General features: G+C 67.8%; 53 protein-coding genes and 6 pseudogenes (2 of these 59 running past the window's edge). 37 read left to right on the top strand and 22 right to left on the bottom strand.

Annotated elements, in window-relative coordinates; all coding sequences use genetic code 11:
• On the top strand, positions 1–2,936 hold the 3' portion of the coding sequence (locus tag DEJ48_RS39225) for a CHAT domain-containing protein (protein WP_150220812.1). It extends 220 nt beyond the left edge of the window; the window shows 2,936 of its 3,156 coding nt (coding positions 221–3,156); its start codon lies beyond the left edge, outside the window; the stop codon is at positions 2,934–2,936.
• A 26-nt stretch (positions 2,937–2,962) separates the two neighbouring features.
• Here DEJ48_RS39225 and DEJ48_RS39220 read toward each other — a convergent pair whose 3' ends face one another.
• The 5 genes and pseudogenes from DEJ48_RS39220 to DEJ48_RS40040 all read right to left on the bottom strand — a co-directional run.
• Positions 2,963–3,592, bottom strand: a complete 630-nt coding sequence (locus tag DEJ48_RS39220) for a hypothetical protein (protein WP_150220811.1) — start codon at positions 3,590–3,592, stop codon at positions 2,963–2,965.
• A gap of 210 nt (positions 3,593–3,802) precedes the next feature.
• Positions 3,803–4,150, bottom strand: coding sequence for a hypothetical protein (locus DEJ48_RS40050; RefSeq protein ID WP_190537886.1), 348 nt, complete (start codon positions 4,148–4,150; stop codon positions 3,803–3,805).
• A 424-nt stretch (positions 4,151–4,574) separates the two neighbouring features.
• The gene (locus DEJ48_RS40045) at positions 4,575–4,733 is read right to left on the bottom strand and encodes a hypothetical protein (protein ID WP_190537884.1); all 159 of its coding nucleotides are present in this window, start codon (positions 4,731–4,733) and stop codon (positions 4,575–4,577) included.
• A complete protein-coding gene (locus DEJ48_RS39210; protein WP_150220810.1) occupies positions 4,734–5,219 on the bottom strand; it encodes a hypothetical protein in 486 nt (161 codons plus the stop codon). It lies immediately after the preceding gene.
• Positions 5,220–5,573: 354 nt separating this feature from the next.
• Positions 5,574–5,846 (bottom strand): annotated as a pseudogene (locus DEJ48_RS40040) (DUF6042 family protein); the annotation flags it as partial.
• A 475-nt stretch (positions 5,847–6,321) separates the two neighbouring features.
• Here DEJ48_RS40040 and DEJ48_RS39200 point away from each other — a divergent pair.
• The 6 genes and pseudogenes from DEJ48_RS39200 (at position 6,322) to DEJ48_RS39175 (ending at position 11,352) form a co-directional block, all read left to right on the top strand.
• Entirely contained in the window at positions 6,322–7,749 is a 1,428-nt protein-coding gene (locus DEJ48_RS39200; protein WP_150220809.1) for an FG-GAP-like repeat-containing protein, read from the top strand.
• An 89-nt stretch (positions 7,750–7,838) separates the two neighbouring features.
• Positions 7,839–8,462: a DUF6461 domain-containing protein gene (locus DEJ48_RS39195; RefSeq protein WP_150220808.1), complete on the top strand. Its 624-nt coding sequence runs from the start codon at positions 7,839–7,841 to the stop codon at positions 8,460–8,462.
• A 517-nt stretch (positions 8,463–8,979) separates the two neighbouring features.
• Positions 8,980–9,132: a hypothetical protein gene (locus tag DEJ48_RS41205; protein ID WP_411757519.1), complete on the top strand. Its 153-nt coding sequence runs from the start codon at positions 8,980–8,982 to the stop codon at positions 9,130–9,132.
• Positions 9,133–9,165: 33 nt separating this feature from the next.
• Positions 9,166–9,681: pseudogene (locus tag DEJ48_RS41200) on the top strand (helix-turn-helix domain-containing protein); the annotation flags it as partial.
• A 142-nt stretch (positions 9,682–9,823) separates the two neighbouring features.
• Positions 9,824–10,015 carry a hypothetical protein gene (locus DEJ48_RS39180; RefSeq protein ID WP_150220807.1) on the top strand — a complete coding sequence of 64 codons (192 nt, stop codon included), beginning with the start codon at positions 9,824–9,826 and terminating at the stop codon, positions 10,013–10,015.
• Between the two features lie 528 nt (positions 10,016–10,543).
• Positions 10,544–11,352, top strand: a protein-coding gene (locus DEJ48_RS39175) for an IS5 family transposase (protein WP_223832262.1) whose coding sequence is annotated in 2 segments (ribosomal slippage) — positions 10,544–10,891 and positions 10,894–11,352 — 807 coding nt in all. Because the reading frame shifts where the segments join, the coding sequence is not laid out codon by codon here.
• A 9-nt stretch (positions 11,353–11,361) separates the two neighbouring features.
• On the opposite strand, the gene DEJ48_RS39170 is transcribed toward DEJ48_RS39175, so the two are convergent.
• Entirely contained in the window at positions 11,362–11,679 is a 318-nt protein-coding gene (locus tag DEJ48_RS39170; protein WP_150220806.1) for a hypothetical protein, read from the bottom strand.
• Between the two features lie 169 nt (positions 11,680–11,848).
• Positions 11,849–12,637, bottom strand: a complete 789-nt coding sequence (locus tag DEJ48_RS39165; protein ID WP_150220805.1) for a hypothetical protein — start codon at positions 12,635–12,637, stop codon at positions 11,849–11,851.
• A gap of 179 nt (positions 12,638–12,816) precedes the next feature.
• Between DEJ48_RS39165 and DEJ48_RS39160 the strand changes: the two genes are divergently transcribed.
• Positions 12,817–13,350 carry a CbrC family protein gene (locus DEJ48_RS39160; RefSeq protein WP_150220804.1) on the top strand — a complete coding sequence of 178 codons (534 nt, stop codon included), beginning with the start codon at positions 12,817–12,819 and terminating at the stop codon, positions 13,348–13,350.
• Positions 13,351–13,749: 399 nt separating this feature from the next.
• Here the strand turns inward: DEJ48_RS39160 and DEJ48_RS39155 are convergent, their stop codons facing one another.
• The gene (locus tag DEJ48_RS39155) at positions 13,750–14,250 is read right to left on the bottom strand and encodes a hypothetical protein (RefSeq protein ID WP_411757566.1); all 501 of its coding nucleotides are present in this window, start codon (positions 14,248–14,250) and stop codon (positions 13,750–13,752) included.
• Between the two features lie 64 nt (positions 14,251–14,314).
• On the opposite strand from DEJ48_RS39155, the gene DEJ48_RS39150 reads away from it, so the two are divergent.
• Positions 14,315–14,746, top strand: a complete 432-nt coding sequence (locus DEJ48_RS39150) for a DUF4259 domain-containing protein (RefSeq protein ID WP_150220803.1) — start codon at positions 14,315–14,317, stop codon at positions 14,744–14,746.
• A gap of 7 nt (positions 14,747–14,753) precedes the next feature.
• On the opposite strand, the gene DEJ48_RS39145 is transcribed toward DEJ48_RS39150, so the two are convergent.
• Positions 14,754–15,293: a hypothetical protein gene (locus DEJ48_RS39145; protein WP_150220802.1), complete on the bottom strand. Its 540-nt coding sequence runs from the start codon at positions 15,291–15,293 to the stop codon at positions 14,754–14,756.
• 333 nt (positions 15,294–15,626) lie between these two features.
• On the opposite strand from DEJ48_RS39145, the gene DEJ48_RS39140 reads away from it, so the two are divergent.
• Positions 15,627–16,151: a hypothetical protein gene (locus DEJ48_RS39140; protein ID WP_150220801.1), complete on the top strand. Its 525-nt coding sequence runs from the start codon at positions 15,627–15,629 to the stop codon at positions 16,149–16,151.
• On the opposite strand, the gene DEJ48_RS40035 is transcribed toward DEJ48_RS39140, so the two are convergent.
• The 3 genes and pseudogenes from DEJ48_RS40035 to DEJ48_RS39130 all read right to left on the bottom strand — a co-directional run bounded on the left by DEJ48_RS40035 (position 16,110) and on the right by DEJ48_RS39130 (position 17,699).
• Entirely contained in the window at positions 16,110–16,709 is a 600-nt protein-coding gene (locus DEJ48_RS40035; protein WP_190538133.1) for a hypothetical protein, read from the bottom strand. The genes DEJ48_RS39140 and DEJ48_RS40035 overlap by 42 nt on opposite strands.
• A 105-nt stretch (positions 16,710–16,814) precedes the next feature.
• Positions 16,815–16,925 (bottom strand): annotated as a pseudogene (locus tag DEJ48_RS39135) (IS5/IS1182 family transposase); the annotation flags it as partial.
• Positions 16,926–16,964: 39 nt separating this feature from the next.
• On the bottom strand, positions 16,965–17,699 hold the full coding sequence (locus tag DEJ48_RS39130) for a hypothetical protein (RefSeq protein WP_150220800.1): 735 nt from the start codon (positions 17,697–17,699) through the stop codon (positions 16,965–16,967).
• A gap of 1,191 nt (positions 17,700–18,890) precedes the next feature.
• Between DEJ48_RS39130 and DEJ48_RS39125 the strand changes: the two genes are divergently transcribed.
• The 15 genes and pseudogenes from DEJ48_RS39125 (at position 18,891) to DEJ48_RS40025 (ending at position 36,181) form a co-directional block, all read left to right on the top strand.
• A complete protein-coding gene (locus tag DEJ48_RS39125) occupies positions 18,891–19,787 on the top strand; it encodes a hypothetical protein (RefSeq protein ID WP_150220293.1) in 897 nt (298 codons plus the stop codon).
• A 238-nt stretch (positions 19,788–20,025) separates the two neighbouring features.
• On the top strand, positions 20,026–20,541 hold the full coding sequence (locus DEJ48_RS39120) for a hypothetical protein (protein WP_150220799.1): 516 nt from the start codon (positions 20,026–20,028) through the stop codon (positions 20,539–20,541).
• 763 nt (positions 20,542–21,304) lie between these two features.
• Positions 21,305–21,502 (top strand): annotated as a pseudogene (locus DEJ48_RS39115) (ATP/GTP-binding protein); the annotation flags it as partial.
• Positions 21,503–22,068: 566 nt separating this feature from the next.
• Positions 22,069–23,058 (top strand): tetratricopeptide repeat protein, encoded by a 990-nt coding sequence (locus tag DEJ48_RS39110; RefSeq protein ID WP_190537880.1) that lies wholly within the window; start codon positions 22,069–22,071, stop codon positions 23,056–23,058.
• 936 nt (positions 23,059–23,994) lie between these two features.
• Complete coding sequence (locus tag DEJ48_RS39105) at positions 23,995–24,711, top strand: XRE family transcriptional regulator (RefSeq protein WP_223832394.1); 717 nt, start codon at positions 23,995–23,997, stop codon at positions 24,709–24,711.
• Between the two features lie 52 nt (positions 24,712–24,763).
• Positions 24,764–25,918 (top strand): M20 family metallopeptidase, encoded by a 1,155-nt coding sequence (locus DEJ48_RS39100; protein ID WP_150220796.1) that lies wholly within the window; start codon positions 24,764–24,766, stop codon positions 25,916–25,918.
• A gap of 131 nt (positions 25,919–26,049) precedes the next feature.
• The gene (locus tag DEJ48_RS40030) at positions 26,050–26,217 is read left to right on the top strand and encodes a hypothetical protein (protein WP_190537878.1); all 168 of its coding nucleotides are present in this window, start codon (positions 26,050–26,052) and stop codon (positions 26,215–26,217) included.
• Positions 26,218–26,390: 173 nt separating this feature from the next.
• Positions 26,391–28,061 (top strand): asparagine synthase-related protein, encoded by a 1,671-nt coding sequence (locus DEJ48_RS39095; RefSeq protein ID WP_190537875.1) that lies wholly within the window; start codon positions 26,391–26,393, stop codon positions 28,059–28,061.
• Positions 28,055–28,354 (top strand): PqqD family protein, encoded by a 300-nt coding sequence (locus DEJ48_RS39090; protein ID WP_150220794.1) that lies wholly within the window; start codon positions 28,055–28,057, stop codon positions 28,352–28,354. The genes DEJ48_RS39095 and DEJ48_RS39090 overlap by 7 nt, the downstream gene beginning before the upstream one ends.
• On the top strand, positions 28,351–28,767 hold the full coding sequence (locus tag DEJ48_RS39085) for a lasso peptide biosynthesis protein (RefSeq protein WP_150220793.1): 417 nt from the start codon (positions 28,351–28,353) through the stop codon (positions 28,765–28,767). Before DEJ48_RS39090 ends, DEJ48_RS39085 begins: the two co-directional genes overlap by 4 nt.
• 241 nt (positions 28,768–29,008) lie before the next feature.
• A complete protein-coding gene (locus tag DEJ48_RS39080) occupies positions 29,009–30,847 on the top strand; it encodes an ATP-binding cassette domain-containing protein (protein WP_223832393.1) in 1,839 nt (612 codons plus the stop codon).
• Positions 30,848–31,069: 222 nt separating this feature from the next.
• Positions 31,070–31,318, top strand: coding sequence for a hypothetical protein (locus tag DEJ48_RS39075; protein ID WP_150220792.1), 249 nt, complete (start codon positions 31,070–31,072; stop codon positions 31,316–31,318).
• Positions 31,319–32,454: 1,136 nt separating this feature from the next.
• Positions 32,455–33,345 (top strand): phosphotransferase, encoded by an 891-nt coding sequence (locus DEJ48_RS39065; protein WP_150220791.1) that lies wholly within the window; start codon positions 32,455–32,457, stop codon positions 33,343–33,345.
• A complete protein-coding gene (locus DEJ48_RS39060; RefSeq protein ID WP_150220790.1) occupies positions 33,342–35,285 on the top strand; it encodes an ATP-binding cassette domain-containing protein in 1,944 nt (647 codons plus the stop codon). The genes DEJ48_RS39065 and DEJ48_RS39060 overlap by 4 nt, the downstream gene beginning before the upstream one ends.
• 488 nt (positions 35,286–35,773) lie before the next feature.
• A complete protein-coding gene (locus tag DEJ48_RS40025) occupies positions 35,774–36,181 on the top strand; it encodes a hypothetical protein (protein WP_190537873.1) in 408 nt (135 codons plus the stop codon).
• On the opposite strand, the gene DEJ48_RS39050 is transcribed toward DEJ48_RS40025, so the two are convergent.
• Positions 36,147–36,728, bottom strand: a complete 582-nt coding sequence (locus DEJ48_RS39050; protein ID WP_150220789.1) for a DUF4240 domain-containing protein — start codon at positions 36,726–36,728, stop codon at positions 36,147–36,149. The two genes, DEJ48_RS40025 and DEJ48_RS39050, sit on opposite strands and share 35 nt — an antisense overlap.
• Before the next feature lie 791 nt (positions 36,729–37,519).
• On the opposite strand from DEJ48_RS39050, the gene DEJ48_RS39045 reads away from it, so the two are divergent.
• The 6 genes from DEJ48_RS39045 (at position 37,520) to tgmC (ending at position 41,489) form a co-directional block, all read left to right on the top strand.
• Positions 37,520–38,182: a PolC-type DNA polymerase III gene (locus DEJ48_RS39045; RefSeq protein WP_150220788.1), complete on the top strand. Its 663-nt coding sequence runs from the start codon at positions 37,520–37,522 to the stop codon at positions 38,180–38,182.
• Positions 38,183–38,275: 93 nt separating this feature from the next.
• Positions 38,276–38,422, top strand: coding sequence for a hypothetical protein (locus DEJ48_RS39040; protein ID WP_223832392.1), 147 nt, complete (start codon positions 38,276–38,278; stop codon positions 38,420–38,422).
• Positions 38,423–38,460: 38 nt separating this feature from the next.
• Positions 38,461–39,018: a hypothetical protein gene (locus DEJ48_RS39035; protein WP_150220787.1), complete on the top strand. Its 558-nt coding sequence runs from the start codon at positions 38,461–38,463 to the stop codon at positions 39,016–39,018.
• A gap of 122 nt (positions 39,019–39,140) precedes the next feature.
• Positions 39,141–39,389, top strand: a complete 249-nt coding sequence (gene tgmA, locus DEJ48_RS39030; RefSeq protein ID WP_150220786.1) for a putative ATP-grasp-modified RiPP — start codon at positions 39,141–39,143, stop codon at positions 39,387–39,389.
• Complete coding sequence (tgmB, locus tag DEJ48_RS39025; protein ID WP_150220785.1) at positions 39,386–40,357, top strand: ATP-grasp ribosomal peptide maturase; 972 nt, start codon at positions 39,386–39,388, stop codon at positions 40,355–40,357. Before tgmA ends, tgmB begins: the two co-directional genes overlap by 4 nt.
• Positions 40,347–41,489 carry an ATP-grasp peptide maturase system methyltransferase gene (tgmC, locus tag DEJ48_RS39020; RefSeq protein WP_150220784.1) on the top strand — a complete coding sequence of 381 codons (1,143 nt, stop codon included), beginning with the start codon at positions 40,347–40,349 and terminating at the stop codon, positions 41,487–41,489. Before tgmB ends, tgmC begins: the two co-directional genes overlap by 11 nt.
• A 19-nt stretch (positions 41,490–41,508) precedes the next feature.
• Here the strand turns inward: tgmC and DEJ48_RS39015 are convergent.
• A pseudogene (locus DEJ48_RS39015) lies at positions 41,509–41,855 on the bottom strand (transposase); the annotation flags it as partial.
• 989 nt (positions 41,856–42,844) lie between these two features.
• Here DEJ48_RS39015 and DEJ48_RS39010 point away from each other — a divergent pair.
• Positions 42,845–43,704 (top strand): IS5 family transposase gene (locus tag DEJ48_RS39010; protein WP_223832391.1). Its coding sequence is split into 2 segments (ribosomal slippage): positions 42,845–43,199 and positions 43,199–43,704, totalling 861 coding nucleotides; the frame shifts between segments, so codons are not numbered across the junction.
• An 18-nt stretch (positions 43,705–43,722) separates the two neighbouring features.
• On the opposite strand, the gene DEJ48_RS39005 is transcribed toward DEJ48_RS39010, so the two are convergent.
• The gene (locus DEJ48_RS39005; RefSeq protein ID WP_150220783.1) at positions 43,723–44,019 is read right to left on the bottom strand and encodes a barstar family protein; all 297 of its coding nucleotides are present in this window, start codon (positions 44,017–44,019) and stop codon (positions 43,723–43,725) included.
• A 412-nt stretch (positions 44,020–44,431) separates the two neighbouring features.
• On the opposite strand from DEJ48_RS39005, the gene DEJ48_RS39000 reads away from it, so the two are divergent.
• The 4 genes and pseudogenes from DEJ48_RS39000 to DEJ48_RS40020 all read left to right on the top strand — a co-directional run bounded on the left by DEJ48_RS39000 (position 44,432) and on the right by DEJ48_RS40020 (position 47,931).
• The gene (locus tag DEJ48_RS39000) at positions 44,432–45,520 is read left to right on the top strand and encodes a PhlD (RefSeq protein ID WP_190537871.1); all 1,089 of its coding nucleotides are present in this window, start codon (positions 44,432–44,434) and stop codon (positions 45,518–45,520) included.
• Between the two features lie 842 nt (positions 45,521–46,362).
• Positions 46,363–46,770 carry a hypothetical protein gene (locus tag DEJ48_RS38995; protein WP_150220781.1) on the top strand — a complete coding sequence of 136 codons (408 nt, stop codon included), beginning with the start codon at positions 46,363–46,365 and terminating at the stop codon, positions 46,768–46,770.
• A 236-nt stretch (positions 46,771–47,006) separates the two neighbouring features.
• Positions 47,007–47,330 (top strand): annotated as a pseudogene (locus tag DEJ48_RS38990) (GNAT family N-acetyltransferase); the annotation flags it as partial.
• Between the two features lie 433 nt (positions 47,331–47,763).
• Positions 47,764–47,931 carry a hypothetical protein gene (locus DEJ48_RS40020; protein ID WP_190537869.1) on the top strand — a complete coding sequence of 56 codons (168 nt, stop codon included), beginning with the start codon at positions 47,764–47,766 and terminating at the stop codon, positions 47,929–47,931.
• 176 nt (positions 47,932–48,107) lie between these two features.
• On the opposite strand, the gene DEJ48_RS38985 is transcribed toward DEJ48_RS40020, so the two are convergent.
• The 3 genes from DEJ48_RS38985 to DEJ48_RS38975 form a co-directional block, all read right to left on the bottom strand.
• The gene (locus DEJ48_RS38985) at positions 48,108–48,752 is read right to left on the bottom strand and encodes an SMI1/KNR4 family protein (RefSeq protein WP_150220780.1); all 645 of its coding nucleotides are present in this window, start codon (positions 48,750–48,752) and stop codon (positions 48,108–48,110) included.
• A gap of 220 nt (positions 48,753–48,972) precedes the next feature.
• On the bottom strand, positions 48,973–49,761 hold the full coding sequence (locus DEJ48_RS40675) for a hypothetical protein (protein ID WP_223832568.1): 789 nt from the start codon (positions 49,759–49,761) through the stop codon (positions 48,973–48,975).
• 74 nt (positions 49,762–49,835) lie between these two features.
• Positions 49,836–50,291, bottom strand: coding sequence for a hypothetical protein (locus tag DEJ48_RS38975; RefSeq protein WP_150220779.1), 456 nt, complete (start codon positions 50,289–50,291; stop codon positions 49,836–49,838).
• Between the two features lie 179 nt (positions 50,292–50,470).
• Here DEJ48_RS38975 and DEJ48_RS38970 point away from each other — a divergent pair, with 179 nt between their 5' ends.
• Positions 50,471–51,268, top strand: a complete 798-nt coding sequence (locus DEJ48_RS38970; RefSeq protein WP_150220778.1) for a hypothetical protein — start codon at positions 50,471–50,473, stop codon at positions 51,266–51,268.
• Between the two features lie 299 nt (positions 51,269–51,567).
• Here the strand turns inward: DEJ48_RS38970 and DEJ48_RS38965 are convergent, their stop codons facing one another.
• From DEJ48_RS38965 to DEJ48_RS38950, 4 genes are all read right to left on the bottom strand, one after another.
• Positions 51,568–51,780 (bottom strand): bacteriocin immunity protein, encoded by a 213-nt coding sequence (locus DEJ48_RS38965; RefSeq protein ID WP_150220777.1) that lies wholly within the window; start codon positions 51,778–51,780, stop codon positions 51,568–51,570.
• Positions 51,781–51,806: 26 nt separating this feature from the next.
• Entirely contained in the window at positions 51,807–56,315 is a 4,509-nt protein-coding gene (locus DEJ48_RS38960; RefSeq protein WP_150220776.1) for a DUF6531 domain-containing protein, read from the bottom strand.
• A gap of 7 nt (positions 56,316–56,322) precedes the next feature.
• Entirely contained in the window at positions 56,323–56,634 is a 312-nt protein-coding gene (locus DEJ48_RS38955; protein ID WP_150220775.1) for a hypothetical protein, read from the bottom strand.
• Positions 56,635–56,698: 64 nt separating this feature from the next.
• Positions 56,699–56,736, bottom strand: partial view of a hypothetical protein gene (locus DEJ48_RS38950; protein ID WP_190537867.1) — the final stretch only. 1,015 nt of this gene lie beyond the right edge of the window; 38 of the gene's 1,053 nt are visible here — the last part of the coding sequence; its start codon lies beyond the right edge, outside the window; the stop codon is at positions 56,699–56,701.

The following is a 56,736-nucleotide window of genomic DNA, read 5'->3' as shown; positions in this document are numbered from 1 at the left end:
AGGCCCTCGCCCAGTTGAACCGGCGACGCAACCGGTTCCTGCCCGGTCGCCGGGCTGTCGCCCGGAGAGAACAGGCCGAAGCCGCCAGCGAACGGGCGGAGTTGGCCGACACCTTGCAGGCAGCGGGGTGGCTCCTGGCAGGCCCCTACTGTGTCTCCCTCGATCCCGAGGACATGGCGGACTCGTTTGCACGATGGGTGTCGCCGTACAGACTGTGCGGCATCGTCTACCGTGACGCGATCAACGGACAGCGTGTCTCCTGGCCCTTGGACGGGACGATGCCGGAGCGGGGCAACCGTATCGCCGGCATGCCGGATGCCACGTCCATGCTGGCCCTGGCCATGGATTTCCTGGACGAAGCCTTACGTATCGGCCCGGCATCGTTACGGACCCAGTGCCAGGTCAAGAGGGCTCGGGTGGCTGCCCTGCTCTCCGCGGCGGAACCGGACAACGCGCCACGGCACTGGGAAGTCGCCAGGTCAGCGGTCCAGGACATCGGCCACGTCGAAGTGGAACCGCAGGATCTGGAACACCATCTGGAGGCACTGGCCGTCGTGGCGCGGCACCATCATCTCGCCCCTGGTCTGCGTCTGCGCACCGCCATTGGCGGGCCCGCCCGCCAGCTGCGCACGCTCTGCTCCGCCGACGCGAACCTGGGGATTCTGGCCAATCTGTGCGCCGTCGTTCACCCTGCCGATCTTCCAGAGCTGTGGGAGGAGATTCACGCGTTGTACTCGGAGTCTGCTGAGCTGTCGCGCTCCCCCAGGTTCTGGATGCTCCTCGCCCATCAGTCTGTTGAGAATGTCCTGTCCTGCCCGTCCGGGCCCCTCTCGTACTCCGAACTGATCCCGGCTGTTGAGGCCGATTGTGACCGGCGGGCCGTGTCGTCCCGCTCACGCGCCGCGACGCTCACCCACGCAGCGCTGCACGTCCGCGCCGACGACCTCGGCCGGGTGATCCGGCTGCTTCACCGGGTTAAGCAGTATGACCAAGGCTTCGCCGACACCTACGCGGCGATGATCGACTGGGTTCTGCTGACCTGTCGGAAGCGGCATGCCCAGCAGTGCGCCGCCGAGGGAAGACACGACGAGGCGATCATGCAGTATCTGGTCTCGGTGGAAACGGCAACGGAGTTCGCCTCGCACCACCAACTGCCGACGATTTGCACCTCACTCGCCGATCACAGCCTCAAGGCGCTGCTCAAGTCAGGTACCGACAGTGAGCTCGGCATCCGTGCCAGCGCACTCCTTGCCATCGCCGAACCGGTGATGACCGGGCTCGGCGGCGCGCTGGACGAGCGCGCGGGCTTTGTACGAGGCTTCGGCCAGCACCTCATGCACACCCTGGTCACCTGGGGTCGGCAGGACCGGCAGGACCGGCATACCTCCGATGCGCCGCAGTCGTTGCCGGCGCTCGTCACCCACCACCACCTGCTCTTCAAAGGCTTGGACTTCCGCCTGCTCACCCAGAACGCCGGCCCGCACCAGCTGCCTGCACACGCCAAAATCCTGCACGCGGAGATCGCGGAGCAGGAGACGGCATGCGGGCCTTACGTTCCGGAACGGTCCGGTGCTCTGGACGGCCTGTTCGGCATGCCCGGCGACACCTCGGGGTTCTGTTTCGTCAGCGAGGCGGAGATCGGGCCCGAAGAGCAGGCCAAACCATCCGTCGGGAACAACCGCAGGGCTGCCGACCACCAGATCACCCAGTCACTGCTGGCCGATACGTACCAGGCCGAGGGCGCCCGCGTCAGACCGGGAATGACGACGGTCAACAACCTCCTCGGCGCCATGACAGGTGAGGACACCGTCGTCATCTCTCTGTTCCTTGCCGAAGACCGTACGCGCCATCTCGGCCCGGACGGCTACGCGACGTTGCTGGTCTGCTGCCAGATCACGGACAACGAGCAGACTGTCCGCGTCGTCCCACTGATAGATCTGCCCGCCGGCCACATCACGGTGGTGGACCCCGAACGGGCGAACGCCTTCTCGATCCACTGGGCCGCGGTCCCGGTGGGAGAGGCCCGGGAGGGCGTCAACGCGGACCCGCTCGGGTACCCGGTTTCCCTGCACGGTGAGGAGACACTTGCGCGTCTCTACGCCGTGCTGGGCGGCCCGCCCGCGCAGATGCTGCAGGGCTGGTGGACGCAAGGCAAGCGGCACCTGTGCTTCTGGCCGCACGGCCCGTTGCACTTCGCTCCCTTCCACCTGCTGCACAGCAATGGACGCCCCCTCGCCGACGACTGGACCGTCACCACGGTCTCCAGCAGCTCCCAGCTCAGCCCCCACCCCAGTTCTGCCCCCAGTTCTGCGGTCGCCGGCCCTCGACGACTGCTGATCGCGGGATCACCGTCGGGAGGCACCCAGTACGGCCTGGCGCACCAACCAGGTGTCACCGAGCACGTCCAGAAACTACGGGGCCACCTGACCGCCGAGCACGCGTTCGACACCGTATTGCTTCAGCAGGACGCCACCCCCGAGGCCGTCATGGCAGCGGCCCCGAAGAATCAGTACCTGCACATCGCTGCCCACAGTTCGCAAGACGCCGAGGCACCCTGGCACCAGTGCCTCTACCTCGAACCGGACGAGAACGGCGAGGGCCGACTCTTCGCCCACCAGATCCTCACCCTCGACCTACGTGGCGTCAGACTGGTCACGCTGAGTGCCTGTGAGTCCGCTCTGGGGCGTTACGACGCCAACGACAACCATCGGGGCCTGGCCGCCGCATTCCTACTGGCCGGCGTGACAACTGTGATCGGGACGCTCTGGCCGGTGACAGTACCGGTCACCACACTGTTCTTCGAGGAGCTGTACAGCCGGCTCGGAGCACACTGCCCAAAACGCGACGCGTTCCGCCACGCCCAGCAAAATACCCGACAAGCCTTCCCCGAGTACCGGGACTGGGGGGCCTTCGTATTCATCGGGGACTGGCGCTGATCACGAGCCTGTGCGCCGACCGCCGCTCAGGGCAGCAGAACAGTCGCCAACTCCTCTGGCAGCCGGACCGTGTAGCCGATGACTCCCAAGCGCTTCTTGTGGATGCGGGCCGCCGCTGAGAGCAGGACGGCGCCGCTTGCTCCGCGCGGCAGCTCGACCGTGGCAATCAGCTCGTAAATCCCGTCCAGTTCCCCACCCGAACGCCTGGTGAACTCCCACTGCACGATCCCCGTGCCGGCCCCCCGGGCCCGCAGGAAAGACGCTTGTGTCTGGCGCTGCACCGCAGTCTCGGCCTGGGACTGCACCAACCCGAAGTCCGCCGTGACCGACACTCTGGAATCACGCGTGCCCGAGTCGGTCAGCCGACATGGCACCGGGTCCCAGAACAGCGTCCGGCCATCAGCCTGCTGCGCAGCCCCCTGCACCGCCACAGAAGTAAGCGGCTCGCCGGGCCGGGGCGTCATGTTGAGCGGCAGTACAAGCCGCCGGAAGTCCGCTACGTCCTCATGTTCCACCGCATAGGCCCGTGTGGTCTCAGACGCCGACGCCGGATCGAAGGCCGTAGTGAACGGACGCCCGAAATACACCACTCCGCGCTCGGACAGACCGTCCTGAGCGCCGTGCAGCACCGGTCGCGGCACCAGTTCAACGTCCATCCACGCGAAATCCGACACTGGATCCCCCCGAGACTCGCAAGACGAACGGACCACTGCGCCCCTACCCCTGCTGAAGGCCGGTCAAGCCCCACGGAGCGCCCGGCAGCAACCTCGCCAACGGCTAACGGAGTTGACCCACAGCCAGGCCCTGCCCCTCCGCCTTCACCGCCACGCATGGATCACCGACGACCAGGAGGCCAACCGGCACTTCTACGAGGACGTCATCGGCCTGCCTTTGGTGGCCACCCGGACCGAACCCGCGGTGCTCTCCGGCCCTGCGCTCGCCTTCTTCCAGTTCGCCGACCCAAGGAGCAGGAGGAGTTCAAGACGGATCTCAACGTCACGCCCCTGCGCCACATCGCCTTCAAGGTCGAGACGGACACCCAAGAAGCGATACTCAAGCGCGTCGAGGAGGCCATCTGCCCCCATTCCAACGCCCACATACTCGACCACGGCTTCTGTGTCTCGCTCTACGTCACAGACCCCAACGGGCTCATCCTGGAATTCGCGGTCGGCCACCCCTACGTGGAGAAGATCGACGCCGAGCGAACGCGCCACCGCACACGCCGACCTCGCCCGCTGACGCGCCGGCGGCCACACCAGCAACAACCACTGGCGCTGGCCCCAGACCCCAGAGCCGGACAGACCCGCCTGTCGCACCGGCCCCAAAGCCCCGTGGAGCTCCATGTAGCCCCGTGCAGCCTCATGAAGACCCCATGGAAGCCGCCGGCACCGTGACCCTGCGTCAGCGGCGCCGCAGTCGGCGAAGGGCCGCGCGCACGTCCTTGGCCGCATAGGTGAGGTTCAGGCGCCAGTTCTTCAGCTTGTCCTCAACCCTCGACGCGAACCGTTCGGCACTTGAACCACAGGGGCAGCTCGCGGAACGGTACGTAATCAAGGGTGTCGTCGACGGCGGTTTCGGCGAGGCCACGGTGTCCCTCCGCCCGCAGGACGGCGTACAGGTCGGGGGTGAGGGCGCCGTTCAGCCGGGCCGCGGTCCCGGCCGCGGTGTACGCGAATCCGCGCTGGCGCGGTCCGGCAGCCGCATCACCGTGATGATGCGCGGCGAGGCCGCGGCGAGCGGGCAGTTGCGGGCCAGGCCGATGGCCGCCGTACCCGGACCGTTGTCATCTGTCGCCAACTACCGGACTCGACCACCCCGGGAGCGGCGCCGGCGCAGGGCCGACACGGCATCGCTGATCGGCTCCGTGGAGCGCAGCCACCAGCTCTCCAGTTTGTTGTCCACCCCGGTGACGATCTTCCGGCGCTTGAACCACGGCGGTAGCTCGCGGAACGGAACGAACGTCAGCGTGTCCCTGATGGCGTGCTCGGCGAAACCGCCCGGGCCCTCTGCCCGCAGAGCCTCATAGAGCTCGGGAGTCAGCCGGCCATGGAGTCGGGCCGCGGTCCCGGCCGCGGTGAAGGCGAATCCCCGCTCGTTCGGGTCGCTCAGCCGCATCGCCCTGATGATGCGCGGCGACGCCTCCTCCAGCGCGCACTGGAATGCCAACCCGATCACCGCCGTTCCGAGATGCGGCTCGCCACGCTCGAACGCCCCATCCACCGCGGCGGGATCATCGACACCCAGCAGTCCCTCGCCACTCTTCCAGTCCCACTGGGCTGCCATGAACGGCCTTCCTGCCTCGTCCCGTCAGCCGTCGCACGGGGGCGGGAGCACCTTCTGCTTCTTGAGGTTGTTGATCATTCCCTTTTTCTTCAGCTTGTTCAGGTCACCTTCCGCCTGTCCGTTCGCGGGTGCTCGCCCGATCTCGCCCTTGGCCGACGAGCTGCTGCCCGAACCGTGCTTGTCGTAGGTCGAGTCGTCGTAGATGCGGGTCGGCTCGTCGCCCTCTCCGACCAGTTCGCTCGGCGTGCCGACCAGGTCGGTGACGATCGCGTAGAACCGCCTGTCGTCCTCGTCCGGGTCGGCCGTACGCTACCGACTGCGCATCTGGGCCGCCGCGCGGTGCGTACCCGGCTCTCAGTCCCAGGGGTCGGTCTCCACCACGCCGTCCCGCGTCGACTGCCGCTCGGCGAGGTTGGCGCCGTCCCAGGCGAAGAGGGTCTCCTCGGCGGAATCCTGGTCGTCGGGGAGCAGAAGCGCGGTCGGCATGGACCAGCGGGGGCCGTTGGGTGTTTCCTCGCGGTGGGCCGGGTCCCACGTCAGGTAGAGCTCGGACAGGTCCCGCACCGTGGTGGGCACCGGGAAGCCGGTCGTTGTCAGCCTGGCGCTGAACTGCTTCCAGCGGTCGCCCTCGCGGCCCTCCGGTGCTTCCTCGTCATCCCATTCCTCGTCGGGTCAGGAGAACGTGAGGAGACTGTCGACATTGCCGCTGATCATGTCCCAGTGCCCGTCGCAGCCTCGTGCAGCAGGTCGTCCAGGGTGCCGGTGAAGCCGGGCTGGCTCGCGGTTCCAATCAGCATGGTCAGCGCGAGGCCTGGCAGGGCAGGACGTGATCCTGGCCTGAGACCCACCAGTCGTTGTGCATAGCCCCACGTCCCGGCGCGGGCCGGGCCCCACGCTGCCACCCCACGAGGTCCGACGCCGCGCAAAGACCCTCGAAAGCCGTACGAGCACCGCAAGCCGCATGAGCCACGCAAGCCCCGTGAGCCCCGTGAGCCCCGTGAGCCCCGTGAATTCTGCTAACGCTCACTTCGCTTCGTACAACCCTTCGACCCCTTGGAGTGTCTACGGCACCGTCCAGCACAGCTCCAAGGAGTGAACCTTCATGCCCCTGCCTTTCCGTACCGTCGTCGCCACGGCGGCCGTCACCGCGCTGACCGGCGGTCTGTTGGTCGTCGGTTCGGTGGCACCGGCCACCGCCGCTCCCGCCAAGCTCTCCGATGACTTCAACGGCGACGGTCACCGCGACATCGCGGTCGGGGCGCCGTACAAGACCGTCGGCGGAGCGGAGGCCGCGGGCGAGGTGGTCGTGGCCCTCGGGACGGCCGACGGCCCGTCCACCACCGGCAAGATCGCTCTGACCCAGAGCTCCGCGGGCGTGCCGGGTACGCCGGAGGACAGCGACCGCTTCGGATCCTCGATCACCAGCGGCGACCTGGACGGCGACGGGTACGCGGACCTCGTCGTGGGCGCCGACGGCGAGACCGTGGGGGCCTATGAGGGCCAGGGCAGCGTCACCATCCTGTGGGGCGGCAAGAAGCCGTTCACCAGCAGCACCACGACCACCGTGGAGAGCCCGCAGAAGTGGCAGGCGCACGGTGGCGACGTCGCGGTGGGCGACTTCACCGGCGGCAGCGGCGCGGACCTCGCGGTGATCGAGTCGGGCGGGGTCGTCGTGTACGAGGGCGGCTTCACCCGTGCGAGCAAGCCGGTCCCCGCGTACACCCTCACCGTGCCCGGCGCGAATCTGCGGTACCGGGAGGCCGCCGTGGGCGATGTCAACGGCGACGGCAGGGACGACCTGGCGGTGACCGGCGACGCGGGCACCGGGCGTCCGGGCACCGACATCTTCACGGGCCAGGAGGGCCGCCCGTACCGCATCCAGCGCGTGGACGACGGGGACACCGCGGTCGCGCTCGGCGACATCAACGGCGACGGCTTCGCCGACATGGCCTCGTCCCTGACCTGGCCCCAGTTCTTCGACATCGAGGACCCCAGCGCGGGCTCCGGCTACGTCACCGTCCGCTACGGCAGTCGGACGGGCTTCGGTGACCCGGTGACCCTGCACCAGAACAGCGCCGGTGTCCCCGGTGCCAACGAGGACGGCGACAACTGGGGCGCCTCGGTGGCCATCGGTGACATCACCGGCGACGGCAAGGCCGAACTGGTGGTCGGCGCCAACGGCGAGCAGCTCGGCGACCTGGACAACGCCGGCGACGTGACCGTGTTCCGCGGTTCCGCCTCCGGCGTCTCGCAGTCCGGTGTCGTGCGGGTGTCCCAGGACTCCGCCGGAGTTCCGGGCGCCGCCGAGACGGGAGACCTGTTCGGCGCGCAGGTCCGGATCGCCGACTACGACAAGGACGGCAAGGGCGACCTGGCGGTTACCGCGTCCTTCGAGAACAACCGCAGCGGTGGCCTGTGGACCCTGCCGGGCACCTCGTCCGGCCTCACCGGTTCGGGCGCCAAGTCGCTCAGCTCGGCCGACTTCGGCCTCGCGACGGGTTCGCGCTTCGGCGAGACCCTGCACGACTGACGAGAAGCCCCAACCTGTAGCGGGGGCGCAACCGCCCTTACTGTTGTGCCCCCGCTACGCCACGCATCCCCGGAAGAGAGATTGCGGCAATGCCTGACAGTCTTGAGTGGATCGCCGATGCGTGGAACTCCAGGGGCCTGTACATCACCTGCGCCCGCGGCCTCAGTCCCCAGGATCTGGTCCAGCGCATGGCCGATCACGAGCCGGTGGAGGTCAAACCTGCCACCACCCTCCAGGAAGCCTCCGGCATGGTTGACATGTCCCAGGTCTACTGCACAGGACGCATCGGCCAAGCCGGCGACTGGGCGTTCATCGTGGAGAACGGAGGCAGCGAAGGCTGGGCCCTGGACCCCGGCGTATCCCGCGGCGCCGAAGTATTGATCTTCGACCCGCGGCCCGACGACCCGCCCTCCTTCTTCAGTTACCACGCCAATGGCGAGGTACAGCTGTACTTCGAGCTGGGAGGCTACGACCCCGCAGGAGCCCAGCCCGAGCTGCTGCGCCCAGCCCTCGAGGCGGACGGAGTCATCCCGCCAGAGGACTGCCTCGATGACATGCTCGGCATGGATGAGGAATTGTCGTCCCACGAACAGCGACGCCGGGTGCTTACGGTCATTGGCGAACACTTCGGGCTGTTCCTGTCTCAGCAGACCATCGTGAGCGGGCACTTGCCCGTCGTCATCACCCGCACCTCTCCCCCGACGTCCTGGTAGCACAGGCGGCCTGCCGCAGACTGTGCGGCCAACTGGCTGCGGACGACCCTCGCGTCTCCATGTCGCGTACCGACGTGATGACTACCGAGGCAAAGCAGCGGCCAGGCGGCACTGCTCCCATGCGGGAGCGGCCCGCAAGGCCATCGCCCGGTCTCGTGAGGCGGTCGAGGACGCCAAGACCGAGCCGGGGCCGCCGACGTCTCAGGAGGCATATCCAGGTCCGCCCGCGCCCACGGTTGTGATGCCCGGGAACCAGGGGGAAGCGTCTCATTCCTGTTCGTCAACGTCGTCGGCCGACTCCTGCTGCGGGTCACTGAGGAGAGAGAAGACAACGGACCCGGAACGCGGTGCCGATCAGGTCCTCTTGGACGCCAGTGCCTACGACGAGGTCCTGCGCTGCCAGAAGCTGATGCTGGCACCGCAGGATGCACGGGGCCAGTGAGTTCTCGCCCCAGTCACCAACCGCGGCGACGCCATCGGCGTCCTGGAGCTCTACCTGACCCACGTCACACAGGACGTGCTGGAGCAGGTCGAAGAGGCCGCTCGCGCACTCGCGTACATCATCGTCATCGACCGCTACCACTTGGGCAACCGCACCGCCACCGTCACCCTGGCTGCGGAGAGCCAACGCCAGCTCCTGCCCTCGGCGCTTCTGACACCGCGCGAGTGACCGGCGAAGTGACTGGCTCGCGGCGAGGGATGAATGCCTGTCGCCACACGCCAGATGAGGCAGCGACGCGGGCGTGACTACCTGACCGCAGCCACCGTGCAGCAGTCCCGCGGGCACAAGAAGAAGGCTGCCGACATCGCCAGTGCGCTGAACATCGGCACCGACAACGTCAGCCGCCACTGGTCGGTGGAAGCCACCGGCCGCCGCCAGCTGCGCACCCAGAGCCGCCAGCGGCCCCCGGCCCCCGCTTCTCCGCCGGTGCGGGCCATCCCCCGCCAGCGCCCCCCGCACCGCAATGCCGGTCATGGCCGCGAGGACGAGACCCCCGGTATCACCGACGAGGGGGCATCGGCCAGGAATCTGGACCACCCCGGTCAGGTGCTGGCCCGTGCGCTCTCCCAGCTCCAGCGCCGCAGCCCGTTGACGCTGCGCGCGCTGGGCCAGCAGGCCGGCGTCTCCGCCTCCTTCGTCTCCCGCGTGCTCAGCGGCGAGCGCCTGCCCTCCTGGCATATCACCCGGGTGATCGCCACAGCCTGCGGCGGCGACCCCGCCGACCTCCAGCCGCTGTGGAACGAAGCCCGCGGACTGCGCCCCGCCGAACCCCGCCGCCCTGGGCGCCGCGCTGCGCGGCCTGCTCCTCGCGGACGCCAACCCCAGTGCCCACCAGCTCAGTTCACGCCTGGACCACACGTTGTCCACCCACGAGATCCGCACCATCCTGGAGGGCGCCTACATCCCGGAGTGGGAGACCCTGGGGCGCCTGGTCAGCGCCCTGCACGGCCGCCCCGAAACGATCCGTCCGCTGTGGGCCGCCGCCATCCGCTCCCAACTCCATTCCGCTGCCGCGGGCGCCAGTTGCCTGCCGGCCGGGGCCTTCGGATGAGCACCCGCGCCCTGGCTGCCCCCGGCCCGGCGCCCCGGCCGGGGCAGGGGCTGGCTCGCCGAGCCGCGCACCGCCCGCCGGGCCCAGCCATGGCGGGCGCACCCCGCTGGTCCTGCCGCCCGCCTTCGAGGCCTTCTGCGTCCTGCACCGCGACTGCTACCTCGGCTACGCCCAGCCCACCTCCCGCCCAGCGCCGCCCACCACGCTGTCGCGTCCGCCTTCGGGCACCTGCTCACCCACTGGCCACGCGCCGTCAGCCGACCCAACGTAGCCGCCTACGCCTGGGACCAGCTCGTCGCGCACACCGCCAGCCGCTCCCGCCCACTGCCGCTGACCGCTGCCTGTCCCCTGCAGTACGACGTGGCCGTCCTCCACCACGGCCTCGGCCACCCACTGCCCGTCGTATCCGCCGCTCTCGGCGCCGACGACGCCACGGTCGTCAACCTCGCCCGGACCTGGCAGGCACCCGGCCACCTGTGAGACTTAGAAGCCATTTCAGTTGGCGTGATTTTGCGGCAGTCTGGGGTGATGACTGCTGCGCTCGTCGAGCGGATGGCGCCGGAAGACTTATGGGAGTTGTTCCAGCGAGTGGTGCCGCCGGCGCCGGTTCGCCCGCAGGGTGGAGGCCATCGCCGGCGCGGGGGCCGCGAGGTGCTCGCCGCGATCATCTTCGTGGCCACCTCAGGCTGCACATGGAACCAACTGCCGCCGGGCTTCGGGTTGTCGGGGGTGACCGCCTTTCGCCGGTTCACCGAGTGGACCGAAGCCCGGGTGTGGGCCAAACTCCATCGCCTGGTCCTGGACGAACTCGGCGCCCAGGGCGGGCTGGACTGGACGCAGTGTGCGATCGACTCCGTCAGTGTCCGCGCCCTCAAAGGGGGCAGCTGACGGGACCGAATCCGACCGACCGCGGCAAGAAGGGATCGAAAATCCACCTCATCGTCGACCGGCAGGGTCTGCCCCTGTCGATCGGCATCTCCGCCGCCAACCTCCACGACAGCCAGGCCCTCATCCCTCTGGTTCGTGGCATCCCGCCGATCCGCTCCCGTCGCGGCCCGCGACGCCGACGGCCGGGGAAACTGCACGGAGACAAGGGCTACGACTACCGCCACCTGCGGCGATGGCTGGCATCCCGCGGCATCCGGCACCGCCTCGCCCGCAAGGGCATCGAGTCGTCCCAGCACCTGGGACGACACCGCTGGGTCGTGGAGCGGACCGTGTCCTGGTTGTCCGGCTGTCGACGCCTGCACCGCCGCTACGAGCGCAAGCCGCAACACTTCCTGGCCTTCACCGCCATCGCCGCAACCCTCATATGTCACCGCAGACTGACCAAGTGAAATGGCATCTTAACCTCCGAGCGGCTCATCGCTCCACCGGAACCACGCCTCATCGCCCTCGATGTGCAGGAGGAAGTCGGCAACCGGTCCCGAAGGAGACACCAGTGCCAGCTCCTGGGGGATGCGGTCGTAGGCCGCATCGAACCGCGCGAAGTCCTCCGACTCCAAGATGGCCAGGACCTCGTCGAACCACGGCTTGACCTCGGCGAATACGGGCTCGGCAATGAACCTGCCTCGCAGCCATAGGAAGTCGTTCTCCGTCACGGTGATTGTGCCGATCAAGGTGCCTTTGCGTACGACATGCCACGTGGCATCGTCCTGCGTCATCTTGGGACACGGCTCCTCTCGCCCAGGTGATGTCCGGGAAGTTCCACGAAGCCCAGACATTGTCCCCGCTGGTCGTGCCCGGTCCTGGTCGAGTGACGAAGGGGCGCAGAACACCGGGGCGCCAGCCCTCATGCTGGCCTGAACGAGGCCGGGGGCGGCTCCTTGTCAATCAATGTGGAGGCCGGTCCAGGTTGATGATCTCGCCAGTGGGCGGCTTGGCCTTCACGGGCTCGTCGAAGTCGCTGAAAGTGAGTGCTTCTGGCTTCCCCCCGACGGATTCCTGTACAACCTTCAAGAGGTAGGGCTTGCCCTCCCTCGCGACGTACAGGGTGAACTTGTCTTTGCCGTCGGCGCCCGACAGCTTGATCGCGGGAGTGCCGTCAACTACGGCTCGGCCGTCCCGACGCGCCGTGGAGGTGTCGGCGTCCTCGTATGCGGACATCTGAAGGTCGAGGTCGCAGAATTTGACGTAGTACCTGCCCTCTTCACTCATCCTGCTCGTCTTCGCCCAGTGACCCGCAAGCAGGTCGACTGCAGCCTCGACATCGCTTGCCCGCTCCTTGGTGCCTGCGGCGCGCAGGAGCCCTTCGTCGTACTTCCTGTAGACCGTGTCGTCGGTGATGATCAGCTGCATCGAACCCGTATGGGACTTGCCTACCGTGCCCGCGCACGTACCTGCGGTGGTGACGACCATGTCAAGGGTGTTGAGCCCGCTGGCCGTTTCCGGAGTTGTCCCCTTCATTCGCAGTGAATAGGCGCCCGCGGTCGTCGAAATGGCTTTGTCGGCGATTTCGGCGCCGGACAGTCCGGAAAAGGTGTCCGTCTGCTTGTCCTTGGCTTCTGCCAGGGCCTCGCTGCCGGCTCTGGCCTCCCCGCTCTCAGCACCGCAGGCCGTCAGGGCGGCAGCGAGACAGACTGCAGTGAGCGTGACGGCACGCAGGCACAAGTGATGACGCATAAGGATTCCCCCGGGTGTAGTCTAGCGAAAGACCCCTGCATCAGCGTCTCCCGTCGCGAGGCTCCCTCCGCGCGACGCCTGAGCATATCGGCACGACCTGGGCCTATGGTTGGTGTGGACTTCAACTGGTCGGCCGTAACTGCTTGATCGCGGGGCGGCCTTGCGAACACACTGCACCGGTGAGCCCCGAACTTCCCGTCTTCCGCTATCACCCCGATCCGCTCGCCAGCGGGTCCATCCGTGCAGGCATCGAGACATGCGCATGCTGCAACCGCGCCACGGGGTGGATCTACACCGCGACTTTCTACACCGCTCAAGAGGTCGGCGGACGTTTCTGCCCCTGGTGCATCGCGGACGGCAGCGCGGCTGAACGGTTCGCCGGCGAGTTCATGGACTCCGACGGACTCGAGGGGGTCAGCGAGGAGGTCCTGCACGAGGTCACCCGCCGCACCCCCGGCTTCCACTCCTGGGAGGATCCGCACTGGCTCGTCCACTGCCACGATGCGGCCGCCTTTATCGGCGAGGTCGGCTACGGCAAGCTGGCAGCCCACCCCGAAGCTCTCGACCAGCTCAGGCAGGATCTGCGCATGGGCGGCTGGCGCGACGCGGCCCAACTCGAGCAGTTCCTCACCCATCTCGGCCAGGACGCCACCGCGATGCTCTTCCGCTGCACCGTCTGCGGCGCCCACCTTGCCTACGCCGACGCCTCATAACGGCCCCGACAAAATCGATCCTCCCTTCGGCGGAACCGCACCCTTGGAAGAAGCGAGAGGGAGCGCACCAAGCGGAGGACCCGCGAGGTGCTGAGTACCGTCGCGAGGAGTGCCGGCGGACCGGCTCGTAGTGGTGCTGAAGCCTCTGTAACAGGGGTGGAGCGAAGGGGCCGGGTCCTCCGGGGCTGTGTGTTTGGTCAACCGGGCAAGTCCCGGGAGGAGCCGATGGACAAGCTCAAGTCACACACGGTCGACTATCGCGAGCGTCACGCGGTCGGGTGCGGGATCGCCGGCTCAAGCGGTAACGCGCCGTCGCCACGCGGTACGGCAAGCTCGCGGTCCGCCACGAAGCGACTGTCCTCGTCGCTGCCAGCAACGAGTGGCTGTGGCCTCGGGCCGTCATACGGCGGGATCCGCATTCCACGTCTCCGGCAGATTGCTGCCGCAGAAGACGCAGACGAAGTCGTCCTCGCGCACGATGTTGTGCTCCTGGCAGTCGGGGCACCGCCGGAACACCACCGCGTGGGTGAAGCCGGAGGGGCGCCCAAGTTCTGCGTCGTCCAAAGCATGAGCGACTGCCGGCCAGGAGGTGACGTCCGGACAGTATCCGGTGGACTGGTTGCTGACCTCGCTCACGGTCCACCGGTCTGCCTCGCGCATGAAGCTGATCTCGCCAGCACTCAGAACCATGTCCCCGCCGGCGCAGGCCACGTGCTCGCTTCGCCGCGGCGTTAGCCGAAGCACACCGTCCGTGCCGACCACGAAGGGGAACGGTTCGGTCAGCTCTGCTGCCGATCGCCCAGCGACCCAGCCGTCGAAGTCCTCGTCCCCACCGACCGCGGTCCCGGACGGCCGTGCTCGCGCAGCGCGGCGATGAGGACGAAGCGCGGGGTGTGGTATTTCGTCAGTCGGGTTGTCAGTGCCTGATGCAAGGATGCGGACGACCGTACGCAAGGAGATCAGCATGGGTACCTGGGAGACCGGTCCCTTCGACAACGACACAGCCGCGGACTTCGCCAACGCGCTCGACGAAGCCGAGCCCGAGGCACGTGAAGCCCTGATCCGAGGCGTCCTCATACGGACTATCGACGCCACCGGCTACCTCGCGGAAGCGGAAGAGGCGGTGGCCGCCGCCGCCTTGATCGCGGCGCAATGCCCGGGAGGCGTACCCATCGACATGTCCTACGGCCCGGAAACACCGATGCCCATGTTCCCTTCCGACCTTCGGGTACTCGCCGACGAAGCCCTCGCCCGCATCGTCGGCCACGAGGATGGACCGGCCTCAAACTGGGTCGACCCGGAGAACTGGAAGCAGTGGCGAGCCATACTGACGCGCCTTCGCGCCGTTCTTGCCCCGCCACCCCCGTCCATTGCTCTCTTCGACGTCCAGCCGTAACGGAGCGTCACTCAGCACGGAAGCGTCCGGCAGGGTTTGATGCGTCGGCCCTAGCCCTGCGTTCAGACTGGCGAATCAAGAACGGCAGCCGCCCTTGTGTGCCGCGAAGGACGTTGATCGCCTCGGCCACGGCGGCGAAGTACGTGCTTCTAGCCTCGCTGTACTGCGTGCTGCCCTTTCGCTCGCCTGCAGCAACGGTGTTCCTGTAGTGCCGCAGCGCATCAAGTAGGGTCTCGCTCGCCGCAACGATCTCTGACGGTGAGGAGAGGGCGATTCGATAGCGCCAGGTGTAGAGGTCCGCCTCCCGGAACGCTTCCTGCGCACCCCGATTGCCGTCTTCGGTTGGAGGCTGGTCGTGGTGCGCGACGTTCCAGACAATGTCCGCGCTGCGAGCCACGGCTGCAATGAAATCGGCGCGGAGCTGGTGTTGCGCAAGCTCTACGCGATCACGCCGGTCACGTGCCCAACGAGTCCGGTCGGCTAGCAGCGTGGAGCCGATACCGATTGCCGCGCCAACGATCGTGCTGATGAGCGGAAGTACGTCCATGATCCCCCTCAGTATGTGCCGTCGCGTTGCGCCCTCACCGTCTGCTCGCTGCAGCCGCAGCGGAGGCCTTTTCGGTTTGGTGGTCTCTCCTGAAGGTCATGGTCGCGTGAGGTGCGGATTCACAAAAGAGCGATGGGCGCCCGGCCGTACCTCGCTCTCCTGAGCGCTTTCACGCGTTCACCTGGCCCTCGCCGACGCCGGAGCTCCAGAGGGGGTAAGGCCGGCGGTGACGGCGTCGAGGTCCTGCCGGAGGAAGCTAGCGAAGCCCTGCATTGGCTTCGGAGCGTCCTGCTCGGCCTGGCGGATCCACTCCAGCAGCAGGTAGCCGCGCCGGTGGCGGACCAGATCGGCAAAGGCCCCAGCGAGGTCGCAGGCTCGGCTACTTCAGGGCCAGCCCTACTCCCCCGTGGCCACCCGGCAGCGACACGGTGGCAGGCCGGCGCCGAGATCCGCTGCACCAAGATCTCTACCAGCACGCCGGGATGCACCTTCCACAAGTACATCCCGACATGGGTGATGAACTTCAACAAGACGCTGCCTGCTGTCGAGCACGCCTGGCTGATTCAGGCCAAACTGCCCACGCCCCCCGGCAGCAAGGCCGCCAACAAGCCACTGTTCTTCCTGCCCGCCAAGGTAAAGAATCAGCACCAGCGCGACCCCGACGACAGCCGCAAGGTGATCTGCCCGAATGGCTGGGCTGCCACCTACGGCAACGCTTGGTGCCGCCACCGCTGGACGCTGCGCCGTAGGGGCCCCAGTCTCCAGCGATCTGTTCCGGTGCCGTCGTCGTCCCAGAGGATCGGACGCCTGTCAGGGTTACTCGTATATCCGGGCGGCCGAGAGTTGAAGGGCGACTGACTGCCAGGTGACCGGTTCGAGTCGGGTGTGGAACGGTGTGTCGGCCAGCCAGGCGGCCCAGGATTCGAGCATCTGGGCGAGGGTGCCGGATGCCCAGCTGCCGCCATCGCCGGCCCACTCTCCGTGGTCGGCCCTCGCCTGCGTTCTCCGCTGGTCGCGGGCGAAGTCGACGGCGAGCGCCGCGGTGTACAGGCGCAGGCCGTGGGCGCTGTCCACCTCCTCCCAGTCGGTGACCGAGTCGGCGGGAGCGCGGTCGGGCCCGGGCGGGGCAGTGCGGAGAGTGTCCACTTGGAAGGCCAGGCCCTGCCAACCGGGCCTGCCGGGAGCCTCTTCGTGCAGCGGGTCCCGGCCGTCGATCCGGCTCTCCAGAAGCCGGACCCAGGCCCACAGAAGGCCGTCGACGGACCGGTTGGTCCAGCACTGTGCCGCGGGGGTGTGGGTGTCTTGTCCGTCGTCGCACGCGGTCTCGCAGTCGACCGACAGCTGTTGCAGGTAGGTGGTGAAGTCCTGGCGGGACTTCACTTGCTGCCAGGATGCGATGTTTCTGGGTGCGAGCACTTCGGAAGGGTATGAGCCCTGCCCACCAGTGTCGATCGATTTGTCGGCAGGCGCGTACCCCTTCCAGGACTTGCCAGGGCCACACAGAGGAGTACGCAGACAGGGGTCGGCGTCCTCGCGCCGGAGCGCGGTGAGCAGCTTGTCGAGTTGCCTCGGGCTCAGCCCGCTGAACGGAAGTACGCACTCGGGATCCGAAGCCGTGATGACGCCAGCCATTTCAAGATCATCGCAAGCGGCCGGGACGCCTCGCACTGTTCAGTACGTTTCCAGGGCGGGAGGAAGGTTCGCGGTCGTGTGGGCTTCCGCAATGTCGAACACACTGGCGCATGCCGGACACTCCGCGCGGCCAAAGATGTGCCTGATCCCCTCGGCGAGCTGCTGCTGCCCGTCCCGGCCGGCTGTGGCGTGCATCCATCGGCCCGGGTCGCGAAGCTCCTCGGCCGGGGCAGGCCGCAGCGACCGCCGCGCGATGTCGCCCTGATCCCAGTCTCGAATGGCCGCGTAGCAGCCGTGGTCACCGACGGCGATGGTCACCGCCGCTTCGCAGCCGGGGCAGGACGCGGCGTAGAAGTCGTCGGTGAAGTCCCCCAAGGAGTCGCTCCAGTGGTACTGCCCCGCAAGGGCGAGCAGGTCACCGAAGAGCCGGTTGTAGTCGGCCGGACGCATCCGAAGCCTCTGGTCCACGAGTTCCCGCAACCGGGCGACCTCGTTCGGACAGCCCGCGAGCAGAGCTTCACCGTCGGGGTGCCGCAACGTGCCACGCACGATGGCGCAGGCCAGTTCGAGCGCCTGGGCGCACGCGGGAGCTAGAGCTGCCAAGCGCGGGAGAGCGGCGAAGCTCGCCGCGGAGACCGTCTCACCGTGGAGGCAGAGACGGTCCCACAGCTCGTCCCACGCCTCCGGAACTTCTTCACGCTCTACCTGATCCAGGAGCAGTGGCACTCGCCCAACCGCCCCGTGAGCATCGACCACCTGCGTCCAGTCCGTCACGAGGGCATTCAACTGTTCCCACCGCCTCGCTGCCAACTGCAGGACGACAGGGCCACGAGCTCCCGAGCCATTGCCGGACAGCCCGTAACCTCGCACGTCGGTCCAGATCAATGCTCTTGGGAAATCGGTGATATGCCGGTGGCCCGCCACTCGTCACCGTCGCCCATGATCGCGATCCACGGGGCGGGGATGCCAGGGCGTGTTCGCTCTCGCCGCCACCCAATACGGGCACCGACGAAACGCGAGCGCTGCAACGACGAAACTCAGTACGGTCACAGCAGGAAGTACAACGAGGGGGCTGATGGTCACCTCGCCGGTGCCCGAGGAGTGTCGAATACCTTCGCCGGAGTAACAGCGGGAAGCTGAGCAGTCATGGCTGCATCATCCTCGACGCCGGCCGTCCCGCCGAAAGGCTGGTCGACGCAGGGTGTTCGCTGCCCGTCCGGGTGCCGCGAGCGCGGGGCGAAGGGTTCGCATCGGGCGATGCGCTGCTGTGCCACGACTGTTGTCGGACCCCCCTCATAGCATCCGCTCGTGAACCTCGATCCCTTCTGTGCCGCGGAGTTTCCCTGCCACCCGGCCGACCTTGCGGGCGAACTTCCTGCCGTCGTCCTGAGCCGCCTCCTGGGCATCACGGTCCAGACCGCGGCCCACTGGACACGACGCTCCGGGCTCCCCGAGCCACCTACGCAGCCGACTTCTCCCGCCGCTGACCCGATATGCCTGGCGCCCGCTCCAGGGGCAGCAGTGCCGCGCCCTGTCCAAAGCATGGCTTATGAGTCCATAAATTGATGCAAGGTAGTGGAAACTTTGACAACCGCGAAAGATTAGGGGACTCCATCCCAAAGCGACAGATTTGATTTTCTCTTGAAGTACATGCGTATGGCAGCCCTGGCTGCCGTCTCGATGGCCACCCCGACGCTCTTGGCCGCTGCACCCGCGGCGGCGGCAGAGGTCAGCCCGCCGGCCCTCTCCATACCGGAGCCCGCTCCGGAGCCCGGGAGCCCGGAGCTCCCGACAGGGCAAGGAGAGCCGTCAGTCGGTGATCCGGCCAGCTCCGCTGCTGCGGCATCCGAGGCAAGAACCAGCCCGACGGCGCCCCCGGCCGGAGATCCTGCCGAGCCGACGCCGGGCGCTGCCGAGTCGGTACCGACCGGCGCCCCCACCACGCAGCCCGAAGCCCCTGGCACCGTGGACACGGCCGCAGGAGAGGAGACGGGCAGCGGAACCCGGCCGTCCTCCCCCACCACCACCCCGAACGGCACCATCGAGCCGACCGGGACCGCCGAGTCCGTCACCTCGGCCCAGCCTGCCGCCGGGCCGGCCCGGGAATCCGAAGAAGGCCCGGCCGGTGCGGCGGAGTTGGACGAGTCGGCACTGAGCACTACGCTGCACGGCCTGCCCAGCAAGGTCGTGCCCGGCTCCGGCTGGAAGAATTTCACCTTCCGCGCCATCAATTCCTCTGCCAAGGCGATCAAGACGGTCGACGTCTACGCTCTGCTGGCGGCCTTCGGCCACAATAATCGCGACAGGTGGCACCTGCTGACCCTGCAGTGGTACGACGAGGACGCATGTGTCTGGAAGACGGTCGACCCCAACATCGGCCACCTCACCACGCTCGCCGGGTTGGCGCCCGGTGAGCACACCGACATCAAGTTGCGAATGAAGGTCGGCGTCGGCACGCCGGTAGGCGTCGGCTACGCCTCGGCGCTCGGCGGATACCTCGACGAGGACGACACCCTCATCATGTCGGATGCGATGCCCTACGACTTCGACATCGTGGTCGAGAAGAGCGAGCCGCCGGCCACGGGCGAGCTCGGCAGCAAGCCGCAGGACCCCGGCAACAAGCCCGCTTCGCAGGGCGACTTGCCACAGGTTTCGGCCACCGACACGGGAGGCACCGTCGGCCGGGCCGACTCGGGTGCCACCTTGACCGAGACCGGCAGCGACGCCGACTCGGGCGCCACGTTGGCCGCGACCGGCAGCACCGCCGGCTCCGGCTGGATGCTCGGGGCTGGCGGTGCCTCGATCACCCTGGGCGCGGCGCTGGCCGCCGCCGCCCACAGCCGTCGCCGTCACACCGCCTGAGCGACGGCCGACGTGGGCGGGCCACCGGGAGGAAACGGCTCGCGGCCGGAGCCTCCCGGCGGCGGACCTTGGACGGGCCCTGGCCCTCGGATGGCCGACGCACCGTGCCTGAGGGCGGCATTGGTTGCTGGTACGGCGGTTGGGGGTGTGGCCCAGCACGGCCCGGCTCGTACTACCACCGAGCAGGACACGGAAGGCCGGATCGTGAAGCAGGAATCTTGGATGAAGGATTGAGTGAATGTTCGACCGGTGGGGTGTGTGGGATGTGCTTCCGGACAGCGGGCGGCGGCGATGGTTGCTGGAACCGTTCGAGGGGGTGGGTCCGCTGCGTTTCGGGATGCGGCCAGAGGAGGTCACCGCAGCGCTGGGTGCCCTCGTACGGAACCCCCAGCGCCACACGCGTGCGGCTCTCTCGCGAGATCGGTACAGCACGGTCAAGGGAGAGTGCTGGGGGCTGGGGCTGACGTTCTACTACGGTCGGGAGGAGCGGCTGCGCGGGATATCGGTCGACGCCTTGAAGGGCCCTCAGGTCTACGCGGACTGCGTCGCGCTGGTCGGCCGGACGCCCTCGGAACTCGAGCAGTGGATTGTCGACCGTGCCGGGATCCGCGAGCCCTTCTCCGAGCTGTTTTATGCGAACCTCGGTGAACCCGGATCACGGAGCCTGGGCGTAGTGATCGGCGTCCAGAGATCGGGGGACCACCTGCTCACCCGACCGGTGTTCCTCCCCCGGAGGCCATGGACGCACCGGTGAGCTTCCTGCCTCCTGAGGCGTGGACAACCCACTGACCAGAACCCATCCCTGCCCCCTGCCGAGGTGCCGACGCAGCTGTGAGACAGAGGCGTGACCGGGGCGGTGGATGCGCCTGCCGATTGCGAGGAAGACCAGGGCAACGTCCACCACTGACCGACGCTGCCTCGGTGGGCAGCGGGTCAGCACCTCGTCCGGGTGAGGAAGCGCTTGCCTCACCTCGCCGGCAGAATCTTGCAGGCACGCTACGAAGGCTCCTCTCACCCTGTCTTCTTGCGAACGGAGACCCGTGCGTCCTCGCTCTCGCCACGTTGCCACGCCCCGAAACTCACTGGGATGCGCAGGGAACCCTGGGCACGATCTGCGGCGGCCCCGGAAGCACAGCGTCCCGCTGGTGATGGCGACGCTGCTTGCCCTGTCCTTGGTCACTGCGCCTGCCTCAGCGGCTTCGGCGGCTCCGGCGGCGTGCATGAACGGCCAGAAGGATTCACGGGGCCGGTCGTCAGCGGACAGCGGTGAGATCGCGTGGGAGGACGAGTCCGTGTTCGACGATGCACGCCGTCACGCCCATCGGGTGTGGTCGCAACGGGGCCTCGATCGGGTGACGTTCCCCGCCGATGACGGCGGACGGATCGCTGACCTGGAATGGTCGGATGTGATCGCTACCCGTCCGCCGTGGAAGGGCGTCCTGGGGCGCTGGAAGGGGATGTGCGGCACCGACCTGCTGAAGCTCAACAAGGCGTATCTCGGGCCGGGGAAGCGGTACGTCGCCATGGACGTCGGACGCATCACGCTGCCCGTGAAGAGAGCAGAGCTCGACTACGACGTGCAGGTGATGCTCTTCGGCACGCCAGGACAGGACCGCTTCTGGTTCATGTGGGACGACCTGACCCGCGGCGCGCTGGGCGCGATCGTCCTGACCGACACCCGACGGCTCAAGGACTGCTTCGCCGCCGTGGAGTACATGGTGAGCACCTGGCGGCACCAGGGCCGCTCGCGCCGCTCCCTATGGCGCCCCTGCACCGGAGGCGCACCCAGGGCGCCGCACATCCCCGGAGGCCGACCACGGCGCCCACCGGCGGCGGGCGCGCCTGGAACAGGCCGCCCGAGCACACCCCGCCCCATGCACGACGGAAAGAGACCGAGGGGCACTGTCCGCCCGTGACTTTCACCGAGACCTTTGCAGCACTGCCCCCGGAGACGGCTCGGGTATGCCGGCTCCTCGCAGCCCTGCCCCCCCCCTCCCAGTGGACCGTCAACGCGGCAGCCGCCGTGTGCAATCGTGCCCCCCCACCAGACAGCTGAGCAGCTGACAAGGCTCTGCAACGCCGGTCTGCTGCAGAGGCACGAACCGGGTTCGGGACACGACGCCTACTACGCGTTCCACAGCAACGTGCGCGGCCTCGCCCGACTCTGCGCAGAAAGCCAGGAATCACAGCAGGCGCGCGATGAAGCCCTCCTGGGATGGCTGGAATGGATGCTGACCACGGTCACCAGCGCAGAGCGACTGCTCACGCCCTGGCGCCAGCGATGGGCCTGCAACCTGCACGCAACCACCGCCCCCCCCCCGGCTTCAGCACCGAGGACGGCGCCTGGACCTGGCTCTCAACGCACCTGGGCGCCCTCGAAGCCGCAGTCACCGCCGCCCAGGAGCGCCGCCTGCTCCTTCTGATCCCGCAGCTCGTCCACCCCGCCTGGCCGGCGCTGTACCGGCTGCGGCCCCTTGAACTGTGGCTGGACCTGCACACCCGCGCCGTGGCAGCCGCATCTTCATGCGGCCAACCCGAAGAGGAACGCGCGCTGCTCACCTGCGGGGCCATCGCGCTGCGCGGTCTGGGCGAGACGGGCGTGGCCGTCCGCTGGGTCCGCATCGCCCTGGAGAGCGCCACCCTCGACGAGGACCAGCACAGCCGCGCAGAGGCCCTCTACCAGCTCGCGCTGTGCCATGCCGCGAACGGCGAGACGACGTTGGCGATCGAGCTGATGACCCTGGTACTGGACCTCAGGGAGACCGCACCGCTCGCCGACACCCACGCATCCGCTCTGTGCCGCCTGGCGCTGGGAGAGATCCACTTGGCCTCCGGCCAGCCGGAGCCCGCGCGCGGGTACCTTACGCGTGCGGCCCGGGAGCTGTCCGAAGCGGGCGACCGGTTCAGCCTCGGTCGCGCCCTGGCCCTGACCGGCCAGATTCATGCGCAGCAAGGCCAGCACGACGCAGCGGAAGGGTTCCTGCGCCCGGCGCTGGAAGCGCTCGAGGCAACGGGAGCTGCCGCCCACCTGGCCGGCGTCCAGGAGTCTCTGGGCGAGGCAACCCTGCGGCAAGGACGCCTACGGGAAGCTCGGCGCCTCTTCGAGGTTGCACGAGTCCGCTATCGGCACACGGACGCCCGGGCCGCCGGCCGGATGGCACCGCGCATCCGCGCGCTCCGCCCGCCCGCCATGCCGATCGGGCCCGCTCCCGACGTCCCCAACCTGGGGGGCTTCGCGTCGAGTTCCGGGACGGCGGCTGATCGGGGATGAGGAACCTGAATACTCCCAGTGACGGCTCGGACCTCGCCAGGCCGTCGGCCCCACGCCTGACTCTGGTGAGGGCTGCCCCGGCTGCAACGCGCGCCGCCGAATGGCGCCGGTCGAGTACCGTGCGCCAGGATTTGATGTGGTCCCTCCGCACTGACGCGCCCGCGCCCATCCCGGTCGGGCTGTACGTCCTGGTCCGAACAGGGGGCGATGTGGGCGGTCGGCGCGCGGTGGCACGTGCGCACGCCGAGCGCCAGGGCCTGGCCGTCGTTGACACCTACAGCGACGACGCCTGGAAGATGACCCTGCCGACCGGGCCGCCCTCAGCCAGGCCTTCGCGGCACTGCAGCGCAGGAAGATCCACGGTCTCGTCTGCATGTCCCCGGTCGACATCTCCGACAGCACCACGGTGTACGAGCAGTACCTGAAGCAGCTGTCTGGCGCGAGCGGGTTCCTGGACCTGGCGTACGACGAAACCCACCTGTGACCCCCTAGACCGCTGGTTCCTGCCGGGATGTCGATGGGGCCGGCAGAAACCAGCGCACCACCAGCGGTGTGGTGGGGAACCGTGGAGGGCGCCGAACCACACCGCCGCACCGCGCGCTGCTCGGTCGAATGCCTCCGAGCAGCGCGCGGAGGCACCTTGCCCGTGCAGGGATGCCCACCCCGGGTGCCGCGTCTTCGGGCGTGTGGGCGCGGCGCCCGGGCCCAACGGCCTGGCGGGTCGGGCCCCGGGAGCTGTTCCACCCGGGCGTCTTCCTACGGATGCACCCACGCTTCACCTCGCACCCTGGACGGGACGGAACGTGCGGGGAGCTGCTGAATTGCCTGTGTATGGGGAAGAATTCGAATGCATCGATGGATGTTGAGGGGGCGATGTTCGTGGTCGCGGTCAGCACGGGTGACTCGGCACTCAAGCGAGCCAGGGGCGCGCGGAACATGACGCTGGAGGAGGCCGCCGACGGGCTGAACGTGATCACCGGCGGTGCGACGGACGCCAGTTTGATGAGCGCTTGGGAGTCGGGGCGCCGCCGTACGGGCAAGCGGAACCGCGCGGGCCTGTGCCAGCTGTACCGCGAGCGTCCGGAGGTGCTGTTCGCGCATCAGGACGGGGAGGCCACCAGCGTGCTGGAGACCTCCGGCACGGCGGTGGTGGTCAAAGTCCTCACCCGCTGGACGGACTTGGTCGAGGCCATGGTCGACGTCGTTGCGGGAGCGCGGGAGCAGCTCGTGGTCACCGGCAGCCGGTCGCGGGAGAAGGCCTATCTCGCGGCGATCGAGACTGCCGTGGCCCAGCGCCCTGACCTCGTGCACTACCGCGTGCTCTACGGTCCTCCGCGGCATCGGGCCCTCGCCGACCATCTGGTGCGGCTGTTGGAGCTGCGTGATCCGGCGGCGCGTCGTAACGGCATCAAGACGCTGCACGTCGGAATGGTGGAGCCCGCCGCGGCCCTGGAGCGCTTCTTCGTGGCGTCTGAGATGTCCGCGGTGGTGCCGCTGCCGTCCTTTCACGGGGCGGAGGGGTTCGACTGCGGCGTCTTACTCAGTCGGGAGGCGGCGGTGGGGTTGGTCCACCATGGGCGGGAGGCGTGCGCGTCCGCACGGCCGGTGGAGACGATCGAGGCCGTCCGTGCGCTGCCGGTTCGGCACAACTGATGTGGTGGGGAGAGCCGTGAGCGGGAATGTTCGGCAGGCGGCCGATGACCGTATGGCATCTGTGGTGGCACTCGCCCAAGAGCTGGTCAGGCGGCCGAGCAGGGGCGGGATCGACGATTACGGGCCGGTGCTGGGTGTTCTGGAGGACTGGCTTGCCGCGCGAGGTCTGGCCCGACGTCATCTGCGCGATGGTGCGGGCGAGTTGGTGGGGCTGCTGGTGCAGGTTCCTGGTGGCCGGCCGGGCTCGTGGTGGACGCTGGACGCCTGCGTGGACACCGCCACGTACGGGGATGAGCAGGCGTGGTCCTTCCCTCCCGATTCCGGTGACATCGTGGACGGCTGGCTGCGGGGCCGTGGGGCCGCAGATTCCAAGCTCGCCGCGGCGATGTTCTGCCACATCGCCGCCGACCTCGCGCCCCGCGCCGAGAACCTGCGGGGCGGACTCGCAGTGCTGTTGGACGTGGATGAGCACACCGGCGGTTTCGGCGGCGCCCGCGCGTACCTCGCCGACCCGCAGATTCCCCGCCCCGCTGGGGTGATGATCGGATACCCGGGCATGGAGGAGGTCGTGGTCGGAGGGCGGGGCCTGTGGCGGGCCTCCATCGTCGTGCACGCCCCCTCCGGCCACTCCGGATCCAGCAAGAAGGTGGTGGGAGCGATCTCCCGTGCCGCCTGCCTCGTCCGGCTCCTGGACGCTGCCCCGCTTCCCGGCGCAGCGGGGGCTCCGGGTTTCCCGCTGCCACCGAAGCTGTCCGTCACCGCCTTCCACGGCGGCCAGGACTTCTCCGTCACCCCTGACCGGTGCGACCTGAATGTCGATATCCGCACCACTCCCACCTTCGACGGCCACGATGCCGAGACACTGGTCCGCAAGGCCGTCGCCGAGCTGGACGCGGAGCTGCCCACTCCAACGCCCACGGAGATCACCCCGGTCGCCACGTGGCCCCCCTTCCGCCTCGCCGAGGACGAGCAGCCCGCCGCTGCCCTGCTGAACGCGGCCGCGCAGGCGGGGCTCGCAGTGAATCCGAAGACCGCGGGGCCCTCCAACATCGGCAACCTGCTCGCCGGGCACGGCATCCCGGCCACGGCCGGCTTCGGTGTGCCCTACGTAGGGCTGCACGGCATCGACGAGCGCGCCCACCTGGCCGAGCTCCCCACGGTGTACCGCGTCTACCAGCGGGCTGTGCTCAATCTCCTGCAGGGCTGACGTACGTCCCAGATTTCTCCCAGATCCGCTCCCACCAACTACCCAACTCCGTCTCTGGGAGGGGGGCTTGTTTCGCGGTGACATGGAGGCAGCAACACCTCCGCATCCACCGATGACAAGGGAGGCCGGTCATGGCCGAGCAGACCGTCACCGCCACCAAGCCCACCGCCACCGCAAGCCCCGCCGGGGCGCCGAGGACCGGCGGCTTCATGCCGCAGGTCAGCACCCACCCGGTCGGCACTCTGACGCTGGGCAGCCAGAAGGAGAACGACTCCGACAAGGAGTGGTACTTCGAGTGACCTGACCCAGCAGGGCGGTTCATCGCGGGGCCCGCAGCAGCGGGCCCCGCGCTCATGAGTGGGAGTCTGGGGAGGCTGGGATGGCGACACAATGGATGGTCTGCGCTACCGGGGCACCACCAAGGGGGATCCCGGTCACGGGCCTTGAGGGCGTATGGCACGGTGGCAGCGGGATGCGGCAGGTGACCGACGGCCGGGTGCGCCTTGCCGTGCTGGGCGACTGCGGGGCCAGCAGTCAGGACCTGCAGCGGGCCCTTGCCGCTGTACGGGCGGGCCGGTGGTGGGAGCTGACTCGGTGGCCGGGGGCGTACTGGGTGGTGGCCGAGAGCGGCGGGCACCGGTTCGTGTGCGGGGACCTGGCCGGGTTGCGGCCGGTCTACTACACCCTGCGCGGTGCGCCGGGTGCGCCGGGTGGGCCGGTGCGGTGGGCGACGGACGCGGCTCTGCTGGGATACCCGCTGGTGGCGGATCTGCCGTATCTGGTGGCCCACCTCGTGGTGGGCGGACACCACTGGCCCCACCGCACGGCCTTTGAGGAAATCCGTGCGGTGCCCGGCGGCTTCGGGCTGCTGCTGGAGCCGTCAGCACCGCCCCGACTCATCGAGGTGAGCCGTGTCGAGCCGGTGGACGAACTGCGCGAGGGTGCCGCCCGGTTCGGCCAGGCCCTCACCGACGCCGTCCAGCACCGTGTGCGCCATGCTGGCGCGAGCGTGAGCGCCGATCTGTCGGGCGGCCTGGACTCGTCCACCGCCGTGCTGCTGGCCGCCGCGGCGGGCGACGTCCACGCGGTGACCTACACCGACGGCTACACCAGCGCCGAGGACTCATCCTTCGCCGCCCGCGTCGCCGCCCACGCATACATCCGGCACACCAGCACCGAAGGCGAGCCCCGGCAGCTGCCGTTCACCTTCCCACCGCGGGCAGAGGCCGGGGGCGAGCCGGTGTTCGCCCTGGCCAACTGGGCCATGGACGCCGCGTATCTGGCTCCGGTGGCAGCTTTGCCCGCGCATGTGACAGGGCACGGCGGGGACACGGTGCTGGATGCCTCCAGCGCCTGCTGGGTCCGCCTGCTGCAAGAGGGCCGCCGTCGTGAGGCCCACCGCCAGGTCGTGGCCTTCGCCCGGCTGCGCAACACCGCTCCGGGCCCCTACTGGAAGACCCTGAAGCAGGCCGCCGAGCTCGGCAGAACCGGCGCCCTCGAACGGGCTGGCGCCGTCCTGGAACGCGGCCCGCTCCCGGCCCAGGGCGCCCCGGCCGGATGGGCCTGGTGCCGCCTGGGAGTGTCGGCGACCTGGCTGACGGAACAAGGCCGCCTGCAGGTCGCGGCCCTGCTGCGGCAGGCCGCCCGCGACCAGCCGTCCGAGCACGCCGACACCTTCGACGAGTGGGCCGCCCTGCGCGCGATGGGCGCCTCCGCTCGCGGCTGGGCCCCCTATGCCCAAACGCTCGGCATCACACCGGTGTACCCGTACCTGGACAACGAGGTCGTCAGGGCCGCGTTCGCCGTCCCGGCCCTGGCCCGACGCGGACTCACGGCCTACAAGCCGCTGCTGCGGGCCGCGCTGCCCCAGCTTCCCGACTGGCTGACCTCGCGTCGCTCCAAGGGGTCCTTCACCGCCCAGCGCATCGCCGGACTCGCCCGCCACTACAGCCAGCTCGAGGAGCTGATCACGTCAAGTCCGCTCGCGGCCGACGGACTGATCGACCCCGACGCCGTCCGGGACGCGCTCGGCCAGGCGGCCCGGGGCCAGAACGCGACAGCAATCGCCCACCTGCACCAACTCGCCGTCACCTGCTGGTGGCTGACCGGCCAGATGCCCCGGCGGGAGGTGGCGGCATGCTGAGCCCGGCTCCTCACATCCATCACGCCACCGGTGCCCACGGCACGGCCGTCCTCGACGTCAGGCGCGGGGCATGGCTGATGCTCGACCAGGACGCCTCGAAGATCTGGCACGCCCTCACCGTGAGGGGCGGCACGGCCGGCCTCGCTGACGAGCTCGCCGTCCCCACCGGCCAGGGCCCGCAGGCCATCGAGGACGAGATCGCGCAGTTCGTGGACGGCCTCACCGCCTCCGGTGTGCTCATCGACACCAATCAACCACCTCAGCAGACTCAGCACAGGTGGTGGCGGCGATGACGGCCATGGTCCCCACGGCCCGGCCCACCGAGCCCAGGCGCGACCGCCTGGTAGCTGCGGTCTCGCTCGCCCTGTCCCTGGCGATGAGCCGATGGCCGCTGCGCTGGCAGATCGCGGCCGTGCAACTGGTGCGCGGCCTCCCCCACGCGCGCCTGGCCCGCCTCGACGCTCTCTATGCGGCGGTGTTGGCGGTGATCCCGCGCTGGTGGCCGGGCCGGATCGCCTGTATGGAGATCAGCCGCGCCACCGTCATCGCGACCGCCCTTACCGGCCGACGCGCCCGCTGGGTGCTCGGCGCCCGCTTCCTGCCCCACGCCGCGCACGCGTGGGCCGAGGTTCCCGAGGGCGCGGTCGGCCGGGACATCGGAGATGCCGTCGACCGGCCGTGGATGGCGGTGCTTGCCGTGCCGTAGCGGCACATGGTCCGCCGTGGTCCGAGGCTGACCGGGCCGAGCCTCCCGACCCCAGACCACAGCCTCACTCGAAAGAGTGAAGTATCGGGAGCGCCGCTGACGCGAGGAGGCGGCTACCAGCAATGCGGTGAGATGCGCGGAACAATTCCGTTGCCCGACCGTCGAGTTCAACGCCTTCATAGGGCGCGTGAGCGTTTCCGTGTCTCCCCCGCCAACCGCGGCAGCGAGCCAGCCGCCCGTGATGAGCCTGGCCTCCGACCGGCACTTCGAGGCGGGCGTCAACCTGTCCACGGCCGCGATCGCGCGCCGTCTGCCCCGCGCCCTCGCCCAAGCAGCGCGGTTGGGCTGGCAAACCGACCACCGAGCCGTCCTGGCCCTGCTGGCCTGCCAGATCGGCGCCGCCGTGCTCACCGCTGCCGCGCTTGCGGCCACCACCCGCGTGCTGGCCGCCGTCTTCGCGGGCGGCGACATCGCCGCCGGTCTGCGCGAGGAGGTCACCGCCCTGGTGGTCCTGGTTCTGGCTGCCTGCGGCCGCTATCTGCTGGATGCCGCCGCCCGCGCGGCAGCGGCCCGGCTTGCGCCGAAAGCCGTACGCGAAGCCGACCTTCAGGTCATCACCGCGGCCACCACCGCCGAGCTTGCGGCCTACGAGGACCCTCACTTCGCAGACGCGCACACGGCGGCCTCCCAAGGCGCGGAGAGGACCCGCGACCTCATCCTCGACGCCCAGCTGCTGACCTCCGCCGCAGCCCACCTGGCCGCCGCGGCGACAGTCGTCACCGTCCTGCACCCAGTGATGCTGCCCCTGCTGATCTTGTCCGTCGCCCCCTGCGCATGGGGTGCGGTACGCAGCGCGCGCCTCGAGCACGCCGCCCACCACCGCAACCTGTCCGACTCCCGGCTCCGCAACGTCTTCCGCGCCTACACCACCGAGCGGAACACCGCTGACGAGGTCCGCGCGGGCACCATGGCCGACTTCCTGATCCGCCAGTACCGCATCGTCTCCCACCGTCTGGAGGCCGAGCAGCTCAAAGCCACGCGGCAGGCCCTGATCGCGCAGGGCATCGGTGACGCGCTTGCGGCCGCCGCCACCGCCGCGACCTGGGGCGTGCTCGTACTCCTCGTAGCCACAGGGCGGATGGAACTCGCGACGTCCGGGACCGCAGCTCTCGCGGTCCGCACCTCCGGTGCGGCACTGGCCACCACGGTGAGGGCCGGGGCCCGGCAATTCCGCACATCGCTGTCCCTGGATGACTGGGCACGCTTTCTGACCGTGGCCAAGCCCTGGACCACGTGCCGCGGCACCGCCCAACTCCCCGAGGACGGACCGCAGGTCATCACCGCCACGGACGTCTCCTTTACCTATCCGGGAGCCGCCCTTCCCGCACTCGACGGCGTCACCTTCGACCTCAAGCGCGGCGAAGTCATCGCCCTGGTCGGCGAGAACGGCGCCGGCAAGAGCACCCTCGCCCGCATCCTGACCGGGCTGTATCTCCCCACGCAGGGCACCGTGCGGTGGGACGGCATCGATCTCGCCGATGCCGACCCGGCCGGGGTCCTCTCCAAGGTGGCGCTCGTGCCGCAGGACTACACGCGCTGGCCACTGGCCGCCCGCGAGAACATCACCCTCGGCCAGCCCAGGCCCGAGGGTGACACCGCAGTACACGCCGCCGCCGAGGCGGCCGGCGCCGACACCGTCCTCGCCGCCTTGCCCCATGGACTGGACACCTCACTGGCCCGCTCCTGGTGGGGCGGACACGACCTGTCCGGCGGCCAGTGGCAACGCATCGCCGTGTCCCGTGCCTTCCACCGCGACGCCCCCGTCCTCGTGATGGACGAGCCGACCGCCGCGCTCGATGCCCGCGCTGAACACCTGATCTACAGCCGGCTCAGGGCCCTCGCCGCGGGCCGAGCGACCGTCTTCATCACACACCGCCTGGCCAACGCCCGCCTCGCCGACCGCATCATCGTCCTCCACCACGGCCTCATCGCCGAAACCGGAACCTTCGACGAACTCATCGACAAGGGAGCGACGTCCATCTTCTTCGACATGCTCAAGCTCCAGGAGGACCGGAACTGATCACCGCCAGCGTCCAGGCTGCCGCAAGCGACGCCACGGGATCACGAGCAGCGCTAGCGCTCCACCCGAGCAGCGATGGCTCACGCACGTGCACGCGCACGTGCTGGTTCTCGACAGCACTCATGCCACCCCGCCGGAGCTCGCTGCCCAAATCGCCGACGCCCTGCCCGGACCCTCGAGCAGTACGCCCAGGAGATCTTCACGAGCCTGCACAACGAGGGCGTGGAACTGCACCACCTCGTTGTCCACGCGGACCTCCCCACCATCCGGCGGCGGATCGAGGAGAGCCAGGAGTTCCCCGGCGACGAGGAACGCAGCGAGAGAGTCCGCGCCTTCCGCCGGCGCCGCCTGACCGACTACGAACGCGCCTACGAGACCTGGCTGCGGGACCAGGCAGAGGTCATCGACACCACCACACTCACCTCCCAGCAGGTCGCCGCCCAGACCCTCACCCTCCTTAAACAATCCTGAGCAGCGACACCTCGGTCGTCATGCAGACTGCCATCGGGGCAGTCCAGGTCATTAGGGAATGGTCGGCGGCGTCGGACACCGTCCGGTACGCCAGGATCGCACCCGCCGTAATCACCCACATCGGCGCCATGCTCGGCGGCCTGGCCGGACTCATCACTGCCGGACAGATGGCTCACGCCTGCGGCCGTCCGCCGCACGTCTCCGCCTGTCGGTCACGTTGACGCTGACGGCGAGGTGGTCCAAGCGAGGGCGGAGCAGCAACTGTTCGTCAGGGTGCCCCCGCAGGTACTTGGTGACGAGGCCTTGGAGGGTGCGGGGCAGGAATGGTCATGGCGCTCCTGGTGACCTCATGCGCTACGCAGCTCCACAAGGGCGCAGCGGGGGACATCGCGTTCGAACATAACGGCCGATCTGGTCGCATGGAAGCGGGCTACGAGAGCGCCACCCAGGCGGGTTCCGTCCGCGTCGAAGGTGCCGATGGTAGCCGCCGTCACGACCACCCAGGGGCGTGACGCTCCGGGTGCTCACCCGCCCGCGAACCAGATCGAGCCACTCTCGCGGGCGCCCAAATCCGGGCCCGGCCGAGGAGTGCAAGAAACCTTTCTCCCACAGTCACCCCAGGTCAGAACCCTCCCTGATGCGGGTGCCGACTGGCGGCAGGGGAGGCCGGGGATGACCGGATCACGGTGGTGTCGGCAGCGGATTGTCGGTGGCGTGGGCGAGGGTCCGTCCGCAGAGCACAGCCACACCACACCGAAGGAGTCGGGTGCTGTCGACGCGTCAGGCACGCCGCCGCTCGGGCGGCCGTCCCTCCGCCTTCCTCGAAGGTGTGAATCGAACGAAGCGAGAGGAGCCGATGACGCAGACGGCACTTGCCGCCGGTGTACCGGCATCGAACCTTCACTCGACTCGTCGCCCGCGGCTGCCCGTAGCGGCCCTGCGATCAGGTCCGTTGTCCGGGTGCTCCGCCCCGTCCCGAACCAAGGAGAAACCGTGAATCCCGTCCGCTTGGCCACCCTCCACCCTGCTCTCGAGAACCCTCCTGCTGCGGCCGAGGCCCTCGCGAACCGGCGCCCCGTCGATGTCCGTCGTGTCCTTTTCGCGGCAGCATCACGACCGTCATCGGGGTGGGGGGCATGACTAACCCGACCACTGCGCCCCCGGCCCTGCTCGCGTGGGCCAGCCGGGCGCTCGGCGCCCGTCCCGCCGTCGAGGACGTCAGCCATCCGCGCGCGGACTCCCGCGTGTGGCGGCTCGACCTGCCCGGGGCGGCCTGCTCCTACCTGAAGATCTCCCCCGAGGCCGTGATGTACGAGCGCGAGACGTTCGCGCTCCGAAGTGCCGCACCGGCTCTCGGCGCCGGCGCTGCGCCGCAGCTGCGCGCCTCGAGCGCGGAGCATCTGGCCCTGCTGCTGACCGCCGTCCCAGGACAGCCGCTCACGCAGTTGGAACTCTCGCCCGTGGAGGAAGCGCGCGCGCACCGGCACGGCGGCGCCCTGTTGGCCCGCCTCCACGCGGCCGGTGATCTGTCCGGCCCTCGACGGGCCGAGGCGGAACTGGCACTGCAGGCCGCAGCCGACGGCGCCGAGGAGCACCTGGCGGCGGCCGGAGACCGGCTGACCGCGCCGGAACACAAGCTCGTGCGCCAGCCGGCCGGGGAACTGCAGACCTTGCCGTCGCTGCCGCTCGCGTACATCCACGGCGACGCGTGGGACCGCAACCTCATGTGGTCGACCTCCCGGCAGCAGGCCGGATGGATCGACTTCGAGCGCTCCAGGGCCGCTGCCGCGGTGCAGGACTTCGTGCTGATGGCCTGCTCCGCCTGGACCGACCGGCCCGATCTGCGGGCCGCGTGCCTGCAGGGCTACGGACGCAACCTCACCGTCGAGGAGCAGCACGCCCTGAAGAGTCTCGCGGCGATCGACGCGGTGAGCTGCCTGGTCCGGGGGCCGAAGCTCGACGACCCCCACGTCACCGCACGCGGACGGCAGACCCTGGACCGGCTGATGGCGGGGGTGTTCGCATGACCACACCGCACAATCAGACCGAGGCTCCGGCTGCCGACGCTGCAACCATCGGCGGTGAGGCGGCGTCCCTCCCGGCCGCGCGGGCGGGCGCTCCGCAGCCCTCCGCACCGCCGGAGCTGGACTACAACGGGCGCAAGCACCGGCGGGCGATGGACGACGCCACCTTGTGGGACATGGCCCACCGCATCCCCGCGGCCCTGCTCCAGACGGCCCGCCTGGCCTGGAGCGTCGACCGGCGCATGGCCCTGACGATCGTCGTGTGCCAGTTGCTGTCCGGCATCGGCACGGCCGTGATGCTCACCGCCGTCGCCAGGGCCCTGCCGCAGCTCATGGCCGACGACCCCCGTCAGGGACTGGCGCATGCCTGGCCGGCGCTGACCGTCGCCGTCGTCGCGATGGCCACCGGCGCGGCCATGTGGATCCTCGCGGACTGGGCGACCCGGCGCCTGAACCCCAAGATCGCCTCCGCCGCGGACCTTCAGCTGGTCGATCTGCATATGCGGGCCGAGCTCGCGGCCTACGACGCACCGGGGTTCGGGGACCGCAGTCAGGCAGCGGAGATCGGTGCGCTGCGCGCGGTCGACCTCGCCGACGACGCCAAGACCCTGACGAACGGTCTCGTGCAGCTGGTGTCCGCGGCGACGGTCCTGACATCGTTGCACCCGCTGCTGCTCGGGGTGTTGCTGCTGTCAGTCCTCCCCCGCGGCATGGGCGGGGTGATCGCCGCGCGGGTCGACTACCGCGTTCACGACCAGACCATCTCCGCCCGCAATGTGCGGGGGATGATGCGCTGGTGGCTGACCACGTCCGAGCTCGCCGACGAGCTCCGCGCCAACACCATGCGCCCATACCTCCACTTTTGGTACAGAAGCATGTGCGACAGGGTCGTAACCCGCGAAGTCGCCGGGGCCCGGCCGTATCTGCGGATCACGCTCCTGGCCGCCTGCCTCGGCGGCATGTTCACCCTCGGCATGTGGGCCTCGCTCGCCGCCCTGGTCCTCGCCGGAGCCATGACCACAGCCCTCGCAGGCACCGCCGTCGTCGCCTCCCAGACGGCCGGCCGGTCCCTGAACTCGATCATCCGGTACAGCACGGTCATGTTCCACCACGGCCTCTACCTGGCCGACTACTACGAGTTCATCGACGAGGTCCGTGCCATGACCACCGCGCGCGGCACCGTACAGGCTAAGCCCCCGCGCCAGATCCGTCTGGAAGCGGCCTCCTACACCTACCCGAGCAAGGAGTCCCCGTCCGTACAGCCGATCACCCTCACATTGAACCGCGGCGAGGTCGTCGCTCTCGTTGGGGAGAATGGCGCCGGCAAGTCCACGCTGATCCGCATGCTCACCGGGCTCACCACCCCGACCCAGGGCAGGGCATTCTGGGATGACACTGACCTGTCGACCGCCGATGCGGATTCGGTGTGGCAAAACGTCGGCCTGGTCCCGCAGAAGAACGGGCACTGGCCGCTCGCAGCCCGGGAAAACATCACCCTGGGCCAGCCCCGGGAGCACGGCGACCAGCGGATCTGGGACGCAGTCGAGCGGGTCGGCATGACCAAGGCCCTGCGTGAACTCCCCAATGACCTGCAGACGTTGCTCGCCCGGTCGGTGTGGGGCGGCCACGAACTGTCCGGCGGGCAGTGGCAGAGGTTGGCCTGTGCGCGAGCGATGTACAGGGAGTCGGCTGTCCTCGTCCTGGACGAGCCGACTAGCGAGATGGACGCCCGCGGGGAACACCAGATTTTCCGCGAGCTCCGCGCCATGGCCCCGGATCGGATCACGGTGGTGGTGACGCACCGCCTGGACAACGTACGGATGGCCGACCGGGTAATCGTCCTCGACCAGGGAGCTATCCGGGAGCAAGGCTCCTTCGACGAACTCATCGCGACCGAAGGGAGTTTGCTCGGAGAGCTGTACGCCCTCGCCCAAGACCGCTGACCTGCGGCCCCCAGCTCTAGGATCCGCGTGGTCATTAGCAATGAAGGCAGTTCGTTAGCAGTGGATTAGCAAATCCGCGATCTCGTTGACAATGACTGCGTTCAGTAGCGATCTCCGTGCGGCCTGTTTCGCTCTTCCCCGGGCGTGGTGCCCCTTGCTCCGTACCATCTTCATCATGACGGTACGGAGCTCGGGCGGTGCCCGGCGTACGCGCAAGGCTCCTACGGTGTCTATCCGGTACGAGGAAGCGGCCGTGCGTGAATTACCGGTCCAGCAGCTGCGGTTGGCGGATTTCACGGAGTCGAAGCCGTGGCGTGCGGTCCGGTCGGTACACGGAATGCTCCACCACTCGGGGAAGTACTCGTCGGCGACGACGGGTGGGCACGTGAGAGATCGTCACGCGCACCTGGCTGGAGACCGAGTACCGCGACAAGGGACGATCATCTCCCGATATCGCCAAGGAACTGGGCGTCCGCAAGGGCTCCGTCATGAGACTGGTGAACAAGTGGGATATCCCTCACCACTCGGTCAGCCAGTTCACCAACCCGTTCGCCTCACTCGGTACGACGCTATCTCCCGCCATGCACGCCGTCAGCCGGAGGAAGAACTGCGTCCCCAGACTCCGCCACATCCTTCAGCTTCCTGGACACCGCAACCTCCAGGCCGCCGCCGTCGCCCTCAACACACAGTGGAACACCCTCAACTACCAGCTCAAACGCAACGAAGAAGCGGCAGGGTTCACCGTGATCGAACGATCTCGCCCACTCGCCTCCACGGACCGGGGCCACCTGTTCCTCGCAGAGGCCGAGGCGTTGCTGGCCCTGCTCGACAGCGGCTCACATGGCCAACGAGCATCACGACCTACGCGCGCTCGACGGCGGGAAACAGAGCGTTGAGGTTCGGGAACCGACGTGCTGCCTCATCAGCGCGGTTCACGTCCCATCGATCACCAACAGGATGTCGCGGCTCCGGATCCTCTACGTCCTGGGCATCATGAGCGTCATGAAAATCCTCGTGGGGCTTACCGGTCACGGCCTCGAATGCCGCCCCAGCGACATAATCCAGTTCCTCCCATTCCGGCCACTCATGATCTCCCCATGCACGCGGAGACCGACCCGCGAGGGCTCGGACCTGCGGAGTGCCCGCCAACAAGTCCGGATCGAGGGCAACCTTCTCGAACTCCTCCCGCCCCAGCCCGACAAGCCAGAGCCGAAAGTAGAAGAAGCTGTCATCGGAGCACCACCCCAGGATCATGTCGGCAGCAGCCCACATGTCCCAGGTGAAGGTCGGAGTCAGCACGCGGTCCAGGCATATCTGGAACTGCACGATCTCCAACTCCGGCATCCGCGAAAGCCGACCACGCAGCCAGCCCAGGCGCTCGTCCCGATCCGGCGTCTCCCGCCGACAGTCCTCGATGATGTTCCAGAAGGTCTCGTCGTCCACGAGCGGAACTATGGCAGGCAGGACTGACACCCACCTACCGACAGTGAGCGATGCGACCGCAGACAGAGCCGGGATTGCTCATGATCAGCCCACACGAAGAGTGCTAATCACGCTTGGATTCTGACGTCTCAGCAGGACCCAGTGCTAGTGATCATGAGGACCCTAGACAGCCCCGGTCCCTGCGGGGCCGCGCACCGGCGCGGCCCCGCACACTCCCCCGACGGAGCTACCAGGCGCCCTGCCCTCGACCTCGGCTCCCTAGTTCTCCGCCTGCACCACGAGCTCGGATACCGCACGACGGGCATCGACTGCTCCCCCCAGCGCAGTCGAGCTCGCCGCCGCCCACAACATCGGCCCCGGACCCAGCCCAGGGCCGGCCTGGTAGTACCTGGACATCACCACCGACAACGTCACCGTCCCTGCGCACCCTGCCTATGCCCTCTGACCTGCCGCCTGGTCTACCGGTCGATCGACGACCAGCCGGCCCTCCTCGATCGGAACCGGCGCATCCTCAGACCCGGCGGAGTCTTCCTGGCCGTCACCAAGATCGTCGCCCGCCACACGACCACCACCCCAGCCCTCCACGAACTCGGGATCTCACCCCTGGACATCGAACTGCCGACAACCGGCTGGCCCTGCGTACGCAGCGCCGACCTCGATGTCCTGCGCTGCTACGTCCCACGGCCCTGACCCCCATGACCAAGGAGCATCCGGTGCCAGACATCGAAGTTCTGTGTCCTCCACGGCCACCCCTGCTCGAAGGACGGGGCGTACGGGCAGGAGGTGGCACCATGGGCACGCTGATGAACGATCCCCGCTTCGCCGTCACGACGTTCTTGGTGATCGATTTCGAAGGCCTTACCCCAACGGGACGGCCCGCCGAGCCGATCGAGGTCGCGGCGCTGGCGCTGCGCCCCGTAGGCGACGGGTTGGTGCAGGTCGGCCGGTTCGAGGAGCTGATGCGGCCGCCGGCAGACGTTCCCGTGACCGCCCGGGACGTCCAGCTCAAGGGCATCACCCAGCAGATGCTCTCCACGGCACATCCGGCCGCCGACGTACTGGCGCGGCTCGACGCCCGTCTGACCGCGCCTCCGTACCGTCTGGTGGCGCACCATGCCTCCACGGAGGCCGGGATCATCGGCCGACAGGCCGAGCACTGTCCTGTGCTCGCGGCGACGTCGCTGCTGGACACGCTGCGTCTGGCCAAAGTCGTGGTGCCCGGACTCGGCTCCTACGGGCTGGATGGCCTGCTCGGCTACTACGGCATCCCCAAGCCGGCCGGACGGCACCGGGCGATGCCGGATATCGAGGTGACCGCCCGCGTGCTGGCCCGGCTACTGGACGACGGATGCGCCGACGGGCGCTGGCGCACCCTCCTTGAACTGGACGCGGTCGCCGGATTGCAACCCAACCGGCGACCGGGCCCTGACGTGAAGCAAGATGCCCTGTTCTGAAACAGCGTCCCGGCAAAAGAGATGCGCCAAGTGACCCTCACCAGATCGCCGCCTGACCGACCGCGGCCGCCTGCTCTGTGGGCCGGTACGTCTGTGCTGATCACCGGCCAGCGCGGCCGGGTGCTGATCCAGCGCGTCGACTACCGCACGACCTTCCTTCTGCCTGGCGGTGCCGTCGACGCAAACGAAGGCCCGGTCCAGGGCGCCGCTGAGCTTCCCTTCCTGCCTTCGCAGACATGATGATCTGCCGTACAGGCATGGCTCGGGAGGGGAATGGCGTGAAGAGTCAGGTACAACGGTGGTCCTCATGGCGCAGCCGCGAGTTCGTCGTCCGCGAGGCGGGCGACACCGGGCCCATCGTGCTTGCGGTACGGGGTGTTCTCGGGGCAGCGATAGACATCAGTTCACTACGGCGCACGGAAACGACGGTCGAAGGGGGTGGCCCCGCCGCCACGGTCTGGGGTGCGGGACGACGCCGCTTCATCGTGCCTTCGGAATTCGATTCCGTGGACGTGTTCCGCCGGAGCGTCGGCAGTAGCAGCACGTCGGGATTCGGCCCGTGGAAGGTGACGCGTTTGGCTGATGAGGAGATCGAGCTCGTCGCGGGCCGCATGTCCGGCCGTGGGCCGTGGGTCCTGCGGGTCGAGGACTCTGGCAAGGAACTGCGGATCACCTGGAACGAGGGGAAACATCCGGGGACTCTGACCTTCTTCGGTCCCGGGTCCGGGGGCGGCAAGGAATTCCACAACGACAATCGCACCCGAGAAACGATCAGTGTCACCGGCCCCGGCTATCTTCTGCTCGACGCCGACCACTGGACGCTCGATACCTCCTGACCTTCCATACCGCACGCCGCGCGGCGCATGGCGCAGTGCGCCGCGTCCGCGGGCTGACGCATGCTTCCGTGCAGCTTCGCGGGCCGCCACACTGTGAGCGGAGCGAGCACCGGGAGGTGGAGATGGGCGGGTATTCCGTGACTCCGTGGGGGTTAACGCGCATGAGGCAGTTTCCCGAGGTGGCGCTGCCAGCCGCCGAGGTGGTGTTGGATCCCGAGTCCCAGACGGGTCGGCGGATGGGGCCGGACGGGCTGGAGATACCCGCGCTGGACCGGCATAAGCGGTCCGAGACGTCAAAGGAGACATCCACGAAGACCAGCTTGGACGGCACTCCTGACGAGGGTTCTGACCAGGACGGGGACACCGATTGACGCCGCCTGCGCCGGTCCTGGTGGCCACCCGGACGGATGACGCGACGGCCGATGTGGTGATCGCGGAGCTGAACCGACGCCGGGTCCCGGTCGTCCGGCTCAACCCGGGCGACTTCCCGCAGAGTATCGGTGTCGCTGCCCGCTTGGACGGCTCCGGGCTCGGCGGGCATGTGCGGACGACGACACGCACCGCGGAGCTGGACCGGGTGCGGTCGGTGTACTGGCGCCGGCCCCGGCCCTACGCCGCCCCGTCGGGCCTGGAGGAGCAGGACGCCCGCTGGTCCGTCGAAGAAGCCCGCTTCGGCCTGGGGGGCCTGCTGGCGTCGCTGCCCGGCGCGCACTATGTGAATCATCCATGGCGGAACCGGGATGCCGAGTACAAACCGGCCCAGCTGGCCGTGGCCGCCCGCTGCGGGTTCGAAGTCCCCCCGACTCTGCTCACCAACAACCCGGCCGCAGCGCGCGACTTCGCCCGCGAGCACGGCCCCGTCGTGTACAAGCCGCTGCGCAGCACCGACTACCACGATGCTCAGGGGCGGGCGCTGACCGTGTGGGTCGACGAGGTGGACCCGGCAGACCTCACCGCGGGCATCGCCCAGACCATGCACCAGTTCCAGCACCGGGTGCCATCGGTAGCCGATCTGCGCGTGACGGCCGTAGGTAAGAAGGTCTTCACCGTGCGGATCGACGGCGCGCCGGGACCGGACTGGCGCCGTCACTACGACTCCCTAACCTACACGCTCATCAACACCCCGCCCGAGCTGGCCAAGGGGGTCCGCGCCTACCTGGACACCTTCGGGCTGGTCTTCGGCGCGTTCGACTTCGGCCTGGACGCGGCCGACCGCGCATGGTGGTACGAGTGCAATCCGAACGGGCAATTCGCCTGGTTCCCCGAACCGATCACCAGCCACCTCGTCTGCGCCGTCGCCGACCAGCTTCAGTACGCGGGAGAACACCGTGACCGTTGACACCGCCCCCTTGCGCCGCGCCCTGGCCGCCGAGATCGGCACCAGCAACCCGACGCTCGCCCCCCAATGGGGCGCCGCGGTCGCGGCAGTGCCCCGTGACCTGTTCCTCGATACCGCGCTCTACCGGCCCGCAGGCAGCCGGTGGGAGCCGGTGCGCCGCGGAGAGGTGGGCGAGCAGGAGTGGCTGCGCCTGGTGTACGCCGACCGAACACTGGTGACCCAGGTCGACGGCGTGGACGCGGCCGACGCGACGGGCCCCATCTCGGGCATCCCCACCTCGTCGGCGACCCTTCCCTCCCTCGTCGTACGCACGCTGCAAGTGGCTGAGTTGCAAGGCGGCGATAAGGTGTTGGAGGTGGGCACGGGCACCGGCTACTCCACGGCCATCCTGTGCCACCGGCTGGGCGAGAAGCAGGTCGTGAGCATCGAATACGACACCGCAGTGGCCGCAAGCGCGGCCGCACACCTTAAAAGCGCCGGGTACTCCCCGACGCTGGTGGTCGGGGACGGACTGCAAGGCCACCAGGAACAGGCCGACTACGACGCGGTCATCGCCACCTGTGCAGTCCGCTCCATCCCCCGCTCCTGGCTGTGGCAACTCGCCGACGGCGGATCCATCACCACCACCATCAGCGGGTGGATGCTCGCCTCCGGACTCATCCGCCTCACCCTCGACGACACCGGAGCCGCACACGGCCGCTTCACCGCCGATCCCATCTCCTACATGCTCGCCCGCCCTCACGAGCGCCCACCGCACCCGGTCCTCCTGCGACACGACGGCAACACCAGCCACGCACGCGTCGCCCCCGCTCTGCTCCAGGAATGGGCCGGCTGCTTCGTCGCCCAACTCGCCGCGCCTTCTGCCGAACTGATGACCTCGGGTGACGGCGTGGTCCTGCGGGATGTGGCCACCGGCTCTCAGGCATGGACCGAAACGGACGGAAAGGGCTCAACGGTGCACCAGCACGGGCCCTTGCGCCTGTGGGACCAGGTAGAAGCGGCACTGGAGACCTGGCAGAGCGCTGGGGCACCCGCGCTGGCGGAATTCGGCATGACGGTGTCGGATACCGCCCTGGACCAGACGGTCTGGCTGGGCTCCCCGGACGGACCGCGCTGGCACCTGCCCATCTAAAAGGCGCTAACAAAGGCGTGCCCAGGCCGGTGCCGTGCGGTTCGCCTCGTCTTGCGATCACAGGTCGGATCCCGCGCTGCCACAGCTGGCGCCGGTAGATGTCGTGGTCGTAGCCGCGGTCGGCCAGCAGGGCATCCGGGCGCCGACGCGGTCTGCCGACCCGGCCCGCGACGGCTGGGATCTTGTCGAGCAGGGGCAGCAGCTGGGTGACGTCGTTGCGGTTGCCACCGGTCAGCGACACCGCGAGCGGGATGCCCTGGCCGTCGACGAGGAGGAGTAGGTGCTTGCTGCCAGGCCGGGCGCGGTCGACCGGGCTGGGACCGCTTTTGGGCCCCGTCGGGCGGCCCGGACGTGCGAGGAGTCGATCACCGCCCGCGACCAGTTCAGCTGGTGCTCTTACGACTATGGGGCCCACGGATGGGGGGTTATGCTCTGCCCATGTGGGCGAGGTGGGGATCTTGCGTTCTGTTCATAGGCGGTGTCGTCGCGCTGGCCTGGGGGGGTGGCGCACTCGATCGACGTGGCCGACTGCACGGCAGGCAAACGCTATTGTTCGACGGAGCCCGGCAGGGAAGAGCACAACGCCAGGGACATACTCCTCATCGCCGGCGGCTTCGGGGCCGTATTCCCAGGAGTTCGCCTCGCCCTGCGAGGCGCGGACTGGCGCCCTCTGCTGGGCCTGCCCGCAGGCGCGGTTGTCGGTAGCGGAATCGCCTTGTCCATCGACCAGGAACAGGGCATCTGGCTCCTCACGGGCGGTCTTGTGGTCATCTGCTCCGTCCTCGTTATCCCCTTCCGCCGTCTGGTTATCGAGTGGGCGAGGAGCGGCTCAAGCGGCACAGCGGGCTGACCCAATAAGTCCTTCAGCGCTGGGCCCCGGCACGCATCGCGTGCCGGGGCCCAGTGCTGTCCAGGACAGAAGAACAGCTTTGTCGTAGGACCTGAACCTCTCAGCTCACCTCCACCTCCCCGGTACTGGGTCAAGTCGACCTTCTGCACGCCCTCAAGACCTCCACTTCCGCAGTTCGCAGTCGACGCCGCTGATCGGGAGATCGAGCCGGTGAGCCGGTACCTGCGGGATCTGACGCTCGGCGAGTGCTCGCGGACGGGATCCGGGCGCCCTCCACTGTCGACCTGACACAGCGCTTAATGGCGCTAACAGAGCCGTTGGACGTGGCGGTGCGTGATCAGGCAGACGGCGAGTCCGAGGAATGCTTCGTGGATGTCGTCTCGTCTTCCCCAGCGAATGCGCAGGCTCTTCGCGGTGACACTGGTTTCCTTCGGGCTGCTGGCCCTGTCCCTCGCTGATGTGCTCTAGGGCGTGTCTCTTTGATCGGTTGGTCAGTTGATCGGATGTGTCTGTCCGGTTAGTGATCACTGAGGCGATGTGGGACCGGATCGAGCCGCTGATGCCGGCCGATCCGGTCCGCGGCCGGCGATGGGCCGACCATCGCCGAACTCTGGAGGCCATCGCATGGAAGTACCGCACCTGCTCTCCCTGGCGAGACCTTCCGGAAGAGCTCGGGTCGTTCCAGACTGCCCACAAAAGGCTGATCAGATGGGCCTCTGACGGTACCTGGGAACGGATCCTCACCACCGTCCTGGCGGCAGCAGATGACAGCGATGATGTCGGCTGGACCGTGTCGGTGGACTCCACCGTCTGCCGGGCCCACCAGCACGCCGCCGGTGCCAGGAAAAGGGGGAGCCATGGCGCGCGGAACCTGGCGATCACGGTCTTGGACGCTCTCGAGGCGGGTTGAGCACCAAGGTCCACTTGGTCAGCGACAGCCACGCACGGCCGCTGGCCGTCCACGTCACCGCAGGTCAGGCAGGCGATGCTCCGGCTTTCGAAGCCGTCATGGCCGGCATCCGGGTTCCGCGAATTGGGCCTGGTAGGCGGAGGACCCGGCCGGATGCCCTTCTCGCCGACCGCGCGTACTCATCCCGCGCGATCCGGAGCCACCTTCGCCAACGCGGGATCCGTGCCGTCATCCCGCAGCCCTCCGACCAGGTTGGCCACCGTCTCCGCCGAGGCCGCGCTGGAGGCCGTCCGCCCGGCTTTGACGCCGAGGCATACACGCAGCGCAACTCGGTCGAACGACGCATCAACCGACTCAAGCAGTGGCGTGGCCTGGCCATGCGAACGGACAAACTCGCCATCGCCTACCAGGCCGCACTCCACCTCGCCGCCATCCTCATCTGGGCACGTCGATAGACAAGTTGTCTTGCGCCATCACTTCGTTGCGTGGACGACCAGGCGGTTCTGCTCGCCGTCAAAGACGCCGGCCAGAGCATGTCCAGCTTGTCGGCCTTCGCTGAACAGACCCTGCTGATCGACATGCACGACCAGAAGGTCATGGCTGTCGATGACGTTCGAAATACCCCGAGCGTGAATCGTGTCTGACCAGGCATCCAGGTTGCGACCGAACCACTCTGGAAGCCCGCACGGCCCAGCTACCGCATCCCAGAAATCGTTGAGCGTCTCGATCGGACGCCCTCGCAGGTCAACGACCAACTCTATGTCTGCCACCACAGCAGACTATGCAGCAAGGACTCACCAACGACCGGTCAAAGAGACAGGCCCTAGCCCGCTGGTGTGGGCAAGACCACAGCCAGCAGGCGTACTGGCGAGCGCACCGTCAGGCAAGTCACGCCCTAGGACCGCGCCACCCGGGAAGTCGAACCGTGCCCTCCTGCAAAGAGGATGAGCACAGAAGGAGCCGACTCTCCTATTCCGCTTCCGGTTGGGGCGCATTTGGCACCATTTGATGCATCAGCGTGGTGATATTCCACATGTACTCTGCGAGTGCCTCACTCATGCAACGTCCTACGGGCCGCGTAACCCGTGTGCGAGCGAACCTCGCCTCGTAACCACGCTTGTCTGGCGCGCTGTTGCAGCATCGCGAGGGCTCGCACCGAGGCGCCCACAGACCACATACTGCATGCGCAGATCGGAGAGCGCCCCCGTGGCCTACGTCACCCGGCCCTCAGTCGAAATCCCCGGATACGAAATATCCACCGCGGACATCGTCGACGACATCCTCCGCACCATGCCCGAAGACACCCGCGCGCCCTCAGCCGCGGTCGTCAAACGCCTGGCCAGCAACCTGCAGATCGACACCCGCTCCTTCGTGGCACCCCTCAAAGCCCTCTCCCGGCCCAGCACCATCACCGAACGCAACAACCTCGCCCAGCCGCTCATGGCCCGCATGGGCACAGACGCCGCCCAGACCGCTATCAAAGCCGCAGGCCTCACCAACACCGACATCGACGTCATCATCACCAGCCACAGCACCACCCCCGCCACCCCCGGCCTCGACGTCCACATCATCAACGAACTCCAACTGCGGCCAGACATCCGGCGCATGCCCGCCACCCAACTCGGCTGCGTCGGCGGCGCTCACGCCCTGTCCTGGGCCGCCGAACTCGTCGACGCCAAACCCGAACTCCGCATCCTCATCGTCATCTCAGAAGCACTCTCCACCGTCTACCGCTCCGACAAAAACGACCCCGCAGGCATCATCTACCGGCTGCTGTTCGGCGACGGCGCCGCAGCCTGCATCGTCTCCTCTCAACCTCAGGGTGCGTGCCTGGAGATCACCCGCACCTGGCAACACGTAGTACCAGGCACCACGGACTCCTACACCCTCCACACCGAACCCACAGGCCTCCACTTCACCTCGGAAAAGTGGGCGCCGGACGGAATCACTCACCTCATGCCGCCTCTGTGGACGTGGCTACGCCAGGACGACAAAAACTGGACTCCCGAAGTCGTCATCGCACACCCGGGCGGCCCCCGCATCCTGGAGGACACCCTCAAGGGCCTGAACTGCACGCCCCAACTCCTCGCACACTCCTGGGAAAGCCTCCGCACCCGCGGCAACCTCGGAGGCGTCGCCATCCTCGACATCCTCGCACGCACGGCCGATGCCACACCGCGCCACCACAGCCCCACACTCCTCCTCGGCATCGGCCCCGGCCTCGCCGGAGCCGCAACCCAAGGACAATGGCACAACCCAACCAACCACTAACACTCCAGCCGCAGTTGTGGACCTTCATGCTGTGGCGTTGCCTCAGCACAAGTGGCAGTCGCGGCAGCGGACCTGAAGTCGGCGGCACCACAGCAACCAACGCAGACGATGGTCGCGTCGATCGCCCGAAAGCGCGACGGACAGGGCGAACAACCGCGGCAGCTCGTTGCAGGTAGGGGCGATAAGTCCCTCGGAAGCGGGATGGTCGCGGTGCTCGTGGGCGCGGATGACGGCCAGGAAGGCGTGCGCGAGCATCGTGAGGATCACCCAGCACAACCACGGGATATATAGCGGCGTACCTGGTGTTCGTCCAGACCGACGACGCCCCTGCCGGCCTGGAAGGTCTCCTCGATCCGCCAGCGGACGCCGACAACTTCAACCAGGACACAGGACAAAGAACGGCACCGGCTTCGGGCCAAAGCAGCGGTAGTAGAACGCCTCGCCGGTGGTGCGGTTGCGGCGTATCAGCTGGCAGGCGCCCGCTGCGTGGACGGGATCCAGGTCGACGACAGCCCAGTCGCCACGCGTACCACCCCGAGACAGAAACGACGCCAGCCGATCCCACTCGCATTCGATTCCCCACGACCCATGCCTCCAGCCTGACCCCAACTACTCCCTCACGTCCGGCGATCCGAGAAACAGCGCCTAGATCCTGACCGGTGGCGAAGAGAAGCTTGCCGAGTTCTGCCAGGGATTCACGGACCGCCAACTCGCCCTCATCGGTCTGAAGAACAGCAAGGCTGCCCAGCACAAGGAGAACCTCGCCACTTTCCGCAAGCAGGGCGCAAAGCGGGCCGCGGCGGCCAGGTAGGGCAGGAAGAACGGGAGGGCAGAGTTACTCCATGAGCATCCTCTTCATCCTCGTAGCTGTCCTCATCGGGCTCTGGTGTTACCCACTGTTCGCCAGGAACTGGCTCCGCAGTCCCCTCTGGTTCGCCATAAACGCCGTGGTCCTCCTGCTGGGGACTGGGATCACCTACCTCATCGGCGCCCTCGCCGGCGGGCTGGACACGGGAGAGGAATGCCAAAACGCAGGCCAAGCCTACGACTCAGCGTACCGCCATGCGCACTTCCACGAATTCGAGCGCTGGTACCCACTGCACGAAAAGTGCAACGCAGGCTACGACCTGGTCCCGGCCTGGGTGAACCCCACCCTGATCGTCCTCCCCATCCTGGCCACACTCTGCCTCGCGTACTCCATACGACTGGCCGTCATCCATCGCCGCACCAAGAAGAAGGACACCGCATGAACGATGTGAGCAGGCGCCGCGTACTTGGCACCGCCGGTGGCCTGACCGGGGCTGTCGCCCTAAGAGTTGTCCCGCAATCGCCGTGGCAGGAGCGGTCCACGGGTGGGGCTGGACGCCTCGTCGCCCTCGCCCGCGCCGGGGCTCGGTTCGAACGCGGCCAGCTCGTTGAACGGCCGCGGACGACCGTGACATGAATAGGGTGGCGGGCCTGCCTTGAGGTTGGAGATCATCCGGTCATCTCGGATGGCGCACCAGGACAGGACCTTCAGGCCGGCTTCAGTTTCCGGCCGTATCACGGCGACGAGGACCACGGCCCCATGGCCGCGGTGCGGCTGGGGTGTGCCGAACGCGACCGAGTCGACGCCCGTTCGGTTGTGGAAGGGCTCCCGACAGCGGCCGAGATCGCCGAAGCCTCTGCCAAGCTGGAGGAGCCATCCAAGAACCAGATCCTGGTGGTGTTCGACGGGAGCGTCGTCGGCTACTCGACGATCCGGTGGTGGCAAGAGCGGGACGCCACGTGGCTGTACCTGCACAGCGGCTACCTCTTGCCCGAGCTACGAAGTGGACAGGCACCGGCAAGGAGACCATCGGCCTGACCTGGGACATGGTCGGCGCCGTCGACGTCGATCTCGACCTCGCCGCGCGCGCCAACTTCGGCACCAGCGGCAAAGAACTCAAGGTTTGCTGCGACGATCTCAGCACGGGTAGCCCCACCCCCGGGTGTGTCCTTCCGTACTACATCCCGACCTACACAACGGACACCAACAAGTACCCGGCAGCCGGCGCCTACTACTGGTTCATGCAGCAACGCATGATCGGAAAGCCCGGTACCGGCGACGCACCCATGCACTACCTCGGCCCCGACACCACCAAAACCACCCCAAGCGGCAAACCGTGGACTGCTAAAGACAGCCGAAACATAGTCTGCCCAACCTCATGGCCGAAACACCCCACTGACGCCTCATGGGGGACCCGTCCTACGATGAGTTCGCCATGGCCTCAACCCACGAAAGCGGCGGCTACCCCGACGCCGGCAACAAGTACCAGGTCTCCTCCGGAGACAAGTGCGCGCAGCTCTATGCCAACCCCTCGGGGAACTCCTTTGGCCTTTTCTCCGACACACGCGAGGACAAGAACGGCCCCTCCAACACCGAGAAGTAAGGGGGGCCTTCCACAAATTCCCGGCCCCCGCCTGGCGCATGCTCGACAACGACGCCTTCTACCTCAGTAACCCTGGCTTCGAACACTGCACCACCACCAGCAGCACCTGCGCGTGGAAGAAGATCAGCTAAATCCTCGTGACGTGTGGGGTGAGTACGCACGCTCGCCCCACACCGTCAACTCCCCAACGGCTCCCATGCCGCTCGCTCGGCCTCGTTCAACGGCACACCCCACACCAAGAACCCGTTCATCAGGCCGACCCGCGCCTCTTTTGCGAGCTCCGGATTCTCCAGGGCGTCAGCCATCTCCTCCAAGTAGTCCGTCAGCGACTCGAACTGGACCCTGCGCTCCGCATACTCACACCAGTACCAGATCCTGCCGGTCTCAGCGTCCACGCACAGACCGGTCAGAGCATCTGCATCCATCGCGGCAAAGGGGACCCAGGAGGGACGCCACACCGTGATCTCTTCCGTGCTACCCGTCCTCTGCTGGTCCTCTAGATCCTGCTGACGCAGAAACATCTGTCGCTGGTAGACGCGGCGGACGACGGAAAACGACATCAGCACACACTCCTCGGGCATGAACCAAGGCGTCGTCTCCGGACCCACACCTGCCCGCCGACTCCACAACGCCCTCAGCCCAACGGGCAGACGCACGCCCAAAGACTCCTGCAGTTCGTCGAGCTCCGCCTCGGAAGCGCCAGGCAACAGGCTCGCGAATGTCGCCGGAGCGTTCCGTTCAAGCCAGGACTCAATACGCTGCCAGGCGTCATCTATCTGACGCCACTCAATGCTGTGCTCGCGTGCCGCATGTCCATCCATACCAGCACGCTACCGTCGGCCCTTCACGTGCTCAGCACGGGACGCAGGATTCGGTTGTGCGCCGCCGTCTCGGACACGGCAGGGACCACACCTACAGCACCAAGTTCCGCATCCCCCAGGGCATGTGAGAGACCTACGGACGCGTCGTAGGCGACCCCGAGCGGGGCGCCGACCTCCTCGCCCACGTACGGAGGGGCCCGGGGCCAGCGCCCGGGGCGTGTCATCGGCCGAGCATGTGATCACTCGGCCAGCCGGCCGCGAGGGCGGTGTCGTAGTGGAGTTGGTCGAGGTGGCCGGTGAGGTAGCGGTCGCAGGTGGTGACGGCGTCGCGGCGGGCGACGGGAAGCACGTTCGAAGGCATCACGGGAGGCGGAGTACGGATCAAGCTCAGGTAAGGCGTCGTACGGTTCCATCGAGGGCTCTTCTTCGGGAGTGATTCGTTCTGGTTGGTACCTACGAATCTTCGGAGACGAGCCTCTTGGTCACTGGGAGTTGACACGGTCCCGCCCGGGCCTTGGTGAGCGAGGGTGAACTGTCCCGGCGCGTCTTCGTCCAGCCAGCCCCGCTCCACCAGACGCTTCAGCTTTCCCCGGGTCCCCTCGATCTTCCCGGTCGTCGTCGGCAGACCGGTCCGCGGCACGACCTGCTTGGCCTGCAACGGTCCGGGCGCGTCAGCGATGATCTCCACGATGTCCCGGTACACGTCCGGCAATACCGCCACGACCAGGCCCTCCCGCCACGGCGGCACCATCATCACCCCGACGCCATGGGGAGTCGCCGATTCGTTCGCCTCCGGCACCCTCCCCGTCGCATCGTGCGGTTCGGTCTCTGCGGCCGACAACTCCGCCAGCACCTGCGCGACGGTCTCCCGCGTGATCTCGAGCCGCGAAAGATCCTCCCGAGCCTCCTCCAGCCGGATGGCCAACTCGGCTGTCTCGGCTTGGAGTTCCTCCACACGCCGCCGAGCTGCGGCCTCTCGAGCCTGAAGCTCTTCCGGCAAAGACACCATGGGCGCCCCACCTCCATCCCGCCACGGTAGAAGTACGACGGTGCCGACCACACGCCAATCAGCGTCTTCCCAGCTCAGACCGTCTCGTAGGGCGCTCGTGCGTTTCGGCCCTTGCTGCGGTTGACAAAGAGCCCGACGGAGCAGACAACGGCGCAGGCCAGCCCCGCATAGAGCAGAGGGGACGTCCAGAACCACACCACTTCAGTGCTGCGGCCACTGCTCCAGTGACAACTGATAGACGGCGGGAAACTCTTCACGTCGACTGATGTCAGCGTGTAGTCCCGTCCCGCGTCCATGTACACGCCACCACCGGTCTTGTCCGCGCACACGTCGAGTGGGTTCGTGAAGGCGAGCCCGTAAACGGCCCCAGCCCCGTAGGCGGCGATCGCTGCCGCGCTGCCGATCACAGCCCAGCGGGCCAGCCAGGAGGGCTTCCTCCTGGACACCCACAAGGCATACGGGATCGCGCCCATGGCGAAGAGGAAGATCGTGATCAACGGCGGACCCAACACCGCGAACAAAGACACCATGAACCATGACGCTACGCCGAATGGACACGCCCTCGCAGCCAGTACCAGCACACACTGATCAGGACGACTTCAGATCAACTGTCCCTCGAAAGGAACCGCACCCAGCTGGGTTTCGGCTCGGGCATGACCTGCTGGCGGCGCCTGGCCGCCTGGAACGAGGCCGGCGCCGCCAGCAGGTCATGGTGAACACCTCCGGCACTCCCGGGCCGCCGTCCGAGGCGGTGGAGGCCACATCGCGCCGGGCCACGTCCGAGGACCTGGGGCAAGGGGTTGTGCGGCGCGATCATGTCGCTGCTAGGGCGATCACTGCGGACCTGCTGGACGCGGACGCGATCAACGGCAAGATCATCACCGGTGCCACGGTGCAGACCGCCGCCGAGGGGCCGCGCATCGTCCTGAATGCGGCCTGGCTGCGGGCGATCGGCGCGAACGGGTCGGCGATCGGCATGGAGCCCAACGACGTCTATCCGTACATCTATTGGGCGTCCGTCGACGGTTCGAACCAGGCCTACATCCACGTCAGTGGCTCCAGCCCTTCGGACGCGAACATCGGGATCAATTCGGGGACGTTCACCGACGCGGACGTCTACCGGTGGCGGACGTTCTTCGGCAACGACTTCTTCACCGCGGAGCGCATCACTGTGAACGGGAGCCAAGCCCTTTGGCGGGCGCCTGTTCCTCGGGAAGAACTCCGCGCAGCTGGGGTCTGGGCAGGATGGTGGCAGCCTGTCACTGGGGCAGGGGCCCGTGACCATGTCCGCGGCATCGATCCGGGCGGCCGGCGTGCTGCGGTCGGACAACGTCTCGATTGGAACGGCGACCATTACTCCGGTGGCCAACAAGCCCACATCCGTCACCTTGAGCGGCGGGAACATCAAGGGGGAAGAACTTCCGCGCGTTCGTCACCCCCGTCGCCTCCGTGCCGGGCAAGACCGTCGTGGGCGTCGGCGTCACAGCCGTTTTATCGAGCGGGCTGACCATCTGGGTGCACCGCACCAACACCACCCCAACCATCGTGCACTGGATGATCATTGGAGAGGACTAAACGACCCGTGGACGACCCGAACCCGGTCACCATGACAGCGGCTTGCCGGACACCGGCATGTCCGGTCGGGGGCAGCCCTTCACGGCCGCCTTCTACGCCAACGCTGCGCCGCCCATCTATCGGGGCATGTGCCTGCAATGCGGGTAGGAGCACACCGAGCCCGTACCCGTCCGTATCTCCGGAGAACGTAGCGAAGCGGAATAGAAGAGGTGAGTCCCCCTGTTACGCGCATTACAGTTCGATGGGGCGGTACGCCAGTGCTTGGTCGACTACTTGGTCTGCGGTCAGTGGGGGTTCCTGGTAGAAGATCAAGTCAGATACGCGCGGGTGCGGAACACTCGCCATCAACTCTTCCAGCAGTGCGTCCCCTTCCGTTTCCGGCAGAGTTGCGTCGATGAGCTTCTGCACAATCTCGACGAGTTCTGTGCGAGTCTTGGGGGGCATTGAGTATATCCTCTCGGGTGCATTTCTCACTTACCGAAATGGTAGCCGCGATCGAGTATTTCCTTGTGGTAGCGCGGGGTTATGACGACAAGGTTATCAAGATCGTAGACGCCGCCGCCACGCTGGATGGGTTGCAGGTGGTGTAGGACGTATCGATACTGGCCAGGTTCCGCCTGGGCTGCGAGAACGAAGGGGGAATTACCGCCTGCCATTGCCGTTTGCCCAGACTTGGAGAATTGCTTGGCGATATCAGGATGTTTGGACACTTCTTCCCAGAATGCCGATCGGAAGTCGTGGAAGGTCTTGAACTGTCGCCCTTGCAGTCCTCTTGCTACTTGTCCCGGGATGCGTCCGGCATTTCCTTCCGATCCTCTGAGCCACCGGCCGTTGACATCCGGAAGTCTGCTGCCTCCCGTTACCGCCCCCGGAGTGTTCCGGAGCTGCGTGGAACTCTTTCTGGCTCCGATCATGCACGGAGAAAGCCCCAGTGGGTCTCCAGCTATGTGCGGGTTGTCCACATAGGAGGATGGGTTTGGTGCGGGCTCTAGTCCAAGCGGGTCAGTGGTGAGGTAGCGGGCGGTTTCGGGGTCGTAGTAGCGAAAGTAGTTGTAATGGAGGCCGGTCTCCGCGTCGTAATACTGGCCGGGGAAGCGCAGAGGCGTGTAGGCGCTGCTTCCCGTAGCCCATGCGGTCTTTCCCCACAGGGTGCTACGGGCACGCCAAGCGACGGCTCCCTCTTCGTCGATGAGTTCGGAGGGTGCGCCGACGAGGTCACTGACGATGGCGAAGAAGCGTGAGTCGATCTCGTCTTGGGGGGCATCGGCGACAGAGACCCGTTCGGACTGAGTGATCGGGCTCAGGCCGTCGTGATCCCATGTGAGGGTGACCGGGTTGGGGTGGACGTGAGAACGGGTGGTCTGTTCACACAGGGACGGCCCGTCCCACGTGAAGTTGGTCTGCTCCAGGATGGTTTCGCCGCCGGCCGTCAGATGTTGTTTTGCAGTGCGGCGTCCGAGGGGGTCGTAGGAGTAGCGCCACAGCGTGCCGTCGGGGAGGACGACCTGGGCCAAGCGGTCTTCTGCGTCCCAGGTGTAGCGCCAGGTGTCGGGTTTGCGGGACAGGCGGTGCCGTTGACGCAGAGTGACGCGTCCGGCCGCATCGTGTTCATAGCGGACTCGGCCTGCGCGGGTGAGGCGTGTACCGCTGTAGGCACGCGAACCGGTGGCCTCATGGCCCGGGTGGGTGTCCGGCCATGAGGCGTGTGCCTGATTGCCCGTCTCGTCGTAGGCGTAGCTCTCGGTCCAGTTGGCGGCTTGGACCGCGGTGACGTGGCCAGTGGTGTCCAGCTCGAACCGACGGGAGCCGTTGAGCTGGTCATCGAGTGCGATGAGAGCGCCGTCAGCGCGGTAGGTGTAGGCCCTCTTTTGGATTGAGGTGCGTTGGGCATCGGTGACTGTCTGGCTGCTCAACCGTCCCAGGAGGTCGAAGGCACTGGTCAGGGTGAGACTGCTGCCGATGCGGCGGGCCAGCTCGCGGCCTGTCTGGTCGTGTTCGAAGGTCAGGGTGCGGCCGCAGGTGTTGAGTTGGGTGCGGTTGCCGCTTGCGTCGTAGGTGTAGGTGCTGGTCGCGCCCGTGGGGGTGGTACGCGATGCGGGGCGGCCTAGAAGGTCGTAGGTGTAGGTGGTGGTGCGGTCGTTGACCGTCTCGGATACCAGACGTCCGACCGCGTCGTGGCGGAGGGCAAGTACTGCCTCGGGGCTGGAGGCCCGCGTCAGGCGGCCTGCTGCATCGTAGGAATAGGCGGTCACGGTGCCAGCGGCGTTCTTGGCCAAGGTCCGGCCCATGGAGTCGAGCTCGTAGCGGACCGTCTGGCCGGTTGCCGTAGTGCGGGAAGTGAGCCGCCCCGCGGCGTCGTGGGTGTAGGTGAGTGTGCGGTCGTCGAAGTCCGTCTCGGAGACGAGACGGCCCGCAGGATCATAGGCATAGCTCCAGGTCGCGCCGTGCGGGTTCGTGACCTGGATCAGGCGGAGTTCGGTGTCGTGGGTGAAGGTGTGGCGGACTCCGTCTGGGCCGGTGCGTGCGGCGAGGAGGTCGAAGTGGGTGTACTCGAAGTTGGAATTTCCCCGCACCGCGTCCGTGTGTGTGATGCAGTTGCCCTCGCCGTCGTACTCCCATGATTCGCTGGCACCGTCTGGGGTGGTGAGGCGCGACAGTCTGCCTTCCACGGTCCAGTCCAGGCGGGTCACCTCCCCCAGGGGGTCTGTGAGGGTTACGGGGCGTCCGAACCGGTCCCGTTCATAGGCAGTGCGGGCCCCGAGCGGATCGGTGACCTCGGTGGGCAGTCCCGCCGGGTTGCAGCGCACCCGGACGGTATTGCCCAAAGCATCAGTGATGGCTGCGAGATGACCGGCAGGGGTCAGGGTGTAGCGGGTGATGGCGCCTGCCGGGTCGGTCAGGCGAGTGCGGTTACCCCGCTCGTCGTATTCCTGACTCCACTGGGAGCCGTCCGGCTCGATGACAGTGGTCGGCAAGCCGAGCTCGTTGTACTCCGCGCCGGCTTCACGGCCGTCGGGAAGACACACGGATACGACCCGGCCCTGCTCATCGTGGGCGTAGCGCGTGGTGTGCCCAAGGGCATCGGTAACGGCGATCAGCCGTTGCTCGGCATCCCACTCCTGGACGGTGGTGTGGCCCAGCGGATCCGTCTCCCTGACCAGCCGCAGAGCCTCATTGTGCTCATAACGAGTGGTGTGCCCGAGAGAGTTGGTGACAATGGTGGTACGGGTGGCGTCGTCGTAGGTGAGTTTGCCGGAGAGAAAGTCGGCACTGCCCTCAGTGTGAACGGCTCGGCCATGCTCGTCGTAGGTGTAGTGGTACGCGGTGTCGTTGCGGTCGGTCCACGAGGTGATACGGCCCTCGGAATCGTAGGTAAAGCGAAGCGGCAGGCCGGAGGAGTTGGTGACCTCGGTGAGGTGCCCGTCCTCGCTGTAGCCGTAGGATACAAGGACCGTGCCGAGGCTGTCCGGCCGCTCGGGGTCCAGCAGGCGCAGGGCGCAGATGCGGGGCAGGTCGCGGTGGCGGTCGAGCGCGATGCGGTAGCCGCCGGAGTGGGCGACTTCCACGGGCGTACCGTCGTCCGCGTAGTGAAGGGTGATGCGCTGGCCGTTGCGGTCCTGGATGGACTGCAAGGGCAAGTCGACAGCATCGCTGTCGTCGGTGGGCCGTGGGCTGTGGAAGGTGTAGGCCAGCCCCGTGTCCGGGTCGGTGATGCGCAGTGCGCCGTCGACTTCGCTGTCCCAGGCCAGGGGTATTCGCGGTCCAAGCTCTGGATAGACGGGGTCGGCGGTATCAGGGGCAGGGTTCGGATAAATCAGCCGTGCGCCGTCGGCTGCCGCGTAGACGATGCAGTCGTCATCAGCTTGGAGGCGCTGGTCGAGGGTGGAGGCCCAGGTGGGGCCGAACCAGCCACCCCACCGGTACGACGACAGGTGGGTCCGCTCCAGCACCAGGGAAAGGGTGCCGGGCAATTCGACGTCGGCCTGAGGCAGCAGCATGTCGCCGGTAGCGACATCGATCGGGTCGCGGTCGCACTTCTTGAACATGGACCGGATGGAGGCGGGTAGTTTCTCCCACTCCGAGGGGCGTAGCTTGAGTCTGGACAGGCCGGAGCCGTCCACCCCCAACTTCTGGCCCAGCTTCGCGAGTTCGCTGGGTTTGAGTTTACCCAGACCCTTGCCGAGGAGCTTGCCCAGACCTCCCGCGCCGACGCCGAAAGCGGCCCCCAGGGCCAGCGTCTCCGCCAGCTTGCCCGGGTCCTTGAATACGCCAGGGTCGCGCAGGGCGGCGTCGAAGGCGGCGAACTTCATGCCCTCGCCCGCCATCTTGCCTGCCTTGGCGATCGTCTTAATCTCACCGAGGGCCTTCAGCGCCCGCTCCAGGCCACGGATCGCCTCCACAACGGTGCGGATGACCCGGGCCATACGGCTCCCGGACTTCTCGATCCGGCCGATCAACGCCACGACCTTCACGGCCCGCGCGCCGGCCGCAAGGTTCCCAGCGATCACGGACAGGCCGCCGGTCAGCACCGAAAGTGCGAGGCTAGCGATCTCGAACTCGGCGATCTCCGCGAGAAGCACGCCGATCTCGGTCAGCAGGTCGTGTGCCTCGTCGGCGAAGTCGTCCAGTGCCTTGGCGCCCGTACGCAGGGAGTCGGCCATGTCGGTGGCCTGCGTGCGGGCGGTCTTGGCCCGCTTGTGGAGGGCCTTTGCGGCCTTGCCCTCCCATCCCAAATCCTTGAGGGCCGTCTCGGCGTCGCGGGCGGCAGCGTCCAGGCCCTTGGCCAGGGCCCGCCACTGCTTGGCTATCTCCCGGATGCCGTCCGGGTCGACGGCGGGGTCGGTGATGCCGAGGAACTCAAGATTGCTGGCGAGGGTGCTGCCGAAGGCGTGGTTGGCCTTGTTGACCCAGTGCAGCGGGTTGAGGTCCCCGGCGTCAATTTCGAACTCGGCGTCGCCGGGGATGATGTCGAAACCCATGTACGGCTCAGCCCTTCTTGGCGCGAGCCGCAGCCGTCAGCAGGACGTCCAATAGGTCGAAGGCGTCGGAGACATCGTCCATGAACTTCGCCTCGGCCTCCCACTCCTTGTGCAGGTGCTTGGTGAGATTGGCGATGGTGTCCATGCCGTCCTGGATGTCGTCCTTGGCACTCATCAGAGAGCCCAGCACCCCGAATGCGGACAGATCGTGCGAAGCGGCCTTGAAGTCGTGCAGCGGCTTGCGGGTGTGGTCCTCCGCCTTGCCCAGCGCGGAAGCCGCCTTGTGCAGGGCTTCCGCGTCCTTCTTCAGGTCCGACATACGTGTCCGCCCCCGTGGTTGAGATGGTTGTGCGTGTGCTGTGGTGGCTGGCCGACAGCCGTGGTCAGCGGTTGATGGACTGGATTTCCTGGACTTTGATGT

Origin of the sequence: Streptomyces venezuelae, from assembly GCF_008642315.1 — a bacterium.
Lineage (GTDB): Bacteria > Actinomycetota > Actinomycetes > Streptomycetales > Streptomycetaceae > Streptomyces > Streptomyces venezuelae_D.
This window is presented reverse-complemented; position numbering and strand designations above follow the sequence as displayed.

Excerpts from the sequence above, each read along its gene's own strand:
- DEJ48_RS39220 (WP_150220811.1), bottom strand. The coding sequence starts at position 3,592 with ATGGACGTTGAACTGGTGCCGCGACCGGTGCTGCACGGCGCTCAGGAC.
- DEJ48_RS39210 (WP_150220810.1), bottom strand. The coding sequence starts at position 5,219 with ATGGCAGCCCAGTGGGACTGGAAGAGTGGCGAGGGACTGCTGGGTGTC.
- DEJ48_RS39200 (WP_150220809.1), top strand. The coding sequence starts at position 6,322 with ATGCCCCTGCCTTTCCGTACCGTCGTCGCCACGGCGGCCGTCACCGCG.
- DEJ48_RS39195 (WP_150220808.1), top strand. The coding sequence starts at position 7,839 with ATGCCTGACAGTCTTGAGTGGATCGCCGATGCGTGGAACTCCAGGGGC.
- DEJ48_RS39170 (WP_150220806.1), bottom strand. The coding sequence starts at position 11,679 with ATGACGCAGGACGATGCCACGTGGCATGTCGTACGCAAAGGCACCTTG.
- DEJ48_RS39165 (WP_150220805.1), bottom strand. The coding sequence starts at position 12,637 with ATGCGTCATCACTTGTGCCTGCGTGCCGTCACGCTCACTGCAGTCTGT.
- DEJ48_RS39150 (WP_150220803.1), top strand. The coding sequence starts at position 14,315 with ATGGGTACCTGGGAGACCGGTCCCTTCGACAACGACACAGCCGCGGAC.
- DEJ48_RS39145 (WP_150220802.1), bottom strand. The coding sequence starts at position 15,293 with ATGGACGTACTTCCGCTCATCAGCACGATCGTTGGCGCGGCAATCGGT.
- DEJ48_RS39120 (WP_150220799.1), top strand. The coding sequence starts at position 20,026 with ATGTTCGACCGGTGGGGTGTGTGGGATGTGCTTCCGGACAGCGGGCGG.
- DEJ48_RS39110 (WP_190537880.1), top strand. The coding sequence starts at position 22,069 with ATGGGCCTGCAACCTGCACGCAACCACCGCCCCCCCCCCGGCTTCAGC.
- DEJ48_RS39105 (WP_223832394.1), top strand. The coding sequence starts at position 23,995 with ATGACGCTGGAGGAGGCCGCCGACGGGCTGAACGTGATCACCGGCGGT.
- DEJ48_RS39100 (WP_150220796.1), top strand. The coding sequence starts at position 24,764 with ATGGCATCTGTGGTGGCACTCGCCCAAGAGCTGGTCAGGCGGCCGAGC.
- DEJ48_RS40030 (WP_190537878.1), top strand. The coding sequence starts at position 26,050 with ATGGCCGAGCAGACCGTCACCGCCACCAAGCCCACCGCCACCGCAAGC.
- DEJ48_RS39095 (WP_190537875.1), top strand. The coding sequence starts at position 26,391 with ATGCGGCAGGTGACCGACGGCCGGGTGCGCCTTGCCGTGCTGGGCGAC.
- DEJ48_RS39090 (WP_150220794.1), top strand. The coding sequence starts at position 28,055 with ATGCTGAGCCCGGCTCCTCACATCCATCACGCCACCGGTGCCCACGGC.
- DEJ48_RS39085 (WP_150220793.1), top strand. The coding sequence starts at position 28,351 with ATGACGGCCATGGTCCCCACGGCCCGGCCCACCGAGCCCAGGCGCGAC.
- DEJ48_RS39080 (WP_223832393.1), top strand. The coding sequence starts at position 29,009 with ATGAGCCTGGCCTCCGACCGGCACTTCGAGGCGGGCGTCAACCTGTCC.
- DEJ48_RS39065 (WP_150220791.1), top strand. The coding sequence starts at position 32,455 with ATGACTAACCCGACCACTGCGCCCCCGGCCCTGCTCGCGTGGGCCAGC.
- DEJ48_RS39060 (WP_150220790.1), top strand. The coding sequence starts at position 33,342 with ATGACCACACCGCACAATCAGACCGAGGCTCCGGCTGCCGACGCTGCA.
- DEJ48_RS40025 (WP_190537873.1), top strand. The coding sequence starts at position 35,774 with ATGAGACTGGTGAACAAGTGGGATATCCCTCACCACTCGGTCAGCCAG.
- DEJ48_RS39045 (WP_150220788.1), top strand. The coding sequence starts at position 37,520 with ATGGGCACGCTGATGAACGATCCCCGCTTCGCCGTCACGACGTTCTTG.
- tgmA (WP_150220786.1), top strand. The coding sequence starts at position 39,141 with ATGGGCGGGTATTCCGTGACTCCGTGGGGGTTAACGCGCATGAGGCAG.
- DEJ48_RS39000 (WP_190537871.1), top strand. The coding sequence starts at position 44,432 with ATGCGCAGATCGGAGAGCGCCCCCGTGGCCTACGTCACCCGGCCCTCA.
- DEJ48_RS38995 (WP_150220781.1), top strand. The coding sequence starts at position 46,363 with ATGAGCATCCTCTTCATCCTCGTAGCTGTCCTCATCGGGCTCTGGTGT.
- DEJ48_RS40020 (WP_190537869.1), top strand. The coding sequence starts at position 47,764 with ATGGCCTCAACCCACGAAAGCGGCGGCTACCCCGACGCCGGCAACAAG.
- DEJ48_RS38985 (WP_150220780.1), bottom strand. The coding sequence starts at position 48,752 with ATGGATGGACATGCGGCACGCGAGCACAGCATTGAGTGGCGTCAGATA.
- DEJ48_RS40675 (WP_223832568.1), bottom strand. The coding sequence starts at position 49,761 with ATGGTGTCTTTGCCGGAAGAGCTTCAGGCTCGAGAGGCCGCAGCTCGG.
- DEJ48_RS38975 (WP_150220779.1), bottom strand. The coding sequence starts at position 50,291 with ATGGTGTCTTTGTTCGCGGTGTTGGGTCCGCCGTTGATCACGATCTTC.
- DEJ48_RS38970 (WP_150220778.1), top strand. The coding sequence starts at position 50,471 with ATGGTGAACACCTCCGGCACTCCCGGGCCGCCGTCCGAGGCGGTGGAG.
- DEJ48_RS38965 (WP_150220777.1), bottom strand. The coding sequence starts at position 51,780 with ATGCCCCCCAAGACTCGCACAGAACTCGTCGAGATTGTGCAGAAGCTC.
- DEJ48_RS38960 (WP_150220776.1), bottom strand. The coding sequence starts at position 56,315 with ATGGGTTTCGACATCATCCCCGGCGACGCCGAGTTCGAAATTGACGCC.
- DEJ48_RS38955 (WP_150220775.1), bottom strand. The coding sequence starts at position 56,634 with ATGTCGGACCTGAAGAAGGACGCGGAAGCCCTGCACAAGGCGGCTTCC.